Source organism: Roseomonas sp. TS2 (assembly GCF_058833935.1).
The window spans coordinates 1-43,666 of sequence record NZ_JCACVY010000016.1; the positions used below are offsets into that span (position 1 = coordinate 1).

33 protein-coding genes are annotated in these 43,666 nt (G+C 71.1%); 21 read left to right on the top strand and 12 right to left on the bottom strand.

What is annotated here, in order from left to right; genetic code table 11:
* The 3 genes from ACZJYS_RS05185 to ACZJYS_RS05195 form a co-directional block, all read right to left on the bottom strand.
* A partial coding sequence (locus ACZJYS_RS05185; RefSeq protein WP_493176267.1) for a cytochrome d ubiquinol oxidase subunit II occupies positions 1 to 994 on the bottom strand: 994 nt, incomplete at its 3' end.
* A gap of 10 nt (positions 995 to 1,004) precedes the next feature.
* Positions 1,005 to 2,348 (bottom strand): cytochrome ubiquinol oxidase subunit I, encoded by a 1,344-nt coding sequence (locus tag ACZJYS_RS05190; protein WP_493176269.1) that lies wholly within the window; start codon positions 2,346 to 2,348, stop codon positions 1,005 to 1,007.
* Between the two features lie 7 nt (positions 2,349 to 2,355).
* The gene (locus tag ACZJYS_RS05195; RefSeq protein WP_109518106.1) at positions 2,356 to 2,940 is read right to left on the bottom strand and encodes a GbsR/MarR family transcriptional regulator; all 585 of its coding nucleotides are present in this window, start codon (positions 2,938 to 2,940) and stop codon (positions 2,356 to 2,358) included.
* A gap of 152 nt (positions 2,941 to 3,092) precedes the next feature.
* Between ACZJYS_RS05195 and ACZJYS_RS05200 the strand changes: the two genes are divergently transcribed.
* The 4 genes from ACZJYS_RS05200 (at position 3,093) to ACZJYS_RS05215 (ending at position 9,255) form a co-directional block, all read left to right on the top strand.
* Positions 3,093 to 5,129, top strand: coding sequence for an NAD(+) synthase (locus ACZJYS_RS05200; protein ID WP_493176271.1), 2,037 nt, complete (start codon positions 3,093 to 3,095; stop codon positions 5,127 to 5,129).
* A 74-nt stretch (positions 5,130 to 5,203) separates the two neighbouring features.
* Entirely contained in the window at positions 5,204 to 5,815 is a 612-nt protein-coding gene (locus ACZJYS_RS05205; protein ID WP_109518104.1) for a cysteine hydrolase family protein, read from the top strand.
* Positions 5,816 to 5,914: 99 nt separating this feature from the next.
* Positions 5,915 to 7,543: an ABC transporter substrate-binding protein gene (locus ACZJYS_RS05210; protein ID WP_493176274.1), complete on the top strand. Its 1,629-nt coding sequence runs from the start codon at positions 5,915 to 5,917 to the stop codon at positions 7,541 to 7,543.
* Positions 7,540 to 9,255 (top strand): gamma-glutamyltransferase family protein, encoded by a 1,716-nt coding sequence (locus ACZJYS_RS05215; protein WP_493176276.1) that lies wholly within the window; start codon positions 7,540 to 7,542, stop codon positions 9,253 to 9,255. The genes ACZJYS_RS05210 and ACZJYS_RS05215 overlap by 4 nt, the downstream gene beginning before the upstream one ends.
* Here the strand turns inward: ACZJYS_RS05215 and ACZJYS_RS05220 are convergent.
* Positions 9,237 to 10,193 carry a LysR substrate-binding domain-containing protein gene (locus ACZJYS_RS05220; RefSeq protein ID WP_493176278.1) on the bottom strand — a complete coding sequence of 319 codons (957 nt, stop codon included), beginning with the start codon at positions 10,191 to 10,193 and terminating at the stop codon, positions 9,237 to 9,239. The genes ACZJYS_RS05215 and ACZJYS_RS05220 overlap by 19 nt on opposite strands.
* Positions 10,194 to 10,302: 109 nt before the next feature.
* Between ACZJYS_RS05220 and ACZJYS_RS05225 the strand changes: the two genes are divergently transcribed.
* From ACZJYS_RS05225 to hemH, 3 genes are all read left to right on the top strand, one after another.
* A complete protein-coding gene (locus tag ACZJYS_RS05225; RefSeq protein ID WP_493176280.1) occupies positions 10,303 to 11,811 on the top strand; it encodes a catalase in 1,509 nt (502 codons plus the stop codon).
* 175 nt (positions 11,812 to 11,986) lie between these two features.
* Positions 11,987 to 12,982 (top strand): hydroxymethylbilane synthase, encoded by a 996-nt coding sequence (gene hemC, locus ACZJYS_RS05230; protein WP_109518099.1) that lies wholly within the window; start codon positions 11,987 to 11,989, stop codon positions 12,980 to 12,982.
* Positions 12,979 to 14,016 (top strand): ferrochelatase, encoded by a 1,038-nt coding sequence (hemH, locus tag ACZJYS_RS05235; protein ID WP_493176282.1) that lies wholly within the window; start codon positions 12,979 to 12,981, stop codon positions 14,014 to 14,016. The genes hemC and hemH overlap by 4 nt, the downstream gene beginning before the upstream one ends.
* A gap of 85 nt (positions 14,017 to 14,101) precedes the next feature.
* Here the strand turns inward: hemH and ACZJYS_RS05240 are convergent, their stop codons facing one another.
* Both ACZJYS_RS05240 and ACZJYS_RS05245 read right to left on the bottom strand, forming a co-directional pair.
* Complete coding sequence (locus ACZJYS_RS05240; protein ID WP_219929774.1) at positions 14,102 to 14,764, bottom strand: general stress protein; 663 nt, start codon at positions 14,762 to 14,764, stop codon at positions 14,102 to 14,104.
* Between the two features lie 42 nt (positions 14,765 to 14,806).
* Positions 14,807 to 15,238, bottom strand: a complete 432-nt coding sequence (locus ACZJYS_RS05245; RefSeq protein WP_181378211.1) for a PepSY domain-containing protein — start codon at positions 15,236 to 15,238, stop codon at positions 14,807 to 14,809.
* Between the two features lie 144 nt (positions 15,239 to 15,382).
* Here ACZJYS_RS05245 and ACZJYS_RS05250 point away from each other — a divergent pair, with 144 nt between their 5' ends.
* On the top strand, positions 15,383 to 16,183 hold the full coding sequence (locus ACZJYS_RS05250; RefSeq protein ID WP_493176285.1) for a transglycosylase SLT domain-containing protein: 801 nt from the start codon (positions 15,383 to 15,385) through the stop codon (positions 16,181 to 16,183).
* A gap of 27 nt (positions 16,184 to 16,210) precedes the next feature.
* Here the strand turns inward: ACZJYS_RS05250 and rfbA are convergent, their stop codons facing one another.
* The 3 genes from rfbA to ACZJYS_RS05265 all read right to left on the bottom strand — a co-directional run bounded on the left by rfbA (position 16,211) and on the right by ACZJYS_RS05265 (position 19,570).
* Positions 16,211 to 17,083 (bottom strand): glucose-1-phosphate thymidylyltransferase RfbA, encoded by an 873-nt coding sequence (rfbA, locus tag ACZJYS_RS05255; protein ID WP_379649652.1) that lies wholly within the window; start codon positions 17,081 to 17,083, stop codon positions 16,211 to 16,213.
* Positions 17,084 to 17,326: 243 nt separating this feature from the next.
* Entirely contained in the window at positions 17,327 to 17,911 is a 585-nt protein-coding gene (gene rfbC / locus ACZJYS_RS05260; protein ID WP_493176287.1) for a dTDP-4-dehydrorhamnose 3,5-epimerase, read from the bottom strand.
* A 672-nt stretch (positions 17,912 to 18,583) separates the two neighbouring features.
* On the bottom strand, positions 18,584 to 19,570 hold the full coding sequence (locus ACZJYS_RS05265) for a Bug family tripartite tricarboxylate transporter substrate binding protein (protein WP_181378209.1): 987 nt from the start codon (positions 19,568 to 19,570) through the stop codon (positions 18,584 to 18,586).
* A gap of 426 nt (positions 19,571 to 19,996) precedes the next feature.
* Here ACZJYS_RS05265 and ACZJYS_RS05270 point away from each other — a divergent pair, with 426 nt between their 5' ends.
* The 5 genes from ACZJYS_RS05270 to ACZJYS_RS05290 all read left to right on the top strand — a co-directional run bounded on the left by ACZJYS_RS05270 (position 19,997) and on the right by ACZJYS_RS05290 (position 30,708).
* Entirely contained in the window at positions 19,997 to 23,026 is a 3,030-nt protein-coding gene (locus ACZJYS_RS05270; protein WP_493176290.1) for an AMP-binding protein, read from the top strand.
* 140 nt (positions 23,027 to 23,166) lie between these two features.
* Positions 23,167 to 24,912, top strand: a complete 1,746-nt coding sequence (locus ACZJYS_RS05275) for a transglycosylase domain-containing protein (protein WP_493176292.1) — start codon at positions 23,167 to 23,169, stop codon at positions 24,910 to 24,912.
* 220 nt (positions 24,913 to 25,132) lie between these two features.
* Positions 25,133 to 28,708: a PAS domain S-box protein gene (locus ACZJYS_RS05280; protein ID WP_493176294.1), complete on the top strand. Its 3,576-nt coding sequence runs from the start codon at positions 25,133 to 25,135 to the stop codon at positions 28,706 to 28,708.
* Between the two features lie 114 nt (positions 28,709 to 28,822).
* Entirely contained in the window at positions 28,823 to 29,170 is a 348-nt protein-coding gene (locus ACZJYS_RS05285; protein WP_493176296.1) for a DUF2946 family protein, read from the top strand.
* 155 nt (positions 29,171 to 29,325) lie between these two features.
* Positions 29,326 to 30,708: a PepSY-associated TM helix domain-containing protein gene (locus ACZJYS_RS05290; RefSeq protein ID WP_493176298.1), complete on the top strand. Its 1,383-nt coding sequence runs from the start codon at positions 29,326 to 29,328 to the stop codon at positions 30,706 to 30,708.
* A 94-nt stretch (positions 30,709 to 30,802) separates the two neighbouring features.
* Here ACZJYS_RS05290 and ACZJYS_RS05295 read toward each other — a convergent pair whose 3' ends face one another.
* Positions 30,803 to 31,600, bottom strand: coding sequence for an IclR family transcriptional regulator (locus ACZJYS_RS05295; RefSeq protein WP_493176300.1), 798 nt, complete (start codon positions 31,598 to 31,600; stop codon positions 30,803 to 30,805).
* Between the two features lie 242 nt (positions 31,601 to 31,842).
* Between ACZJYS_RS05295 and ACZJYS_RS05300 the strand changes: the two genes are divergently transcribed.
* From ACZJYS_RS05300 to ACZJYS_RS05320, 5 genes are read left to right on the top strand one after another with little or no spacing between them, the layout of a single operon-like run.
* Entirely contained in the window at positions 31,843 to 32,841 is a 999-nt protein-coding gene (locus ACZJYS_RS05300) for a Bug family tripartite tricarboxylate transporter substrate binding protein (RefSeq protein WP_493176302.1), read from the top strand.
* A complete protein-coding gene (locus tag ACZJYS_RS05305; RefSeq protein WP_109518088.1) occupies positions 32,838 to 33,269 on the top strand; it encodes a tripartite tricarboxylate transporter TctB family protein in 432 nt (143 codons plus the stop codon). Before ACZJYS_RS05300 ends, ACZJYS_RS05305 begins: the two co-directional genes overlap by 4 nt.
* 6 nt (positions 33,270 to 33,275) lie before the next feature.
* Positions 33,276 to 34,787, top strand: coding sequence for a tripartite tricarboxylate transporter permease (locus tag ACZJYS_RS05310; RefSeq protein WP_109518087.1), 1,512 nt, complete (start codon positions 33,276 to 33,278; stop codon positions 34,785 to 34,787).
* 37 nt (positions 34,788 to 34,824) lie between these two features.
* A complete protein-coding gene (locus ACZJYS_RS05315; RefSeq protein WP_379649635.1) occupies positions 34,825 to 35,784 on the top strand; it encodes a hydroxymethylglutaryl-CoA lyase in 960 nt (319 codons plus the stop codon).
* Positions 35,781 to 37,010, top strand: coding sequence for a CaiB/BaiF CoA transferase family protein (locus ACZJYS_RS05320; RefSeq protein ID WP_109518085.1), 1,230 nt, complete (start codon positions 35,781 to 35,783; stop codon positions 37,008 to 37,010). The genes ACZJYS_RS05315 and ACZJYS_RS05320 overlap by 4 nt, the downstream gene beginning before the upstream one ends.
* 27 nt (positions 37,011 to 37,037) lie before the next feature.
* Here the strand turns inward: ACZJYS_RS05320 and ACZJYS_RS05325 are convergent, their stop codons facing one another.
* The gene (locus ACZJYS_RS05325; RefSeq protein ID WP_109518084.1) at positions 37,038 to 38,177 is read right to left on the bottom strand and encodes an FUSC family protein; all 1,140 of its coding nucleotides are present in this window, start codon (positions 38,175 to 38,177) and stop codon (positions 37,038 to 37,040) included.
* A 228-nt stretch (positions 38,178 to 38,405) separates the two neighbouring features.
* Here ACZJYS_RS05325 and katG point away from each other — a divergent pair, with 228 nt between their 5' ends.
* Positions 38,406 to 40,619: a catalase/peroxidase HPI gene (katG, locus tag ACZJYS_RS05330; protein WP_493176306.1), complete on the top strand. Its 2,214-nt coding sequence runs from the start codon at positions 38,406 to 38,408 to the stop codon at positions 40,617 to 40,619.
* 94 nt (positions 40,620 to 40,713) lie between these two features.
* The gene (locus ACZJYS_RS05335; RefSeq protein ID WP_109518082.1) at positions 40,714 to 41,001 is read left to right on the top strand and encodes a hypothetical protein; all 288 of its coding nucleotides are present in this window, start codon (positions 40,714 to 40,716) and stop codon (positions 40,999 to 41,001) included.
* 21 nt (positions 41,002 to 41,022) lie between these two features.
* On the opposite strand, the gene scpC is transcribed toward ACZJYS_RS05335, so the two are convergent.
* Positions 41,023 to 42,555, bottom strand: coding sequence for a succinyl-CoA:acetate CoA-transferase ScpC (scpC, locus tag ACZJYS_RS05340; protein ID WP_493176308.1), 1,533 nt, complete (start codon positions 42,553 to 42,555; stop codon positions 41,023 to 41,025).
* Between the two features lie 213 nt (positions 42,556 to 42,768).
* Between scpC and ACZJYS_RS05345 the strand changes: the two genes are divergently transcribed.
* On the top strand, positions 42,769 to 43,666 hold an 898-nt coding region (locus tag ACZJYS_RS05345; protein ID WP_493176310.1), incomplete at its 3' end, for an alpha/beta fold hydrolase.

Below are 43,666 nucleotides of genomic sequence, written 5' to 3' on the forward strand. Positions count from 1 at the left end.
CCGCCTTGCCGCCGAAGATGCGCCAGGCCAGCAGGGTGTAGGCCAGGATCACCGGCAGCACGAACAGCGCGCCGGCCAGGATGATGGTCAGGCTCTCCGGCGACGCCGCGGCCTGCCACAGCGTCAGCCGCTCCGGCACGATGTAGGGGAAGAAGGACCAGGCGAGGCCGGTGAAGGAGAGCACGAACAGCCCCGTGGCGCCCCAGAAGGGCAGCCGCTCCAGGGCGCCGTCCGGCAGCGGCAGGTGCTTCAGCAGGCTGTGCAGGCCGAGCAGCAGCACGAAGGTGGTGGCCGGCAGCGGCGCCAGCAGCACCAGGTTCGGCATCTCCAGCCAGCGCGCCAGGATGCGCGGCGAGGCCAGCGGCGTGGCCAGCGAGACGGCCAGAATGCCAAGCCCCACCAGCCAGAGCGTGGGGCGCGCCCAGGCCACGGCGCGGCGCTGGAGGTCGCCCTCGGTGCGCCAGATCAGCCAGCAGGCGCCGATGAAGGCATAGCCCGCCGCCAGCCCCACCGCCGAGAGGGCGGCGAAGGCCTGCGGCGCGAGGCCCCCGGCGAAGCCCAGCACGTAGCGGCCGAGCATCCAGCCCTGGGAGAGCGCGGCCAGCAGGGAGCCGGCGAAAAAGGCGTGGTCCCAGGCCCGCTTGCCCAGCACCGAGGCGGCCTTGGCGCGGAACTCGAAGGCCACGCCGCGCAGGATCAGCCCGGCCAGCATCACCGCGACCGGCAGGTAGAGCGCGGTGAGGATGGCGCCATGCGCGATGGGGAAGGCCACCAGCAGCAGGCCGACGCCCAGCACCAGCCAGGTCTCGTTGGCGTCCCAGAAGGGGCCGATGGAGGCGACCATGCGGTCGCGCTCCGCCTCCTCGGTGGTGGCGTTCAGCAGCAGGCCGACACCGAGGTCGTAGCCATCCAGCACCACATAGGCGAGGACGGAGACCGCCATCAGCACCGCGAAGATCACCGGCAGCAGCTCGGGGTCGAGGAAGGGGGTCATGGCGGCGTCCTCAGGAGGCGCGGGCGACCAGGCCGCCAGCGGGCAGCCCCGCCTCCGGCATGGCGCGGCCCTTGCGGGCGAGGCGGAACAGGGCGGCGACATAGGCGGCCAGCAGCACCGCGTAGAGGGTGAGGTACATGGCCAGCGTCAGGCCGATATTGCCCGCCGGCACCGGCCCCACCGCCTGGGCGGTGGAGAGCACGCCGGTGACCAGCCAGGGCTGCCGGCCGATCTCGGTGACGTACCAGCCGGCGAGCGTCGCCACCCATCCGGCGAAGGTCATCGCCACCAGGCCGCGCAGCAGCCACACCGGCAGCGCGCCGCGCCGCCAGAGGTAGAAGGCCGAGGCCAGCCCCGCGCCGATCATCAGCAGCCCGGTGCCGACCATGACGCGGAAGGCATAGAACACCGGCTTCACCGGCGGGTGGTTGCCCTCGAACTGGTCCAGCCCCGGCACCACGCCCGCGGGGCTGTGCCTGAGGATGATGCTGGCCATCGAGGGGATGCCGATCTCCAGGCGGTTCTCGCGCGCCGCCTCGTCCGGCACGGCGAAGAGCAGCAGCGGCACATGGCTTCCGGTGCGCCAGTTGCCCTCCATCGCCGCCACCTTGGCCGGCTGGTGCTCCAGCGTGTTCAGCCCGTGCATGTCGCCGATCAGCGCCTGGGCGGGGGCCAGGAGGGCGGCCATCACCACGCCGGTGCGGAGCGCGTTGCGCACGCCCGGCGCCGTGTCGCCGCGCAGCCAGCGCCAGGCGGAGAGGCCGGCCATCAGGAAGGCCACCGTCAGCGCCGAGGCCACCAGCATGTGGGTCAGCCGGTAGGGCATGGAGGGGTTGAGGATGATCGCCGCCCAGTCCGTCGCGTGCGCCACGCCGTCGCGCAGCTCGAAGCCCTGCGGCGTGTGCATCCAGGAGTTCAGCACGATGATCCAGAAGGCGCTCATCGTCGTGCCGAAGGCGACGAGGAAGGTGGCCAGGGTGTGCAGCCAGCCCGGCACGCGGCGGAAGCCGAACAGCATGATGCCGAGGAAGGTGGCCTCCAGGAAGAAGGCCGTCAGGATCTCGTAGGCCAGCAGGGGGCCGGCGATGTTGCCCACATGCTGCATGAAGCCCGGCCAGTTGGTGCCGAACTGGAAGCTCATGGTGATGCCCGAGACCACGCCGAGCGCGAAGGAGAGGGCGAACACCTTCACCCAGAAGCGGTAGGCCTCCATCCAGGCCATGTCGCGGCTGCGGCTGTAGCGCAGCTTGAAGTAGAGCAGCACCCAGCCGAGCGCGATGGTCACGGTCGGGAACAGGATGTGGAAGGAGATGTTCGCCGCGAACTGGATGCGGGCGAGGATGGTCGGGTCCATGGGAGGGCTACTCAGTGGGGGTCGGGCGCCGGTTGCGCGCCGCCGGGCGCGCCAGCGAGACGATCTTGTCCTTGGCCTCCAGCAGGCGCGTGACGCGCGCGCCGAGCGCCAGCAGCGCCGCCAGGCGCTCCGTCTCCAGCCGCTTGACGTCATCGTACCAGGTGGTCAGCCGCTCGATCAGCGTGTGCATCTCGGCGATGCGTTCCTGGGCGTGGCGCTCGGCCTCGCTGCCGGGGGATTGCATCAGCAGCTCGCGCAGCACCGAGAGGGTGGGGTCCACCTCGCGCTTCTTCCGCTCCTCGGCCAGCGTCCGCAGGATCTGCCAGACATCGTCGGGGGTGGTGTAGTGGTCCCGCCGGTCATCCGGGATGTGCTTGGGGATGATCAGGTTCCAGGCCTGCAGCTCGCGCAGCCCCATCGAGACGTTGGAGCGCGAGACGCCGAGCGCCTCGACGATCTGCTCGGCGTTGAGCGGCACGGGCGAGACGTAGAGCAGGGCGTAGATCTGCCCCACCGTGCGGTTGATGCCCCAGCGGCTGCCCATCTCGCCGAAATGCAGCACGAAGGCCTGGGCGACGGGAGGGAGGTTCATGCATTCCTGCCGATTCGGAAATTTCAGTATTTTCTGAAATCTTGATATAGGTCGTTGCGCCGGGCGGCAAGGGTCCGGCCGGCCGCCGGCTGACCCATTGCTGATCGCACGCCCGCTGGACGCGCGGGCGCGGCGGGGGCAGGCTGGGGCGCATGAGCTTCCTGTCGATCTACCGCCACGGCTTCGCCCGCGTGGCCGCCTGCACCACCCGCTGCACCCTGGCCGACCCTGCCGCCAACGCGCAGGCGATCCTGGCCGCGGCGCGGCATTGCGACGCCGAGGGTGCCGCGCTCGCGGTGTTCCCGGAGCTCGGCCTCTCCGGCTACGCGATCGACGACCTGCATCTGCAGGACACGCTGCTGGACGCGGTGGAGGCGGCGGTCGGCACGCTGCTGGAGGCCAGCGCCACGCTGCGGCCGCTGCTGCTGGTGGGGGCGCCGGTGCGGCATGCGGGGCGGGTGTACAACACGGCGCTGGCCATCCAGCGCGGCCGGCTGCTCGGCGTGGTGCCGAAGCAGCATTTGCCCAACTACCGGGAGTTCTACGAGCACCGCTGGTTCGCCTCCGGCCATGGCACGGAGGGCGGCATGATCCGCCTCGCCGGCCAGGAGGCGCCCTTCGGTCCCGACCTGCTGTTCGACGCCGAGGACGTGCCGGGCCTCGTGATCCACGCCGAGGTGTGCGAGGACCTCTGGGTGCCCTTCCCCCCCAGCGCCGAGGGCGCGCTGGCCGGCGCGCTGGTGCTGGCCAACCTCTCGGCCAGCAACATCACGGTGGGCAAGGCGGAGACGCGGCGGCTGCTCTGCCAGTCGCAGTCGGCGCGCTGCCTCGCGGCCTATCTCTACGCCGCGGCGGGGGTGGGCGAGTCCACCACCGACCTCGCCTGGGACGGGCAGGTCTCGATCTTCGAGAACGGCGCCATCCTGCGCGAGAGCGAGCGCTTCCCGGACGCCGACCAGATCGTGCTGGCCGATATCGACCTCGACCTGCTGCGGCAGGAGCGGGCGCGGCAGGGCACCTTCGACGACAACCGCCGCCGCCACGCCCCCGCCTTCCGCCGCCAGGCCTTCCGGCTGGAGCCGCCGGAGGGCGACATCGGCTTCCACCGCGCGCTGGAGCGCTTCCCCTTCGTGCCGGCTGACCCGGCGCGGCTGGAGCAGGATTGCTACGAGGCCTACAACATCCAGGTCTCCGGCCTGGTGCAGCGGCTCACCGCCACGCGCGGCGGCAAGATCGTCATCGGCGTCTCGGGCGGCCTCGATTCCACCCAGGCGCTGATCGTCGCCGCCCGGGCGATGGACCGGATGGGCAAGCCGCGCACCGACATCATCGGCTACACCCTGCCCGGCTTCGGCACCTCGGCCGGCACCAAGACCAACGCCCACGCGCTGATGCAGGCGCTCGGCATCACCGCGCTGGAGCTGGACATCCGGCCGGCGGCCAAGCAGATGCTGACCGATCTCGGCCACCCCTTCGGCCGCGGCGAGCCGGTCTACGACGTCACCTTCGAGAACGTCCAGGCCGGGCTGCGCACCGACTACCTGTTCCGCGCCGCCAACCACCATGGCGGCATGGTGCTCGGCACGGGCGACCTCTCGGAGCTGGCGCTGGGCTGGTGCACCTATGGCGTGGGCGACCAGATGTCGCACTACAACGTCAATGCGGGCGTGCCGAAGACGCTGATCCAGCACCTCATCCGCTGGGTCATCGGCTCCGGGCAGTTCGACGCGGCGGTGGGCGCCACGCTGCAATCGGTGCTGGACACCGAGATCTCGCCCGAGCTGGTGCCGGCCGGCGAGGACCAGCAGCTGCAGAGCACCGAGGCCAAGATCGGCCCCTACGCGCTGCAGGATTTCCACCTGTTCTACACGCTGCGCTACGGCTTCCGCCCGTCCAAGATCGCCTTCCTGGCGCTGATGGCCTGGGGCGACGCGGCCGCTGGCCGCTGGCCGCCCGGCTTCCCGGAGGGGAAGCGCGGCGCCTACGACCTGCCCACCATCCGCCACTGGCTGGAGGTGTTCCTGCAGCGCTTCTTCGGCTTCGCCCAGTTCAAGCGCAGCGCCATGCCGAACGGGCCGAAGGTGGCCGCCGGCGGCTCGCTCTCGCCGCGCGGCGACTGGCGCGCGCCTTCGGATGGCAATGCCAACGCCTGGCTGGAGGAACTGCGCCGCAACGTGCCGCAGGGCTGAGCCATCCGGGAACCGCCGCTCCCCTGGCCGCTTATGCAGGAACGGCACGGCCACGCAGCAGGAGAGATGAAGACATGGCTTGGAAGAACGGGTTGCAGCGCGGCCCCCTGACGGCGCGCTGCGCGCATCTCTGCGTGGACATGCAGAACCTGTTCGGGCCCGGCTCGGAGTGGGAGACGCCGTGGATGCAGCGCGTCCTGCCGCTGGTGGTCCAGCTGGCCGGCGTCTTCCCGGACCGCACGATCTTCACCCGCTTCATTCCCGCCCAGCGGCCGCAGGACGCACCCGGCATGTGGCGCGAATACTACGAGCGCTGGTCCTCCGTGACGCAGGATGTGCTGCCCACGGGCATGCTGGAGCTGCTCGAGCCCCTGCAGCGCTTCGTCCCGCCCGCCACGGTCATCGACAAGATGGTCTATTCCCCCTGGCTGCACCCGGCGCTGGACGACCATCTCTATTCGCGCGGCATCGACACGCTGGTGATCAGCGGGGCGGAGACGGATGTCTGCGTGCTGGCGGCCGTGCTGGGGGCGGTGGACCGCGGCTACCGCGTCGTCATCCCAACCGACGCCATCTGCTCCGGCTCCGACCGGACGCATGACGCGCTGCTGACCCTCTACAACGAGCGCTTCAGCCAGCAGATCGAGACCGCCTCGACCGACGAGATCCTGCGTTCCTGGCATTGAGCGCGATGGCGGATTCATCCGCCTGACGCCGCCCCGCATTGACAGGCCCGGCCCCGCGCCGGACCCTCCCCGCGCCGCAACGACCGGGAGAGACGCGCCATGCGCCGCAGCCACCCCCTCGCCGCCGCCGCGCTGGCGCTCGCCCTGCTGGCCGGAGCGGGCCCCGCCAGGGGGCAGGCGCCCGCCCCGTCCGGCGATGCCACGCTGACCATGGGGGTCGAGGCCAGCTTCGGCGTGGACCCCCATTTCCTCTTCCTCGGCCCCAACATGGCGGCGTCCCGGCATATCTACGATTCCCTGGTGGGGCGGGACGAGGAGAGCCGCTTCACCCCCGCCCTGGCGGAAGCCTGGCGGGCGCTGGACGCGCAGACCTGGGAATTCTCCCTCCGGCGCGGCGTCACCTTCCAGGATGGCAGCCCTTTCACGGCCGAGGACGTGGCCTTCTCCCTCGCCCGCATCCCGGCCCTGCCGAACAACCCGGGCCCCTACACCTCCAACCTGCGCACCATCAGCCGGGTGGAGGTGGTGGATGCGCACACCATCCGCCTGCACACGGACCAGCCCAACCCCACCCTGCCGGGGCAGCTCACCAACGTCTTCATCGTCTCGGCGCGGGCGGCGGGCGGGCCGGAGCCGTGGGGCGCCTCCACCGCCGAGTTCGCCAGCGGCCGCGCCGCCATCGGCACCGGCCCCTTCCGGCTGGAGCGCTTCCGCGGCTCGGAAGGGATGAGCCTCTCCCGCAACGAAGGCTACTGGGGCACGCCCGCCGCCTTCGCCCGGGTCGAGATGAAGGTGATGGGCAATGACGCGGCGCGCCTCGCCGCCCTGCTCTCCGGCGACGTGGACCTGATCGAGCAGGTGCCGCCGGCCGATGTGGCGCGGCTGGAGAAGGATGCGCGGGTCAGCGTGTTCAAGCGCAACTCGGACCGGATCATGTACCTGATCCCGCATCTCGGCGCCGGCGCGCTGCCGCTGCTGGTGGGGCCGGACGGCACCCCCCTCCCCGCCAACCCGATGGCCGATGCGCGGGTGCGCCGCGCCCTCTCCCTCGCCATCGACCGCGAGGCGCTGGCGGCGCGCGGGCTGGACGGCCAGGCCATCGCCACGGTCCAGATGGTGCCGGAGGGCTTCGGCGGCTGGGACGCGGACCTGCCCGCGCCACGCCCCGACTCCGAGGCGGCGCGCCGCCTGCTGGCCGAGGCGGGCTTTCCCCAGGGCTTCGGCCTGACGATCGGCTGCTCCAACAACCGCTACACCAACGATGCCCGCGTCTGCCAGGCGGTGGGGCAGATGCTGACCCGCGCCGGCTTCCAGGCGAAGGTGGAGACGCAGCCGGGCACCGTGTTCTTCCCCCGCACCGCCGTGGGGCGGAACGACCTGCCGCTGATGCTGTTCGGCCTCTCCCTCTCCTCCTCGCGCGATGCCAGCTACATCCTCTCCACCGCCGTGCACACGCGCGACCCGGCGCGCGGCTTCGGCCAGGGCAATCGCGGCCAGTTCAGCGACGCGGCGCTTGATGCCCGCATCGCCGCAAGCATCAGCCGGATGGATGCGGGGCGGGAGGCGGCGCTGCGCGAGACCATGCGCGAAGCCATCGCGGCGCTGCCCATCATCCCGCTCTACAACCAGGTGACGATCACCGCCGCGCGGCGGGGGATTGCCTATAGCCCGCGGATGGACGAGCAACTGGTGGCCACCCACGCCCGCCCCACGGAGCCCGCCCGATGACCGAGACACCCCCGACCGGACGCCCCACCATCGCCGGCACGCGCCACGCCGTCTCGGCCGGGCACTACCTGGCGGCGACGGCCGGCATCGCCATCCTGGAGGCGGGGGGCAATGCCATCGACGCCGGCTGCGCCGCCGGCATCGCGCTCGGCGTGCTGCAGCCCGACCTGGTGAACGTGGCCGGCGTGGCGCCGATCCTGATCCGGCTGGCGGACGGCACGGTGGAGAGCATCGCCGGCCTTGGCCACTGGCCGATGTCCCTGCCGCCCGACCTCTTCATGCGCGAGCATGGCGGGCGGATGCCGGAGGGCATCCTGCGCACCGTGGTGCCGGCGGCGCCCGATGCCTGGATCACCGCGCTGGAGCGGCACGGCACGATGTCCTTCCCCGACATCGCCGCCTTCGCCATCCGCTACGCCGCCGAGGGCTTCCAGACCAATTCGCTGCTGGCGCACACCATCGCCGCGCACCGCGACGAATATGCCCGCTGGCCGCAGAACGCCGCCATCTACCTGCCCGGCGGCGCGCCGCCGGCGGTGGGCTCGCTCTTCGTGCAGTCCGACCTCGCCCGAACCCTCACCTACATGGCGGAGGAGGCACGGCGGGCGGAAGCCGCCGGCGGCCGCATGGCCGGCCTCGCCGCCGCGCGGGACGCCTTCTACAAGGGCGACATCGCCCGCGAGATCGTGGCCTTCCAGCAGCGCGAGGGCGGCTACCTCTCGCGCGAGGACCTGGCGGATTTCCGCTCCCGCATCGAGCCGGTGGTGCGCCGCCGCTGGCGCGGGCACGAGATCATCGCCTGCGGCCCGTGGTGCCAGGGGCCGGCGCTGATCGAGGCGCTGCTGCTGCTGGAGAAGCTCGGCCTGGACGGGCTGGCGCACAACGGCACCGACTACCTGCACCGCCTGACCGAGGCGTTGAAGGTGGCCATGGCCGACCGCGAGTACCATTTCGCCGACCCCGCCTTCGCGGAGGTGCCGGTGGATGCCTTGCTCTCCGAGGCGCATCTCGCCGCCCGCGCCCGCGCCTTCCGCGAGGAGGCGGCGCATCCGGACATGCCGCCGCCGCTGCTGGGCCAGGGCAGCGGGCCGCAGGCCCAGGGCCATGGCGGGCTGCCCGGCATCGAGCCGGACACCTCCTATGTCGCGGTGGTGGACCGCTGGGGCAACGCCTTCTCCGCCACGCCCTCCGACGGCTCCTGGAACGCGCCGGTGGTGCCGGGGGTGGGCATCGTGCCCTCCTGCCGCGGCTCGCAGTCGCGCCCGGACCCGGCGCATCCGAGCGGCGTCGGCCCCGGCAGGCGGCCGCGCCTGACGCCCAACCCGGCCATAGCCGTGACGCGAGAGGGCGGCGTGATGCCCTTCGGCACGCCGGGCGGCGACGTGCAGATCCAGGCCATGCTGCAGGTACTGCTGAACATCCTGCATTTCGGCATGGAGCCGCAGGCGGCGGTCGAGGCGCCGCGCATCGCCTCCTACGCCTTCCCCTCCTCCTTCGCGCCCTATGAGTACTACCCGCGCCGCCTGGCCGTGGAATCCCGCATCCCCCAGTCGGTGCGGGAGGCGCTGGCAGCGCGCGGGCACGAGGTGAAGGAGTGGCCCGGCACCACCTGGCTCGCCGGCAGCGTCGAGCTGGTGATGACCGACCCGGCCAGCGGCCTGCGCCTGGCGGCGGCCGACCCGCGCCGGCCGGCCTACGCCATCGCCGGCTGAGCGCCGCCTCCGTCCTCTGGCCGGCCGACCGGCGACATCTGCCGCAGGAAGGCCGCCAGTTCGGAGAAGCTCTCCCGCCGGGGGTCGGTGCCGCGCCAGACGAGGCCGATCCGCCGCCCCACCCCCGGCTCCGCCAGCCGCCGCAGGCCGATGAGGCCGCCGAGATCGGTGCGGCCCTGCACCGCCAGCTGCGGCAGCAGGGAGAAGCCCTCGCCGGCGGCGATCATGTGGCGCAGCATCTCCAGGCTGCTGGCGAAGCGCTCCTCCCGCCCCTCGCGCGGCAGCGGACAGAGGGAGAGTGCCTGGTCGCGCAGGCAATGGCCCTCCTCCAGCAGCAGCAGCTCCCCCGATTGCAGCGCGTCCAGCGAGATGCGGCGCTGCGCCCGCAGGGCATGGCCCTGCGGGAAGGCCAGCAGGAAGGGCTCGAAGAACAGCTCGGCGCTCTCCAGCGCCGCGGAGGGTGCCGGCAGCGCGATCAGCGCCGCGTCCAGCTCGCCCTGCTCCAGCGCCTCCACCAGCGCGTCGGTGCGGCCTTCCTGCAGCCGCAGCACCAGCTGCGGGAAGCGCGCCCGCACATCCCGCAGCAGGGCGGGCAGGTAGTAGGGGCCGAGCGTGGCGATGACGCCGATGCGCAGCCGCCCCTTCATCGGCTCGGCCTGCTGCTGCTGCGCCAGGTCCAGCAGCCCGCGCGCCTCGCGCAGGATGGCGCGCGCCCGCTCGATCAGCGGCGCGCCCTGCGGCGTCACCGCCACCCGGCGCGGCAGGCGCTCGAACAGGGCGACGCCGAGCAGGGCCTCGAGCTTGCGGATCTGCTCGCTGAGGGTGGGCTGGCTGACATGGCAGCGCTCGGCGGCGCGGCCGAAATGGCGCAGATCGGCCACGGCGACGGCGTATTCCAGGTCGCGCAGCGACAGGCCGGCCATGTTGTGCAGGGTCATGAGGGTTGTTGCCGTTCGGTCATGCCTATCGCAACAACATAGAAGATCGATTTAACCGATCAATACCCTCGAGCTAGACAGTCTGGACCCTGCCGAGAGGAATTCCAGAATGTCCGACCCGACGCGACGCCCCGTCCTGACGACCACCGCCGGCGCCCCCATCGCCGACAACCAGAACAGCCTCTCCGCCGGGCCGCGCGGCCCGCTGCTGCTCCAGGACTACCAGCTCATCGAGAAGCTGGCGCACCAGAACCGCGAGCGCATCCCCGAGCGCGTGGTGCACGCCAAGGGCTCCGGCGCCTATGGCACGCTGACCGTCACCGGCGACATCTCGAAATATACCCGCGCCAAGGTGTTCCGCCCCGGCAGCCAGACCGAGCTGCTGCTGCGCTTCTCCACCGTGGCCGGCGAGCGCGGCGCGGCCGATGCGGAGCGCGACGTGCGCGGCTTCGCCATCAAGTTCTACACCGAGGAAGGCAACTGGGACCTGGTGGGCAACAACACGCCCGTCTTCTTCATCCGCGATCCGCTGAAGTTCCCGGACTTCATCCGCACCCAGAAGCGCCACCCGGCCACCAATCTGCGCTCGCCCACCGCGATGTGGGATTTCTGGTCGCTCTCGCCCGAGAGCCTGCACCAGGTGACCATCCTGTTCAGCGACCGCGGGCTGCCGCAGAGCTACCGCCACGTCAACGGCTATGGCAGCCACACCTTCTCGCTGTGGAACGATGCCGGCGAGCGCTACTGGGTGAAGTTCCACTTCAAGACGATGCAGGGCATCCGCACCTGGACCAACCGCGAGGCGAACGCGGTCATCGCCGAGGACCGCGAGAGCGCGCAGCGCGACCTGTACGAGGCGATCGAGCGCGGCGACTTCCCGCGCTGGAAAATGCAGGTGCAGATCATGCCCGAGGCGGATGCGGAGAAGACGCCCTACAACCCGTTCGACCTCACCAAGGTCTGGCCGCACGCGGATTATCCGCTGATCGATGTCGGCGTGCTGGAGCTGAACCGCAACGCGGCGCACTATTTCGCGGAGATCGAGCAATCCTCCTTCTCGCCCTCCAACATCGTCCCCGGCATCGGCTTCTCGCCGGACAAGATGCTGCAGGGCCGGATCTTCGCCTATGCGGACGCGCACCGCTACCGCGTCGGCACCCATTACGAGGCGCTGCCGGTGAACCGCCCGCGCGCGGCGGTGAACACCTACCACGCCGACGGCGCCATGCGCTTCGACGCGCCGCGCGGCACGGACCACTACTACGAGCCGAACTCCTTCGGCGGCCCGGCCGAGGCGCCCGCCGCCAAGGAACCGCCGCTGCGCATCAGCGGCGACGCCGACCACTACAGCCACCGCGACGGCAATGACGACTACAAGCAGCCCGGCGACCTGTTCCGGATGATGACGCCGAACCAGCAGCGCCAGCTCTTCGAGAACATCGCAGGCGCCATGCAGGGCGTGCCGCGCTTCATCATCGACCGGCAGCTGGAACACTTCCGCCGGGCCGACCCGGCCTATGCGGAAGGCGTGGCGGCGGCGATCGCGCGCATCCACACCGCGCCCGCCTCGGCGCCGACCACGGCGGCCGATGTCGGTGGCCAGGCCGCCGCCGGATAGGGCGCGCCGGACCGCGGGAAGGGCCTTCCCCCGGGCCGTCCGTGCCCGTGCCCTTCCCGCCTAAGCCTCATGGCGCGGGCGGCGCCTACCCCCTGCCGCCCACCATGGGGGCGGGCCGGCCGGCCTCATCGGGCAGGCCGGCCCTTCTTTCCCCCTCGCTGCTGGATCCCTGCCGATGTCCGCTGCCCTCCAGGCCGCCCCGGCGCTGGCGCGCCCCTCCCTGGTTCCCGCCCGCTCCTTCCCAGGGGCCCCGCTGCGTGCCGGCACCCGCGCCTCGCCGCTGGCCCTGGCGCAGACCCGCCGCGTGCTGGCGGCCCTCGGCGTTGCGCCCGGCGAGGCGCAGCCCGTGCCGATGCAGACCAGCGGCGACGCCGAGCAGCGACGCCGCCTGGCCGATCTGGGCGGCAAGGGCCTCTTCGCCAAGGAGATCCACGAGGCGCTGCTCGACGGCCGCGTGGCCTTCGCCGTGCACAGCCTGAAGGACCTGGAGACCGAGCTGCCACCGGGCCTCGTCATCGCCGCCGTGCTGCCGCGCGCCGATGCGCGGGACGCGCTGGTGCTGGCCCCCGGCTGCCCGCCCGAGGAGCGGCGCGGCCCGCTGCCGGGCCTGCCGTCGGGGGCGCGCATCGGCACCGCCTCGGCCCGGCGGATGGCGCAGCTGCGGCACCTGCGGCCTGACCTCCGCTTCGGCCTGCTGCGCGGCAATGTGCAGACCCGCCTGCGCCGGCTGGAGGAGGGCGACCACGCCGCCACGGTGCTGGCCATGGCCGGGCTGCAGCGGCTGGAGCTGGAGGCCCGCGCCGCCCGCCCGCTCTCGACCATGGAGATGCTGCCCGCCGCCGGCCAGGGCATCATCGCCGTCACCGCCCGCGCGGGCGACAGCGCCACGCGCGCACGGCTGGCCGGTATCGACCACAGCCCCACCCATCTCGCCGCCCGGGCCGAGCGCGCCGTGCTGGCGGCGCTGGATGGCTCCTGCCGCACCCCCATCGGCGCACATGCCAGCCTCACCCCGGATGGCGCCCTGCATCTCGAGGCGCTGGTGGCGCGGGAGGATGGCTCCTTCCTGCTGCGCCGCGCGCTGCGCGGCGCCCCGGCCGATGCGGAACGGCTCGGCGCGGCGCTCGGCGCCTCCCTGCGGGCGGACAGCCCGGCGGATCTCTTCGCATGACCCACCATCCCCTCTCCCTCCGCCCGGCGCCGGCCGGTCACTCCCGCGCGGCCGGGCAGGTCGGCGTGCTGCTGGTCAATCTCGGCACGCCGGACTCGACCCGCTATGGCGATGTGCGCCGCTACCTCTCGGAGTTCCTCTCCGACCGGCGGGTGATCGAGGTGAACCCCTGGCTGTGGCAGCCGCTGCTCCAGGGCGTGATCCTGACGACGCGGCCCTTCCGCAGCGGCGCCGCCTACCGGCGCATCTGGAACGAGGCGGCCGATGAATCGCCGCTGCGCACCTACACCCGCGCCCAGGCGGAGCTGCTGCGCCAGGCCCTGCCGGCCGATGGCCCGCGCATCGACTGGGCCATGCGCTACGGCCGCCCTTCCATCGCCAGCAGGCTGGAGGCGTTGCAGGCCGAGGGGTGCGACCGCATCCTGGTGGTGCCGCTCTACCCGCAGTACAGCGCCACCACCACCGCCACGGTGAACGACGCCGCCTTCCGCGCGCTGATGACGATGCGGCGGCAGCCCGCCCTCCGCATCGCGCCTTCCTTCCCCGACCATCCGCTCTACATCGAGGGGCTGGCACGCTCCATCCGCGCCGGCCTGGCCGGGCTGGAGCGGCCGCCGGAGCTGCTGCTCGCTTCCTTCCACGGCCTGCCGCGCCGCTACGTGAAGGCGGGCGATCCCTATCCGGCGGAATGCAACCGCACCATGCTCGCGCTGCGCCGGCGGCTGGGGATGACGGCCCGCGAATTCCCGATGACCTTCCAGTCCCGCTTCGGTCGGGAGCGCTGGCTGGAGCCCTACACGGATGAACGCGTCACCGCCCTGCCGCGGCGCGGCATCCGCCGCATCGCCGTCATCACGCCGGGCTTCCTGGCGGACTGCATCGAGACGCTGGACGAGATCGGCCAGGAATTGCGGGAGGAGTTCATGGCGGCGGGCGGCGAGGAATTCACCCTCATCCCCTGCCTGAACGACACGCCGGACGCCATCCATCTGCTGCGCGCCATCATCGGGCAGGAGCTGGCGGGCTGGGACTGAAACGCCGAAAGCCGGGGGAAGACCTCCCCCGGCTCTGCTGCGTCTTCTCAGACGGCGGGCCGGCCGCCGGCAGGCCCGCCAGGCTTCAGATCCGGCGGTCCGCCGGATCGGCGCCGGTCATGCCGGAAGCCGTGCCGCCGCCCACATGGCGGCTGGAAGGCGTGCCCGGAATGTCGGTCACCGGGGCGTCGGGGTCGTAGCCCTGCCAGCCGCCGGCGCGGTAATCCGCCTCGCGCTTGCGCACATCCACCGGGCTGTGGCGGTCGAGGATGGTCTCGGCCTCCACGGCGCGCATGTCGTCGGTGCGCACCGTCACCATGCTGCCGCCGCGGCGCACGCTTTCGGCATAGACGGGCGCATCCGCCTCGCTGACGCCCGCGCCGGTGAGGCTGCCGAGCAGGCCGCCCGCCGCCGCGCCCGCGCCGGCGCCGGTCAGCGCCGCCACCAGCGCGCCCGCCGCGACCACCGGCCCGATGCCGGGAATGGCCAGGGCGCCAAGGCCCGCCGCCAGCCCCGCGCCGCCGCCCACCAGCGTGCCCAGCGTGGCGCCGATGCCGGCACCCGACTTGGTATGCTCCTCGGAATGGTGTTCCGTCGAGGGGTCCACCGCCGGGGTGGTGTCGCGCTTGGCGTCGTTGGCGACGATGCCGACATCGTCATGCGAGAAGCCCGCGGCCTCGAGGTCGCGCACCGCCGCCATGGCGTGCTCGCGCGTGTCGAAGAGCCGGGTAATGGTCCTGCTGGCCATGATGTTTCCTCTTCTTGTGCTAGGTCAAAAGCCGGCGCGCGCTCAGCGGGGCGCGGCGTTGCCGGTCACGACATTGCCCTGGAAGTCGAGGCCAACTTCGGCCGTCTGGCCGTTGCGCATCGCGCGGCCGCGCCAGACGCCCTTGTCGTCCTTCTGCAGCCCCTGAACATCCGTGTAGCCGGCGGCCTCGATGCGGCTGCGCGCCTGGCCTTCGGTGAAGCTGTTGGCGCCCTCGGCCGGCGTGGCCGTGGTGGGCGGGTTGTCGGTGCCAGGCGCCGCCGCGCCACGGTTCGGCGCCACGTCAGGCGGCGCGACCCGGCCGGGCGTGGTGGTGGTGCCGGGAGTGCCCTGCCCCATGGTGGTGCCACCGCCCCCAGGGTTGGAGGGCGAGCCGACAGTGCCCTGCTGCGCCATTGCGGCCGGTGCCACCATCAGCGCCGCGGCAAGGACCATGGCCATGCTTTTCGACTGCATGCGATCTCTCCCATTGTTCTTTCGTCACGGCACGGGGTGCCGCATGGCAGAGGAACGGCCGACGTCTCTTTTCGTTGACTGACGGGCGGAAAAAATATCCAAGCTTTGGCTTGTCTTTATTGATGAATTCTTCTTGGATTTGCGTTGAATCCAAGGAACAGGCCAGCGCGCCCGTCTCCCGCGGCCGCCGCCAGGCACCGGGACGGAGGCAGGGAGAACTCCGAAGGATTATGCAAAAAATTAATCCATCCTGTGCCTCATCGGCGCATGACATGTGTGCCTGTTCTTCGGATTCTGCTCCCGGTCCTGCTGGCGCTGGCCCGCTGGCCCGGCGCCTGGGCCGGGACGGCCGATTGCAATACCGCCATCCGGGCCGCGGAGCGGGCAGAGGACCTGCCGCGCGGCCTGCTGGCCGCCATGGGCCGGGTGGAAAGCGGGCGGCGCACGGGCCGCGGCAATGTCGAGCCCTGGCCCTGGACGGTCAATGCCCGCGGCGAAGGCCATGCCTTCGAGACACGCGGCGAGGCGCTTCGCAAGGTACGCCGGCTGCAGATGGAAGGTGTCCGCCTGATCGATGTGGGCTGCCTGCAGATCAACCTTCACCATCACCCGCAGGCTTTCGCCTCGCTGGAGGAAGCCTTTTCTCCCCAGGCCAATGCGCGCTATGCGGCGCGGTTCCTGCGCCGGCTGAAGGAGCGCCAGGGCAACTGGATGCGCGCCGTGGCGCATTACCATTCCGGCCAGGCTGAACGCGGCGGAGCCTATCGGCAGCGCGTCCTGCTGGCGATGCGGGGTGAGCCGCCTTCCGCTTCCCGCACCGCGGCGGCCCGTGCGCCATCCTCGGTCTCCCGCCCGCACCCGCGGGCATCGGACCCGGAGGGATCGGGCGAGGCTTCGCTCTGGCTGCGCGCCGCGGAAGCATTGCCCGGGCCGGGGCGGCGATGACTGCCCCCCCGAAGGGCAGCTACCGCCTTATCGGTGCGTCTTGGCCAGGCGCAGCAGGTGCTGGCCATACGCCGTCTTGGCGAAGAGGTGGCCGCGCCGCTCCAGCTGGTCGAGATCGATGAAGCCGTTCAGGAAGGCCACTTCCTCAAGACAGGCGATCGGCAGGCCCTGGCGCTGCTGGATGGCGCGGACGAACTCGCTCGCATCCAGGAGGGAGTCGTGGGTGCCTGTGTCGAGCCAGGCATAGCCCCGCCCCATGCGCTCCACCTGCAGCTTGCCGGCTTCCAGGTAGCGCTGGTTGACATCGGTGATCTCCAGCTCGCCCCGGCTGGAAGGCCTGATGGAGGCCGCGATGTCGATGACGGCATTGTCATAGAAGTAGAGGCCCGTGACCGCCCAGTTGGATTTCGGCTGGGCAGGCTTCTCCTCGATGGAGATGGCGCGGCCCGTCGGGTCGAAATCGACGACGCCGTAGCGCTCCGGGTCATCGACGTAATAGGCGAAGACCGTGGCGCCATCCGTCCGCGTCGCGGCCTGCTGCACCATGGCGGACAGGTTGGCGCCGTAGAAGATGTTGTCGCCCAGAACCAGCGCGACCGGGTCCTCGCCGATGAACTCCCGCCCCAGCAGGAAGGCCTGTGCCAGCCCCTCCGGCTTCTCCTGGACCACATAGCTGAAAGACACGCCGTACTGGCTGCCATCGCCCAGCAGGCGCTTGTACATCTCGATGAAGTCGGGCGAGGAGATGACCAGGATTTCCCGTATCCCCGCCAGCATCAGCACGGAAATCGGATAGTAGACCATCGGCTTGTCGTAGACAGGCAGCAACTGCTTGTTGACCGCCAGCGTGGCCGGATGAAGCCGCGTGCCGGAGCCTCCGGCGAGCACGATACCTTTCATAGCCTCTCAGAATTCCTTTGCCTCTCGGGGGATTTGATCGGGCCATCGCCCAAAGCGCTCGCTGCCGGCCGGCTTCCGGAAGACGCGGCGGCTATAGCCGCGTGGCGCGGGGCTGCGCCACCCTCTTCCTCGCTCCCCGGAACGGAGTGTCCGCCACGGCCGGGGGCGCCGCCAGACTGGCATGGGCTGGGCCAATGCACCGGGCGAAGGGCTGGCCCGCATCGCGGCGCCCCACCATGGCGCTCAGGGAACCAGCGCATCTCCCAGCGGCAGCAGGGGCCGGCCGTCATAGGCAAAGGGGCTGTCGAAGCCGCGCAGCGACGGCTGCTTCTGGTCCTTCTCGGACAGGATGGCGGCCGCGGCGTCGAGCGGCCACGCGATGGCGATGTCGGGATCGTTCCACATCAGGCCGCTGTCGCAATTTCGGTCGTAATAGTTGGAGGTCTTGTAGGCGACCTCCGTATCCGGCTCCAGCGTCATGAACCCGTGCGCGAAGCCGATGGGAACCAGGAGCTGCTCGCCATTCTCGGCCGAGAGGATGCGGCTCACCCACTGCCCATAGGTCGGCGAGCCCTTCCGGATATCGACCGCCACATCGAAGATCTTCCCCCTCAGGCAACGCACAAGCTTGTCCTGCGCGAAGGGGGGGGTCTGGAAGTGCAGGCCCCGCAAGGTTCCGACCTGGCCCGAGAGGGAATGATTGTCCTGCACGAACTCCAGCTTCAGGCCGGCCGCCGCGAAGCGCTCCTTGTTCCAGGTTTCGGAGAACCATCCCCGGGAGTCCCCGAAGCGTTTGGGACGGACAAGCTGGACCGGGCTGGCTGACATCATTCGTTTCCGTTACAAAGAAGATTTAATATTTCAGGCTTTTATAGATCATAAAAATTGCCGTGCAACAGGATTTGATAAACGGTATTTATTTGAATTATATCAATAAATCTTTTATTTTGTGGATAATATTCTAAGAATATTTTTAGACATCAGAAATATTCTACAATATTTTCACTTATTTATCCGGCTGGTACCCGCTTTTCTTTTCGGATTTGCTCCGCCGTACACTCCACCTGTGCCGCTTTCGTCGCGCGTACAAAGCGCGGGGGCGGTTCGAGGCCAATGTCAGCGATGAACAACAGGGAAGTGTTCATCGTACGGTCTGTCGGAGAGGGCGCCGCTTGGCTGCCTTGCCTCGCCTTCTGCACCAACCCGCTTTTCCCGCCAAGGACGCTGCGGATGCAGGATCTGGCCGCTGATCCAGGCGGCATCCAGCCCTGGCCTCGCCCCGGGGGCATCACGGGGGAGGACGCCAATCCCTCATCCAGCATGTCTCTCCGGTCCGGAGCCGGCGCGCGCAAGGCAATGCCGGACCTCGGCCGGGCCGCCGCCCGGAGCACCAGCCACATGGGCTTCGCGCGCCCGGCAAGCAGCAATCCTGGCCGTCCGCCCCGGGCGGGCGGCCAGGCGCCCACGGCTCCCCTTCGCAGGACAGGGCCGAGGCAGATCTCAGTTCGCCGTGATGCCGCTCTCCCGGACCAGCGGCTCCCATTTCGCCATCTCCGACCGGAGCCAGGCCGCGGCACTGGCGGGCGTGCTGTCGGAGCGCGGCTGGACCGAAAGCTCGGTGAAGCGCTGTTGGACATTGGGCATGCGCACCACCTTGTTCACCGCCTGGTTCAGCGCGTTCACGACCTCCTCCGGGGTGCCGGCCGGCGCGAAAAGCATGTGCCAGGTGTACGCCTCGTAACCGGGCAACCCGGCCTCGGCGAAAGTCGGCACATCGGGCAGTTGCGGCAGACGCTGCGCGGAACTGACGGCGAGCGCCCGCGTGGCGCCGCTCTGCACGCTGGCGATGCCATCGGAGGCGACGTTGAGGAACATCGTCAGGTTGCCATTCAGCAGGTCCGGCATGGCGGGGGCCGAGCCACGATACGGGATGTGGTTGACCTTCAGATCGCCTGCCTGCCGCAGGAACAGCTCGGTGGCCAGATGCACCGCCCCGCCGGCGCCGGAACTGCCGTAATCGTACCGGCCGGGCTTGTCGCGGAACAGCGCGATCAGCTCCTGCAGGTTGCGCGCCGGAACGTCCTTGTTCACCATCAGCAGCATCGGCACCGTGCCGACCAGCGCGACCGGCCGGAAATCGGCCACCGGATCAAAGCTGAGGCTGGAGAAGAGAGGCCGCAGCACCGCATGAGCGATGGTGCTGTAGAGTATGGTGTAGCCATCACGTGGCGCCTTGGCCACGGTCTCGGTGCCGACCACCACGCCGGAACCGGTGCGGTTCTCGACCAGCACGCGTTGCGGCAACACATTGGTCAACCCGTCCGCTACCAGGCGTGCGGCGACATCGGTGGGGCCGCCCGCGGCGAAGGGGCAGATCAGGCGAACCGGCTGGCTGGGCCAGGCCGAGGCCGCCACGGGCGTGGCGCGTGCCGCCGCGACCAGGCCGCCGAGCGTCGGCAACAGCAGGCGACGATGAATTCCAGGCATGCTTCCTCCTTGCAAACTCGCCCGGCCCCAAAGCGGGGCTGACGGCGCAGCAGGAGTCTTTCCGCCCCATGCAGGCTGCGCCACAGGCCGGGTCAGTGTCGCGTAAACGGCTTCGGGGCACTATCCCAAAGCGTCCATCCCGCCTCTCCTCGGGTTCCGCGTCTGGAGCCGCTGCCGTGGTGGCGAGCATCGCGCCGGCGGCAAGGCAGGCAGGAGGTTCCTGGCATCCGGACCTCGGCGCAGGCGGGGGCGTACAGGAGAAGGACGCGGAAAAGACGATGATGCGGCCAGCCCAGCCAGGGCGCATCGGCTGGCTCCGGGCGGCTGCGGGGCGGTTTTCAACCAGGAAAACTTCCTGAAAAACCATAATCTACCATAAGTAGATTACCATTAATATTCCTTGAATATTTTGGCGCGCCTAAATAATTGAGCAATGTCAACAAGGTGTTACAGAAAGCGGTGCTGCGCCGCGCTGTATGGTGGGAGATGCTCCGCCTGCATCCCGAAAGCGGCAGGAAGGGGCGGCGAAACTCGAACCCGGTTCGCTTCTGCGGCTGCTTTCCGCGCAGGTACAGCAGCGTCCGGCTTTGCTTTGAAGGATTATGCACGGTGCACTTACCGGCAGCAGCAACCGGCCACGGCAAAGTGGAACGCCGCGATCTCTTCAGCCACATGGCGTTGTTCGGATCCGATCTGGCCGTTGTTGACGAGACCGGCCGGGCCTGGTCCCACAAGGAGTTCGCTGCCTTCGCCGATGCCGCCTGCGCTTCCCTGCCACGGGAGCGCTGCCTGATTGCCGTGCAAGCCTCCAACACGCTCCGCTCCCTGGCAGCCTATGTGGGCGCCTCGCGGGCCGGGCACGCGGTGCTCCTCCTCAAGGACACGGAGGGCGAGGACTCCCCGCTCGCGATGCGCTTCCAGCCCGATTTCCTCTACACTCTGGAGGATGACCGCTGGCACCCGCGGCAATCCCCTTCCACGGCCGGGCTGCACCCCGACCTGGCGGTGCTGCTCGCCACATCCGGCTCGACGGGCGAGCCGAAGCTGGTTCGCCTCTCCAACAAGAACCTTGTCTCCAACGCGCTCTCCATCGCGGAGTACCTGGAGTTCGCCCCCGGAGAGCGGGCGATCACCACACTGCCGTTCCATTACTCGTATGGAATGTCGGTCATCAACTCGCACCTGACCACGGGCGGCGCCATCATCCTGAACGAGGCATCGCTCACGGAGGATGCGTTCTGGCAGCGGTTCGAAGCCTTCGGGGCGACGAGCCTCGCCGGCGTGCCGCACAGCTTCGACCTGCTCGAGCGGGGCGGCTTCCTTGCCAGGCCTCCTCCGGCCTCCCTGCGGTACTTCACCCAGGCGGGGGGCAAGCTGCCGCAGGAGACGGTGCGCCGCTTTGCGGATTTCGCCGAAAGGCATGGCCGCCGCTTCTATGTGATGTATGGCCAGACAGAGGCGGCGCCGCGCATCGCCTATGTGCCGCCCGCGCTGGTGAAGCAGTATCCGGCCGCCATCGGCGTGCCGGTTCCTGGCGGAGCGATCTCTCTCCTGGACGAGCACGGCGCCCCGATTGACGCCCCGGGCATCGAAGGTGAGCTTGTCTATGCCGGCCCGAACGTCATGATGGGCTATGGCCTGAAGCGGGCGGACCTTGCCGGGGGCGCCGAGCTGACCGAGCTTCGCACCGGCGATCTGGCCGTCCTCAACGCCGACGGCCTGTACACGATCACGGGGCGGAAGAGCCGGTTCATCAAGCCTTTCGGCCTGCGCATCGGCCTCGACGACATCGAGGCGCGGCTGCGCCAGGCCGGCATTGCCGCCGCAGTGGCCGGCGATGACACGGGCCTGCAGATCGCGGCGGTTGCGCCGGCCTCGGCTGAGGCCGTGGCCGATCTCGTTCTGCGCCACCATGACCTGCCGGCCGCCAGCATCCAGGTCATCCAGCTGCCCGAGATTCCGCGCCTTCCTTCCGGCAAGATCGACTATGCCGGCATCCGCGGGATGTTCGCCGCACGGGCGGCCGCCACGCGCCTGTCCGAGCAGCGCCTCTCGCTGCACGCGGCCTTCGCCAGGCTTCTGGGCCACCCCGATCTGGGCCGGGACCAGTCCTTTGCTTCCGCCGGCGGCGACTCGCTCAACTACATCAACGCCTCCCTGCTCATCGAGGAGCATCTGAACTTCCTGCCCGAAGGCTGGGAGCAGATGACGATCCGCGAGCTCGAGGCCATACCGCGCCGCCAGGCCGGCGATGCGGCCCAGCAGGCGGGTCCGTCGAAATTGTACTTCCTCGACCAGGTCCGTGCCGCCCTCATGCTGCTGGGCATCCCGTTCCACGCAGCCCTGGCCTATATCGACTTTCCCTGGATCGTCAGGGCGGGCGAGCCATCGGCTTTCCTGACGGGCTTCGCGGATTTCATCAGCACCTTCCGCATGCCGGCCTTCTTCCTGCTGGGCGGCTTCTTCGCGATGATGTTCGTCGATCAGCGGAACGCCATGAAATGGTGGCGGCAGCGGACGGTCCAGCTGGGCGTCCCGCTGATCTCGACAATCCTCCTGCTCAATCCCCTCATGATGCTGGCCTACGTCCTGAACAACGGCTCCGGCACGGGCGTCCTGTCCGGCTGGCTGTCGCGGCTCGGCACGCCGGGCCCGCACTGGATCGAGCACGTCTGGTTCCTGATCTTCCTGATCGTCTATACGCTCCTGCTGGCGCTGCCATACCGCTTCGGGCGGCCAGACTCGGTCTCGCGCATGGCTTCCGCCGCCGGCGGCCTGATCCTGGGGAGCCGCGTGAACCTGGCCCTCGCCGCCATCGCCGCCGGCGTCTTCAGCATGCTGAGCGTGGCCGTCCTCAAGGTCCTCGGCATGACCTTCATCTTCTGGAACATGATCTACCTGAGCGAGATGGCTTCCCTCCTCCCTGTCTTCGCCATGGGATGCCTGCTTGCCGCGCGCAGGGAATACATTGAGCGCTTCGCCTCCATCGACGGCCTGGCCGTTGCGCTGGCGCTGGCGGGAACGGCCACCCTCATGCAGATTCATCTGCGCGAGGAGGCCGTCTATCGCGCGCTGACGTTCTTCCTCGTTCCCCTGACCGGCATCTACTGGTCGAAGATCCTGCTCTTCGTGGCGCTCCGCTGGCTCGACACGCCGAACGTCTGGGTCCGCAAGCTCGTCAACGCCTCCATGACCATCTACCTGGTCCACATGGTCATCATCGTGTTCCTCGGCGCGGCCTTCGCCCTGGTGGATCTGCCTCCGGTCGGCGAATTCCTGATCATCACCGTGGCCACCGGGGTCCTGTCCCTGGGCTTCCACCAGCTCGTATCCCGCAACTGGCTGCTCATGTTCCTCTTCACCGGCATCGCGAAGGGCCGCCAGAGCAGGCCTTCTCAGGCACGGAGCGAGGCCCATCCCCTGATCCCGGGGCCTCTGTCGCAATCCCGCCGGTGAGGCAGGCCCTGGGGCACCGAAGCCTCGGGGCGCCGCATGTTGTTAGCTGCCGCTGCCCCCCCCTTGGTGTACCAGGGGGCATGCACCGGCCCTGTTCAAATCCTCTGACCGTGTCTCTCGACCGGAGACGCTTTCTCGCATTGCTCGGCCTGGCCGCCGCGGCGCCACGCGAGGCCGAGGCGCTGGAATTCACGGATGCCGGCCGTCTCGTCACCGACAATCGTGAGAACGGCGTGCGGATCCTGAGCGCGCAGGGCGAGTTCGTCGGCGCGCGCGGCGCGTATTACGGCCCGCCCGTGCCGTTCGCGCAGTTGCCGAAGCACCTGATCAACGCGCTGGTGGCCAGCGAGGACCGGCGTTTCTACGACCATTGGGGCCTGGACCCGCGGGCCATGGCGCGCGCCGTCTGGTCGACGCTCACGGGGCGCACCCAGGGCGGCAGCACCCTGACCCAGCAGACCATCAAGGAGATCTACCTCAAGGAGCACAGCCCGATCGTGCGCAAGCTCCTGGAGGAGCCGGTGCTGGCGCCGATCCTGGAGCTGAACCTGAGCAAGGAGGACATCCTGTTCGTCTACCTCAACAGGGTCTTCTTCGGCGGCAGCGCCTATGGCATCGAGGCCGCCGCGCGGGTCTACTTCAACAAATATGCCCTCAGCCTGAGCGTGCTGGAATCGGCCATGATGGTCGGCCTGCTGCCCGCCCCCAACCGGTACAACCCGCACCGCAATTTCGAGCTCTCGCGCGACCGTGGCTTCCGGGTCATCGAGCAGATGGTGGAGGCCGGCTCCCTCTCGCGGAGGGCGGCGGACCGCGCCAAGCAGCAGGCTGTCGCCATCGCCCCGTCGCGATCCGCCTGGGGCGGCGTCTATCCCCGCGGCACGCAGATCGGCTGGTTCGCGCGCTGGGCGGAGGCGGAGGCCAATGGCAATTCCACGCCTGAAGGGCGGCAGGGTACGAGGACCATCTCCACCACGCTGGACATGAAGATCCAGGCGTCCGCCGAACGGCACATGCAGCAGGCGCTGCGCCGCCACGCCGGCGCCGGGCAGATCGAGGAGGGCGCGGTGGTCGTCATGCGGCATGACGGCGCCGTGGTGGCGCTGGTGGGCGGCCGCGACTACAGGCAGAAGGAATGGGACCACGCCACGCAGGCCAGGCGGCAGCCGGGCTCCGTGGCCAAGGTGTTCGTGTATCTGGCGGCCCTCCAGGAAGGCAGCACGCCGGACAGCATGGTCAGCGATGCCGCCCTGGAGCTGGGGGGGCGGCCTGTCAGGAATTTCGACGACAGGTATCTCGGCGACATCACCCTGGCCGCCGCGCTGGAGAAATCCTCCAACACAGCCGCCGTCCGCGTGGCGATGCGGAACACCGGGGCGGTCCGCGCCCTGATCAGGACGATGAACATCGACGACGATCCGGAAGGCGAGGCGGGCGACCTGGCGCTGGGCACCTACGAGGCCAGGCTGGTCGATCTCACCGCGGCATTCGCCAGCATCGCCAACCACGGCCGGATGGTCGTGCCGTATTCGGTGCAGAAGGTCCAGGATTCGGCCGGCACCGAGATCCTGACGCGCGTGCTGCCGGCACGGTCGGAGATCAGGCAGGCCCTGGCCCCGCGCCATGCGGATGCCATGCGGCAGATGCTCTCGGGCGTTGTCGAGCGCGGCACCGGAAAGGCCGCCGATCCCGGCTTCTGGGCGGGGGGCAAGACGGGAACGACCACCGCCAACCGCGACGCCTGGTTCATCGGCTTCACCGAGGAGTACGTGGCCGGCATCTGGCTCGGCAATGGCGACAACAAGCCGATGCAGGGCGTGTCCGGCGGCGGGCTGCCGGCGCAGATCTGGCGTGCCGTCATGATGGACATCGGCAGGGGCTCCTGACGGGGCGCGCAACGGCCCGCGGCGCGGCGCAACGCCCGCGGGCATTCCGGCCGGCTTCCGTCTCGGAGCCGGCTCCGGTCCGGAGTGCCGGTTTCCGTCCGGGGGGCTGCTCTGCTATGGCGTGGGTCATGTCCATCATCGGGCCGGCAATGGTCTTATCTCTCTCCGAAGGCCACAGCCCCGAGCCGCCCCGGCAGCCTTGCCGGAGGGGGCCGCGCCGATGAGCGAAACCATGGCCCACGGCCAGCAGATCCTGAACGGCGCCATCGACCCCGCCATCATCAGCTTCGACCTGGAAGGCCGGATCACCAGCTGGAGCGAGGGCGCCCGGCACATCCTCGGCTGGACCGAGGCGGAGATGCTCGGCGCCCCGGCCGACCGGATCTTCACGCCGGAGGATGTGGCCGGCGGCAGGCCTGCCCTCGAGCGGGACGAGGCCCTCCGCACGGGGCGCGGCCGCGACGAGCGCTGGCATGTCCGCGCCGACGGCTCGCGGGTTTTCACCCAGGGCGAGATGATGGTGCTGCGCGCCGGGACGGGCGCCGCCTCCGGCTTCATCAAGACCCTGCGCGACCGCGGCGGACAGCGGCGGGTGGACCGGCCCCTGCGCGGCAGCCAGGACTGGGCCGCGGCCGCCCTCGGGACGGGGCTGGTCGGCTTCTTCGACTGGGATGTGGCGGCCGGCCTGGTCCGGGCCGATGAACGCTTCGCCACGCTCCATGGCCTGGATGCAGCCCGGCTGGCCGAGGGCATGCCGCTGGCGCAGGTGCTGGCGGCGGTCCATCCTGAGGACCGGGTTTCCGCCGAGAGGCTCTCCGCCACCCTGGCCGGGCGCGGGGAGTACACCAGGCAGTTCCGCGTCGTGCCCGGGGCGGGAAAGGCCCGCAGCGTCCTCATGCGCGGCCGCTGCTACGAATGGGACGGCAAGCAGGCCCTGCGCTTCACCGGCATCGTCATCGACATCTCGGCCGCCCTGGACGCCCAGGAGGCGCTGCGGGCGAGCGAGGCGTTCAACCGCCAGGTGCTGGCCAGCTCCCCCGACTGCATCAAGGTCCTCGATCTCGACGGCACGCTGCGCTTCATGAGCGAAGGCGGGCTCCGGGCCATGGAGATCGACGATTTCGCCGCCTTCAAGGGATGCCACTGGCCGGATTTCTGCCATGGCTACGAACGGGGTGCGCTCCAGGCGGCGCTGGCCACCGCCAGGGCCGGCGGCCGGGGCCACTTCCAGGGCTATGCCGACACCGTGAAGGGCAACCGCCGCTACTGGGACGTGGTGGTGACGCCGATGCTGGATGCCGGGGGCCGGCCGGACCGGCTGCTGGCGATCTCCCGCGACGTGACGGAGGCGCGGGCCGCCGGCGAGCGGATCGGGCTGGCGCTGGACACGGGCGTCGTGCTGGGCACCTGGGTGTGGGACGTCGCCCGGGACCAGCTCACCGGCGATGCCCGCTTCGCCGACACCTTCGGCCTCGATCCGGAGGCCCTGACGACAGGCCTCGCGCTGCGCGCGGCCGCCGCGGCGATCCACCCCGATGATCTGGCCCAGGTCGCGGAGCGGGTCGGGCAGGCCGTGTCGCGGGGCGGGCCGTATCGCGCCGAGTACCGCGTCCGCCGGCCCGACGGGTCCTGGCGGTGGATCGAGGCGAATGGCCATTGCGAGCTGGATCCGGCCGGGGAACCCAGGCGCTTTCCGGGCATCCTGATCGACATCGACAGCCGCAAGCGGCAGGAGCTGCGCCAGGCCGCGCTGATCGAGCTCGGCGATCATCTCCGCGGCCTCAGCCATCCGGCCGCCATCGCCGCCGCGGCATCGCAGGTTCTCGGCGCGGCGCTGCAGGTGTCGCGGGCGGGCTATGGCAGCGTCGATGCCGCCCGCGAGGTGATCGAGATAGAGCCCGACTGGTGCGCCGGCCCGGGGATCGCATCGGTCGCCGGGCGGCACGCCTTCCGGGATTTCGGCTCCTACATCGACGACCTCAAGCGCAACGAGGTCGTCGCCATCCCCGATGTGCGGCAGGACCCCCGGACCGGCGCGGGCGTGGCGCGGCTCGGTGCCCTGCAAATACGGGCGCTGCTCAACGTGCCGCTGATGAAGGACGGGCGGCTGGCGGCCGTTGTCCTCGCCCACACGGACGCCGAACACCCCTGGACGGAGGAGGAGGTCGCTTTCGCCCGCGCCGTGGCGGACCGCACCTGGGCCGCCATGGAGCAGGCCCGGGCCGGGGCGGAGCTGCAGCGGATCAACGAGACGCTGGAGCAGCAGGTGGCCAGGCGCACCCAGGAGCGCGACGGCATCTGGAACGCCTCGCAGGACCTGCTCGGCGTCGCCGATGCGCACGGGGTCTGGCTCAGCGTGAATCCGGCCTGGACCGACAAGCTGGGATGGAGCCGCGAGGAGATTCTCGGCCGCACCTCGGAATGGCTGGAGCATCCCGAGGACCGTGCCGCCACCCATGTGGCGGTGATCCGCCTCGCCGGCGGGTCGCGGGTGGCCGATTTCGAGAACCGCTTCCGGACCCGGAACGGCGGCTACCGCAGCTTCTCCTGGGTCGCGGTGCCGGTCGAGGGCAAGCTCTTCTGCTCCGCCCGCGACATCACCGAGCAGAAGCTCGCGGCCGAGCGGCTGGCACGGGCCGAGGAAGCGCTGCGGCAGAGCCAGAAGATGGAGGCGGTCGGCCAGCTCACCGGCGGCGTCGCGCACGACTTCAACAACCTCCTGACCGGCATCACCGGCAGCCTGGAGCTGATGAGCCTGCGCATCGGGCAGGGGCGGATCAGCGAGCTGGAGCACTATGTGGCGGCGGCGCAGGGCGCGGCCAGGCGCGCCGCCGCCCTGACGCACCGGCTGCTCGCCTTCTCGCGCCGCCAGACCCTCGCGCCGAGCCCGACGAACATCAACCGCCTCGTCGCCGGCATGGAGGAGCTGATCCGCCGCACGGTGGGGCCGGAGATCGAGGTCGAGGTCGTCGGCGCCGCGGGCCTGTGGCCGGCCCTGATCGATGCCAACCAGCTCGAGAACGCGCTGCTGAACCTGTGCATCAACGCGCGGGACGCCATGCCCGAGGGCGGGCGCATCACCATCGAGACGGCGAACCGGTGGCTGGACGAGCGGGCGATCCGGGAGCAGGACCTGGCGCCCGGGCAGTATCTCTCGCTCTGCGTCACCGACACCGGAACGGGCATGGCGCCCGAGGTCATCGAACGCGCCTTCGACCCCTTCTTCACCACCAAGCCCCTCGGCCAGGGGACCGGGCTGGGGCTCTCGATGATCTACGGCTTCGTCCGGCAGTCGGGCGGGCAGGTGCGGATCTACTCCGAGCCCGGCCAGGGCACGACCATGTGCCTCTACCTCCCGCGCCATCACGGCCCGGGGGAGGAGAGCGCGAGGCCGGACCTGCCCTCCGCCGCCCCGGGCGCCGGGAAGGGCGAGGCCGTGCTGGTGGTCGATGACGAGGCCACCATCCGGCAGCTCATCTCCGAGGTGCTGGAGGAGCTGGGTTACGCCGTGCTCGAAGCGGAGGATGGCGCCGGCGGCCTCGGCATCCTCCAGTCCGATGCGCGCATCGACCTCCTGGTCACCGATGTCGGCCTGACGGGCGGCATGAACGGGCGGCAGATGGCCGATGCGGCACGGCTCGCCCGGCCGGATCTGAAGGTGCTCTTCATCACCGGATATGCCGAGAACGCGGTGATGGGAAGCAGGCCGCTGGAGGCCGGCATGCACGTGCTCACCAAGCCTTTCGCGATGGACATCCTCGCGCACCGGGTCACGACGTTGATCGCCGGCGGCTAGCCGGCGCGGAGGCCGCGGGCGCCCGGCCCGGAGGAAGCGCCTTGCCGTTTCCCTGGTGACAAGGCCAAGGCCGGTTGCTAGCCAGGCCGGGCCATGCCGCGCTCAGCCCGCCTGATGCTTCGTCTTCTGGCCGTGCTCCTGCTGGCGCAGTGGAGCGGCGGGCTGCCGGCGCATCTGCGCGCCATGGCCGCCATGGGCGAGGCGGTGGTCATCTGCTCGCCGGATGGCACCTACACCCTGCACCTCGGTGCGGATGGCAGGCCGGCGAAGCCGGCCCCGGCAACGGCCATATGCTGCCTGCTCTGCCAGACGCCGGCAGGAGGAGACCTGGCGCCGCCGCCGGCCCTGCCGACGCCGCGCAACGTGGCCGCGCCGGAAATGGCCATGGCCGCGGCCGTGCGCGCCTTCTCCTTCCGGCCGCTGCCCCGCACCCAGCATTCGCGCGCTCCGCCGGTCTCCTGAAGCCCTGGCCGCCTGCCGGCCGAGCCTTCCCGCATCTTCAGGAGATCTTCCATGTCCATTCTGCCCCCCGGGCGGATCGGCGCGGCCGCGTGCGGCTGCGCCGGCCTCTCCGCCCTTCATCCTGCGCCCCGCCCCATGGACCGGAGGGAGGGGGCATGACCGTCGATCCCCGCCCCGCCGCCTCCCCGGCCGTGGAGCTCAAGGCCTTCATCGCCCGCCTGCACTTCTATGTCGGGCTGTTCGTCGGGCCCTTCCTGCTGGCCGCTGCCCTGACGGGGGTGCTCTACGTCCTGACGCCGCAGTTGGAGGAAGCCCTGTACCGCCAGGCGCTGCGGACGGATTCCGCGGGACCTGCACGGAGCCTCGCCGCCCAGGCCGAAGCGGCCCGCGCCATCGCCGGCCCCGATGCGCGCCTGTTCGCCGTGCGCCCCGCGGCCGCTCCTGGCCAGACCACGCGCGTCATGTTCGCGGAACCGCAGCTCGGCGCATCCGAGAGCCGCGCCATCTTCGTGGATCCGGCGACCCTCGCCGTGAAGGGCGACCTCGTCGTCTATGGCACCAGCGGCATCCTGCCGTTCCGCACCACCCTCGACCATCTGCACCGCGACCTCCTGCTCGGCGAGCCGGGGCGCTACTACAGCGAGCTCGCCGCGTCCTGGCTCTGGGTGGCGACGCTGGGCGGCGTGCTTCTCTGGGCCTGGCGGCGTACCGGCCGGCTGTCCCGGAAGGCCCCGCAGAATGCCCGCCTGCGCACCCGCCGGCTGCACGGGCTGATCGGCGTGTCGCTCTCTCTCGGCCTGCTGTTCCTCTCGGCGACCGGCCTCACCTGGTCGCAATGGGCGGGCGGGCGGATCGACGCGCTGCGCGGCGGGCTGGGCTGGGTCACGCCCTCCGTCTCGCTGAACCTCGATGCGGCGGCCGCGCCTGCGATGGGCGACCATGCCCACCACCTTGCGGGTGCGCCCCCCGGCGTGGCTGGACAGGATACGACGGGGCATCTGGATGCCGTGCTGGCCGCCGCCCTGGCGGCGGGAATCGACTCCCCCATGGTGGAAATCCGCCTGCCGCGGCCCGGCGGCGCATGGCTGGTGCGGGAATACGACCGCTCCTGGCCCACCCAGGTGGACAGCCTCGCCATCGATCCGCGCACGATGCAGGTGACAAGCCGCGCGGATTTCGCGGGCTTCCCCCTGGTCGCCAAGCTGATCCGCTGGGGCATCGACATGCACATGGGGATCCTCTTCGGCGTGGCGAATCAGATCCTGATGGCGGCGCTGGGCATCGGCCTGATGGGGGCGGCCCTCCATGGCTACCGCATCTGGTGGCAGAACCGCCCTGCGCCGGGCGCGCTGCCGCGCAGCCTGGTCCAGAGCTGGTGCCGGTTGCCGCCGCGGACGCAAATCATCGTGGCCCTGGCCATGGCGGCGCTGGGATGGGCCCTGCCGGTGGCCGGGCTCAGCCTGGCCGCCTTCCTGGCTGTGGATGTCCTGCGCTGGCGCCTTGCACGGACATCGGCACGCTCCCTGGCGGCCGAATAGCGCCGGAGGCAGGGCGCGCGGGGCCCACCCCCGGGCGCCCTGCGCGGCACCTTGCGCGGCACCTTGCGGAGCCCCTGCGGAGCGCGGCCTGCTCCTACCCGCTGCCTGGCGGCTCCTCCCCGGGCGTCGCGCCGCACGGGCCGCTCGCGGAGAACACGGCCGCGTCGCCGCCCAGCGCCAGGGTCAGGCGGGCGGCCTCGCGGAACACCAGGCCGCGGATGCCGGCCAGCCGCTCCGCCTCCGAGAAGCGCGTGGCGGTGCCGGCGACGCACAATGCCCCGGCCAGCCGCTGCCCGGCGCCGAAGACCGGCGCCGCCACGGCCGCCAGCTCGGGGTCGCGCTCGCCGATCGTGGCGGCGACGAAGGCGGGCTCCAGGGCGCCGGGCCCGGCTGCCCCGAAATGCCTCAGGATCCGCCCCGCCGCACCGCGGTCGATCGGCAGCAGCGAGCCCACCGGGATGTGGTCGCGCACCTGCCGCCAGCCATCGACACGCATCAGGCACAGCCGCCGGTCGCCCTGCCGGATGTAGAAGGAGGCGCTCTCCCCCGTCTCCTGCGCCAGCACCCGCAGCGCCGGCGCCAGCGCGCCGTTGAGATCGACGGAGCGCTCATAGAGGCCGCCGAGGCGATAGAGGGCGGGGCCGAGGCCGTAGCGCCCATCCTCGTGCCGCAGCGCGAAGCGATGCTGGATCAGCGTCGCCATGATGCGGGAGAGCGCGCTCTTGTAGAGGCCGGTGCGGCGGGACAGCTCCCCGAGCGTCAGCCCGCGCTCGCCCTCGCCATAGGCCAGCAGAACGCGCAGCGCCCGGTCCACCGCCGCGATGCCCCCCGCCTCGCCCGCCTCGGGCGGCTTCGCGGGGTCGTGCGGGCCCGGGAATGACTTGACAGCCATGGCAGGGAGTCCGAACCTGAAAAAGTGGAATGGCCGTCCTGTTGAATAGGACGCCATGCCCAGGCTGTAAAGCGGGCCGCAGAGCCCGGCGCGAAGGATTGGGGAAACACTGCCGGCCAAGCCCGCGGGCCCGCGCGAAGGGCCCGCTTCCGTGCCCCGGCGCCACTCGCCCCGGAGCCACCGCGCTCCGGCCGATGGACCGGCACGGGCTTCGCCGCGCCAGACAGGGAAGGACACGCCGCATGAACATCATCGCAGGCAGGCGCGCGCTTGGCGCGGGCATGCTGGGCCTCGCCGGGCTGGCCGCCGCGCGGCCGGCCACGGCCTTCGTCGGGCCGCGGCCCGAATGCCTGGCCCCCTCCGCCCCGGGCGGCGGTTGGGACTTCACCTGCCGCACGGTGGGGCGGCTGATGCAGGAATTGCAGGTCGTTGACCAGCCGGTGCAGGTGTCGAACATGCCGGGGGCGGTGGGCGCCGTCGCCTTCGCCAACGTCACCAGCCGCCGCGCCGCCGACCACAACCTGTTCGTCGCCACCAGCACGGTGGGGCTGACGCAGATCGCGCAGCGCCGCTATCCGGGGGACATCGACCGCGTCCGCTGGCTGGCCATGCTGGGGGCGGATACGGGGGTGATCCTGGTCCGCGCCGATTCCCGCTTCAGGACGCTGGCCGACTTCCTCGGCGCGCTGAAGAGCGACCCGGGCGGCATCGTCACCGGCGGCTCCAGCAGCCTCGGCGGCTACGACCATCTCCGCCTGCTGCTGCTGGCGCAGAAGGCCGGCATTCCCGCCGCCGACCTGAAGCGCTTCCGCTGGATCCACTACGATGGCGGCGGGCCGGCGGTGACGCAGATGCTGGGCGGGCATGTCGAGGTCGTCTCGACCGACCTGGCCGAGATCGCCGGCTTCGTCGAGGCGGGGCAGATCCGCGTCCTCGGCGCCATGGCCGAGGCGCGGCTGGCCGGCGCCTTCGCCGACATCCCGACCGCGCGCGAGCAGGGCTACGACGTGGTGGGGCTGAACTGGCGCGGCTTCTACACCGGCGGCCGCGTCAGCGACGAGCACTACAACGCCATGATCGCCGGGCTGAAGCGCGTCTATGACAGCGAGGGCTGGAAGGAGGCCGCGCGGCGCTCCGGGCTGCAGCCCGTCTGGCGCTCGGGGCCGGAATTCGAGCGCTTCGTGGCCGGCATGGTGTCCGAGCTGCGCGGCCTGTCCCAGGAAATCGGCATCATCTCATGAGCGACCGGATCGTGGGCGTGCTGCTGGCGCTCTTCGCCGGCTGGTACGGCTGGGAGGCGGGGTCCTACAGCGTCGGCTTCGGCGACCCGATGGGCCCCGCCCTGTTCCCCGAGGCCCTGGCCCCGCCGATCGGCCTGCTCGGCCTCTACCTGGCCCTGCGCCCCGATCCCGAGCCGGAATGGTCGAGCGGGCGATACCTGCTCGCGCAGCTGGCCACCGTGGCGGCGCTGGTGGCCTATGCGCTGCTGCTGCAGCCGCTGGGCTTCATCCTGGCCACGCTGCTGCTGGTGGCCTGCCTGACCGCCATGCTGGGCGCGCGGCTGCCGCAGGCGCTGATGGGCGGGGCGGCCACCAGCCTCGGCTTCTTCGCGCTCTTCGACTGGTTCCTGGGCATCCCGCTGCCGCCCGGCCTCGCCTTCGGAGGATAGGGCGCGATGGACACCCTCTTCTCCCTCGCGCACGGCTTCACCGTCGCGACGCAGCCGGTGAACCTGCTGGTGGCCTTCATCGGCTGCTTCGTCGGCACGGTGATCGGCGCCCTGCCGGGCATCGGGCCGGTGAACGGCATCGCCATCCTCATCCCGCTGGCCTTCAGCCTGGACCTCTCGCCCGTCTCGGCGCTGATCCTGCTGACCAGCGTGTATTACGGCAGCATGTTCGGCGGGCGCATCGCCAGCATCCTGCTCAACATCCCGGGCGATTCCTCCGCCGTCGTCACCTGCATCGACGGCTTCCCCATGGCGAAGAAGGGGCTCGCGGCCGATGCGCTGGCGATCTCCGCCATCTCCTCCTTCGCCGGCGGCACGCTGGCGACCATCGGGCTGACGGTGCTGGCGCCCACCCTGGCCATGGCCGCCATCCATTTCGGCCCGCGCGAATACTTCGCCCTCTATGTCATGGCCATCGTCATCGTCGGCGGCATTGCCACCGGCAACCCGGCCAAGACGCTGGTGGCCGGGCTGCTGGGCCTGGCCATCGGCACGGTGGGCATCGACCCGGCCACCGGCATCCCGCGCTTCACCTTCGGCGCCTACGAGCTGTACGAGGGCATCGACTTCGTCATCGTGGCGATCGGCCTCTTCGCCATCAGCGAGTTCCTCGTCTACATCGAGCAGCGGCGGTCCGGCCCGGTCGAGCAGGTGCCGGTGGGGCGGCGCAGCACGGCGCTGCGCCGGCTGACCTACCCCGCCACCTCGCTGCGCGCCGGGCTGCTCGGCTTCGTCATCGGCGTGCTGCCGGGCGCCGGCGCCACCCTGGCCAGCTTCATGGGCTACGCGCTGGAGAAGCGTGTCTCCGACAAGGACGGCACCTTCGGCAAGGGCGACCCGCGCGGCGTCGCTGCCCCCGAGGCGGCGGACAACGCCGCGGCCGGCGGCAGCCTGGTGCCGATGCTCACCCTCGGCGTGCCGGGCAGCGGCACCACGGCCATCATGCTCGGCATGCTCGTCACGCTGAACGTGCAGCCGGGGCCGCTGCTGTTCCAGCAGCAGCCGGAGATCGTCTGGGGGCTGGTGGCGGCGCTCTATGTCAGCAACGTCATCCTGCTGGTGCTGAACATCCCGCTGGTCGGCCTCTTCGCGAAGCTGCTCACCGTGCCGCCGCACTACCTGATGCCGGGTGTCGTCACCGTCAGCTTCCTCGGCGTCTACTCGGTCAACCAGAATTCCTTCGACCTGCTGATGATGGTGGGCTTCGGCGTGTTCGGCTACCTGCTGCGCAAGCTCGGCATCCCGCTCGTGCCGGTGGTGCTCGGCATCATCCTCGGCACGCCGATGGAGCAGAGCCTGCGCCGCGCCATGGCCGCGAGCGGCGGCGATGTCTGGACGCTCCTCGAAAGCCCGCTCGCCCTCGCCCTGCACGCCGTCACCGCCTGCATGATCCTTGTCGCCATCGTCCGGGAAGCCCGCCGCCGCCATGGCGAGGCCGCCGCCGCGCGCGGCGCGTGAACGCGCCCTTCCCGCCCCAGAAACGGAGTCGCCCCGCATGTCCGATCTTCCCAGCCACATCGAGATCTTCGAGGAAGGCCCGCGCGAGGGCTTCCAGATCGAGGCCGGCCCCATCGCGAGCGCGGACAAGATCGCGCTGATCGACGCGCTCTCCGGCACCGGCATACGCCACATCCAGATCTGCTCCTTCGTCTCGCCCAGGCTGGTGCCGGGCTGGGCCGACGCGGAGGCGGTGGCCGCCGGCTTCACCCCGAAGCCCGGCGTCGCCTACAACGCGCTGTGGTTCAACGAGGCGGGGCTGAAGCGCGCCCTGGCCTTCCGCGACCGGCTGAGCATGACCGGCTCCATCTCCCTCGCCGCCTCCGAGGCCTTCTCCCGCCGCAACCTCAACCGCGACAGGGCCGGCAACATTGAGGCGATGCGGCGGCAGACGGCGGCCCATCTCGCCGCCGGCATCCCGGTCGGGCGCGTCGGCGTGATGGCGGCCTTCGGCTGCAACTTCGCCGGCGACATCACCCCGGAGCAGGTGGTGCAGACGGTGGCCGACGGGCTCGCCATCGCCGCCGAGCACGGCCAGGCGATCCACGACCTCTCGCTCGCCGACACGATGGGCTGGGCGACGCCGGCGCGGATCGAGCGGGTGGTGGGGGCGGTGCGCGGGCGCTGGCCGGAGCTGACCCTGCGGCTGCACCTGCACGACACGCGCGGCCTCGGCATCGCCAACGCCATGGCGGGGCTGCGGCTCGGCGTCGCGCGCTACGATTCCACCGTGGGCGGCCTGGGCGGCTGCCCCTTCGCCGCGCACAAGGGCGCACCCGGCAACATCGCCACGGAGGAGCTGGTGCTGCTCTGCGAGGAGATGGGCATCGCCACGGGCATCGACGCCGACGCGCTGATCGCGGCGGGGCACCTGGCCGAGCGCATCGTCGGCCACACCCTGCCGAGCGCCGCGCTGCGCGGCGGCAGCCTGGCTGCCTTCCGGGCGCGCGCCGCATGAGCGGCCCGCTCCCGCTCGCAGGGCTGCGCGTGCTGGAATTCAGCCACACCATCATGGGCCCCTGCGCCGGGCTGCTGCTGGCCGACATGGGGGCCGACGTGGTGAAGGTGGAGCCCGCGCCCGATGGCGACCGGACGCGGCGCCTGCCCGGCTTCGCCGCCGGCTTCTTCGCCACCTTCAACCGCAACAAGCGCAGCATCGCGCTGGACCTCAAGCACCCCGAGGGGCGCGCCACCCTGCACCGGCTCGTGGCGGACGCCGACATCGTGCTGGAGAACTATGGCCCCGGCACCATGGAGCGGCTGGGCTGCGGCTGGGAGGATCTGCACCGCCTCAATCCCCGCCTGATCTACCTGGCGCTGAAGGGCTACCTCGGCGGCCCCTACGGCAACCGCCCGGCGCTGGACGAGGTGGTGCAGTTCCAGACCGGCCTCGCCTACATGACCGGCCCGCCCGGCCAGCCCCTGCGCGCGGGCGCCTCCGTCATCGACATCCTCGGCGCCGTCTTCGGCGTGACCGGCGTGCTGGCCGCGCTGCGCGAGCGGGAGCGGACAGGCGAAGGCCAGCGCGTGGGCAGCGCGCTGTTCGAATCCGCCGCCTTCCTGATGGGCTCGCACATCGCCGGCGGCGCCGCCATGGGCGAGCCGCCGCCGCCGATGCCGGCCCGCCGCGGTGCGTGGGGCATCTACGACGTGTTCCAGGCAAGCTGCGGCACGCAGCTCTTCATCGGCGTCACGAGCGACGCGCAGTGGGAGCGCTTCTGCGCCGCCTTCGGCCTGGAGGAGCTGGCGGGGGATCCGCGCCTCGCCACCAACGCGCAGCGGGTGCGGGAACGCGCCTGGCTGCTGCCCGCCCTGCAGGCGGCGGTCGGCGCCCTGGAATTCGGCGCGGCCACGCAGCGCTGCGCGGCGGCCGAGGTGTCCTGGTCGCCGGTCGGCAGGCCGGGGGACCTGCTGCAGGACCCCCATCTCACCGCCAGCGGCGGCCTGCTCTCCACCGCCATCGCCGCGCTGGGCGGCGGGCCGGAGGTGCCGCTGCCCGCCCTGCCGCTGGAGTTCGGCGAGGCGCGCAGCCGCGCCCCGCTGCGGCGGCAGCCACCCAGGATCGGCGAGCACACGCGGGAGGTGCTGCTGGCGGCCGGCCTGCCCGGCGAGCGGATCGCGGCACTCCAGCAGGCCGGCGTGCTGGCCGACGCGGCGGCGCCGGCGCGGCTGCAGCAGGCCTGACAGGGCGCCAGGGGCGTGGCCCTGCTGCTAACGGCCGCAGGCCGGGATTTCCGCCCCGGCCGCCTGGTCCGCGGATGCCAGCGCCAGGAGATCCTCCACGTTGCGGCTCAGCTGCTGCCAGGCGAGGGACAGGCCGAGAATCTGCTCGGCCTCCTCGCGCTTCGCCTGGCTCAGCTGGCCTTCGGCGCGGAGGCGCTCGACGAGCCTGCCCACCTCCTGCGCCAGCGCGTCGAAGCGGCTGGCCGCCGGCGGAGGCTTGCCGCAGGTGAGCGCCTGGCCGGCCTCGTACAGGAAGCGCTCCGCTTCTCCCGCGGCCTGCCGCACCGGCGCGGCCATGGCCTCCCGGACCGCATCCGGCAATGGCCGCGCGCTGAGGCGGTCGGCCATCGCCAGCGTGTACCACAGCCGCTCCACCTGGTTCAGGAGGGAGGACAGAAGGACGTATTGCTCCTGCTTCCGCCGCAGGCGTGTCTGCCGCGACATGGAGCCGGCCAGGGCCAGCTCGCGCGCGATGCGGGCGTGCAGCGGATGCAGGTCCCGCTCATCCTGCGACAGCAGCTTGTCCATGCAGGCGCTCAGCAGCGCGCCGCAGCCGGCCAGGGCCTGCACCAGATGCTGCTCGGCCGCGCGGTGGGCCTGGCGGGGGAGGACCAGCACGCTGGCCAGCGCGCCGGCGGCCGCGCCGAGGCCGATGGCGGCGATCTTGAGCAACCCGTCCTCGACCAGCTCCGTGCCCGGGGCGACGGTCAGGACGGCAACGGGTACCAGGCCGTAGTTGAGTTGCGGCCTGACGCCGGCGATCAGGCTCATGATCGCGACCCCCGTCACCAGGGAGAGGATCGTCCGCCACGCGCCGGTGCCGATCACCGACACGCAGAGCAGCGCCAGGAGGGCGCCCAGCACGGCACCCTGGACCCGGTCCATCGCCGCCGTCAGGGTGCCGCCGATGCTGCCCTGGATGACGAACAGCGCCGAGAACACGGCCCAGGACGGTTCCGGCAGATGCAGCCACAGGGCGGCCGCGTAGGTGACCAGGACCGCCAGGACCGTCTGCACCGCCAGGCGGGCCGGGTCCCCCCGGATCAGGCCCAACCCCCGCGCGCAGGAGCCGAGGATGCGGGGCCAGCGGAGGCGGCGCTGCCCGGAGGATGCTGAGGGGCCCTTCATGAGGCCGCAACCGCCAGGCCCGGACTTTGTTCCTCGGCCCTGCGCTCCGCGTCCGGGCGGTCCGGCCACGCAGCGAGGCGGACGGCGGCCCTGGAGCCCCGCCGCAGCGCCCGGCAGTCCGGAAACGGCAATCGATCCGGTCGATCGCGTCAATCGGAAAAAATCGTTTCTATCGATCCCATGCCGCGCATAACCTTCCCCCAAAACACCTGGGAGGAAGTCAAGACCATGGACACGAATGTGGGCGGTCCGCTGGGCTGCCCTATGAAGAAGCCGGCCGCCATGCGGGCCCTGCTGGGCCGGACCAACCGGGACTGGTGGCCGAACCAGCTCTCCCTCGACATGCTTCACCAGAAGGGTCTGCACGGCAACCCGATGGGCGAGGACTTCGATTACGCGAAGGAATTCCTCTCCCTCGACTACGCGGCGGTGAAGAGGGACCTGCACGCGCTGATGACCGACAGCCAGCCCTGGTGGCCGGCCGATTACGGCCATTACGGGCCGTTCTTCATCCGCATGGCCTGGCACAGCGCCGGCACCTACCGCACCGGCGATGGCCGCGGCGGCTCCTCCTCCGGCTCGCAGCGCTTCGCGCCGCTGAACAGCTGGCCGGACAACGCCAACCTTGACAAGGCGCGGCGCCTGCTCTGGCCCGTCAAGCAGAAATACGGCCGCAAGCTTTCCTGGGCCGACCTGATGATCCTGGCCGGCAATGTCGCCATCGAATCGATGGGCGGGCCGGTCTTCGGCTTCGGCGGCGGGCGCGAGGACGTGTTCGAGCCGGAGAAGGACATCTACTGGGGCACCGAGGAGGAATGGCTGGGCGATACCCGCATCACCGAGGAGAAGGTGCTGGAGAGCCCGCTGGCCGCCATCCAGATGGGGCTGATCTACGTCAACCCGGAAGGCCCGGGCGGCGAGCCGGACCCGGTCCGCTCGGGCCGCGACATCCGCGAGACCTTCGCCCGCATGGGCATGAACGACGAGGAGACCGTGGCCCTCACCGCCGGCGGCCACACCTTCGGCAAGTGCCACGGCGCGGGCGACGCCTCCAAGGTGGGCGCGGAGCCGGAGGGGGCGGACATCGCGCAGCAGGGCCTCGGCTGGCAGAGCGGGCATGAGACCGGCATCGGCGACCACACCATCACCAGCGGCCTGGAAGGCGCCTGGACGCCGAACCCCATCCGGTGGGATGGCGGCTACTTCCACATGCTGCTCGACTACGAATACGAGCTGGTGACCAGCCCCGCCGGCGCCAAGCAGTGGCAGCCCATCAACCCGGCGCCCGAGGACATGGCACCGGGCGCGCACAGCCCCCACCGCCGCGTGCCGACGATGATGACGACCGCCGACATGGCGATGCGGGAGGACCCCGCCTACCGCAGGATCTCCGAGCGCTTCCGCGACCACCCGGAGCAGTTCGCCGATGCCTTCGCCCGCGCCTGGTTCAAGCTGTGCCACCGCGACATGGGCCCCAAGGCGCGATACCTGGGCCCGGAGGTTCCGGCCGAGGACCTGATCTGGCAGGACCCCATCCCGAAGGCGGATTACGCGCCGATCGACGCCGCCGATGTCGCCGCCCTGAAGCGGCAGATCCTGGCCTCCGGCCTCACCATCCCGGAGCTGGTGGCGACCGCCTGGGCCTCGGCCTCGACCTATCGCGGCTCGGACCATCGCGGCGGCGCCAATGGTGGGCGCATCCGGCTGGCGCCGCAGAAGGACTGGGAGGTGAACGAGCCCGAGCGGCTCGCCCGCGTGCTGGGCGTGCTGGAGGGCATCAAGGCCGGGTTCGACGCCGCGGCGCCGGGCGGCAAGAAGGTGTCCATCGCCGACCTCATCGTGCTCGGCGGCACGGCCGCGGTCGAGCAGGCGGCGCGCGATGCCGGCCATGACGTGGCGGTGCCCTTCACCCCCGGCCGCACCGACGCCTCGGCCGAGCAGACGGACGTGGAGAACTTCAAGCCGCTGGAGCCGCGGGCGGATGGCTTCCGCAACTACCTCCAGGTCGCGTTCAACGTGCCCACCGAGGAGCTGCTGCTCGACCGCGCCCAGCTCCTGACGCTGAGCGCGCCGGAGATGACCGTCCTGGTCGGCGGGCTGCGCGTGCTGGGCATCAACCATGGCGGGCGCAAGGAAGGCGTGCTGACCGAGCGCCCCGGCCAGCTCACCAACGACTTCTTCGTCAACCTGCTGGACATGGGCACGGCGTGGAAGATGGTGGACGGGCACGCGGACGATGTCTTCGTCGGCACCTGCCGCAAGACCCATGTGGAGAAGTGGACGGCGACGCGGACGGATCTCGTCTTCGGCTCCAACTCGCAGCTCCGGGCATTGTCCGAGGTGTACGCGGCGGCCGATGCGGGCCGGAAGTTCGTGGACGACTTCATCGCCGCCTGGAACAAGGTGATGAACGCCGACCGCTTCGACCTGGTCCGGCGCTGACCGCCCGGGCGCCTGCCCGGCGGTGAGACGCCCCGTCCTGCCGCGGCGCCGGAACGCCACGGCAGGAAGGGCGCCATGCGGAAGGAGGAGGCCGATGCACCGGCGTGATGTCGATCTGCTGGACCCGGGGCGGGCCTACTGGGTGCCGGCGGTGGTGGCGCCCGAGCGGAACTGGGCGGGCGCGCCCGGCTGCCGCAAGGGCGCCCGCTACCTGGTGAACCGGGAAACCCTGCGGCCCAGCCGGGACGAGTTCGAGCCCTTCGACAGCGAGGCCAGCTGCCTGCGCTGGATCATGCACAACCGCGCCGATCTCAACCGCACGCTCCCGGGCGCCAGGATCCGCGCGGTTCCGCTGGGCCGCTGGCTTCTCGGCCTGGACTGAGCGGGGCGGCCCGCGCGGCGGTCAGCCGGTGGCCTGCGGCTGGCCGTGGCTGGCCGCCGGTTCCGGCTTCATGCTGCCGGTGCGCTGGCGCCGCAGATGCCAGGCGAAGGCTTCCTCCAGCAGGTGCGGCGTATGGCCGCCGCGCTCGCGGGCCGCGCGGTCCGCGTAATCCTGCAGGGCATCGCGGTAATCCGGATGGGCGCAGCGGGCGATGACCGTCCGTGCCCGCTCGCGCGGGGCCAGGCCGCGCAGGTCGGCGAGGCCGTTCTCGGTCACCAGGATGTCCACGTCGTGCTCGGTGTGGTCCACATGCGTCACCATGGGCACGATGGTGGAAATGCCGCCGCCCTTCGCCGTGGAGCGCGCGACGAAGACCGACATGTAGGCGTTGCGCGCGAAGTCGCCGGAGCCGCCGATGCCGTTCATCATGTGGGTGCCGTCCACATGCGTGGAGTTGACGTTGCCGTAGATGTCGCATTCCAGCGCCGTGTTGATGCCGATGATGCCGAGGCGCCGGATCACCTCCGGATGGTTGCTGATCTCCTGCGGCCGCAGCACCATGCGCTGCTTGTAGCCTTCGAGGCCGGCGTTGAAGCGCTTCGTCATCTCCGGCCCCAGCGTGATCGAGGAGGCGGAGGCGAAGGCCAGCTTGCCGGAGTCGAACAACGCGATCGTGCTGTCCTGCAGCACCTCGCTGTACATGCGCAGGTCGCGGAACGGGCTGTTGATGAGGCCGTGCATGACCGCGTTGGCGATGGTCCCAATGCCGGCCTGCAGCGGCGCCAGGCTCATGCCGAGGCGGCCCTGCTTCACCTCCTGCTTCAGGAACTCGATCAGGTGGCCGGCGATGGTGTCCGTCTCGGCATCCGGCGGCTCGTTGGCGGACGGGCTGTCGCTCTGCTCGGTGAAGACGATGGCGGCGATCTTGGTCGGCTCGATCGGGATGTAGGGCAGGCCGGGGCGGCTGTCGCAGGCCAGCACCGGCACCGGCTCCCGGTGCGGGCGGCGGGTCGGGATGTAGATGTCGTGCAGCCCCTCCAGCGCCAGGGGCTGGCTGAGGTTGATCTCGACGATCACCTTCTCCGCCAGGATGGCGAAGGTCGCGGTGTTGCCGACGGAGGTGGTGGGCACCACCCCGCCATCCTCGCGGATCGCGACGGCCTCCACGATGGCGTAGTCGATCGGGCCCATCTGCCGGGAACGCAGCTGCTCGACCGTTTCCGACAGGTGCTGGTCGATGAACATCACCTCGCCGCGGTTGATGGCGCCGCGCAGCACCGGGTCCACCTGGAAGGGCAGCCGGCGGCGCAGCACCCCGGCCTCCGTCAGCCGCCGGTCGATGTCGTTGCCCAGGGAGGCGCCGGTCATCAGGGTGATCTTGAACGGGTCGGCCGCCGCCCGCTCGGCCATGGCCAGCGGGACCGCCTTGGCCTCGCCCGCGCGCGTGAAGCCGCTCATGCCGACCGTCATGCCGTCGCGGATCAGCGCCGCCGCCTGCTCGGCGGTGCAAACCTTGTCGATCAGCGACGGGCGGCGCATGCGGTGATTGTACATGGCGGGAAGGGGCTCCTGGTGACACGCGCCTGCTCTGCCAAGGCATGGCCAGTCAGGCGTGGCCAGTAAAGCACATGGCCCGCCGCCGCGCATTCCGCCGCCGCGCATTCAGCCGCCCTGGCAACAGCGCCGCGGCCGGCACGTTCAACCGGCAGGTCAACCGGCATGATGGAGGGCGGCCCGGATGAAGACGCTGTCGAGGAAGGAGAGCCGGTGAGCGGCCATGGGAGGCCCGGGCGCCTGGCATGGGGGCTGGGCGCGGCGGCCCTGGTGCTGGGCGCCCTGGCGCTCGGCAACCGGGTGGCGGCCCGGCGGGCGGAACGGCGGCATGCCCCGCAGGGACACTTCGTCACGGTCGGCGGCGTCCGGCTCCACTACCTCGACGAGGGCCAGGGCCAGCCGGTGGTCCTGCTGCATGGCAATGGCGCGACCGTCGAGGACTTCCGGGCGAGCGGCGTGCTCGGCGGGCTGGCGCGGCGTTACCGGGTCCTCGCCTTCGACCGGCCCGGCTTCGGCCACAGCGGGCGCCCGCGCGGCACCGTCTGGACGGCCGGCGCGCAGGCGGAGATCCTGCGCAAGGCCCTGCGGCAGCTCGGCATCCACCAGCCGCTCCTGCTGGGCCATTCCTGGGGCGCGCTGGCCGCCCTTGCCATGGCGCTCGACGCGCCGCACGACACGCGGGGCGCCATCCTGCTGTCCGGCTACTATTTCCCGGGCCCGCGGCTGGATGTGCTGCTGCCCTCCCTGTCCGCGCTTCCCCTGCTCGGCGACATCCTGTGCCACACCCTCTCGCCCGTGCTGGGCCGGGCGGTCCTGCCGGCCATGCTGCGCAGGATCTTCGCCCCACGGCCGGTGCCCGCCGCCTTCACGGCCGGGTTTCCCCGGGCGATGGCCCTCCGGCCCGGCCAGCTCCGCGCCAGCGCGGCCGACACGGCCCTCATGCTCCCCGGCGCCGCGGCCCTGCTGCGCCGGCATGGCGATGCGTCGTTCCCCGTCATCCTCCTCGCGGGCGCGGAGGACAGGATGGTGACGACCGACCGCCAGTCGCGCCGGCTGCAGCCGCGCATCCCGGGGAGCGAGCTCCGCATCCTGCCGGGCGAGGGCCACATGA

Coding starts and splice junctions, on each gene's coding strand:
- ACZJYS_RS05190 (WP_493176269.1), bottom strand. CDS start 2,348: ATGGACCCGACCATCCTCGCCCGCATCCAGTTCGCGGCGAACATCTCC.
- ACZJYS_RS05195 (WP_109518106.1), bottom strand. CDS start 2,940: ATGAACCTCCCTCCCGTCGCCCAGGCCTTCGTGCTGCATTTCGGCGAG.
- ACZJYS_RS05200 (WP_493176271.1), top strand. CDS start 3,093: ATGAGCTTCCTGTCGATCTACCGCCACGGCTTCGCCCGCGTGGCCGCC.
- ACZJYS_RS05205 (WP_109518104.1), top strand. CDS start 5,204: ATGGCTTGGAAGAACGGGTTGCAGCGCGGCCCCCTGACGGCGCGCTGC.
- ACZJYS_RS05210 (WP_493176274.1), top strand. CDS start 5,915: ATGCGCCGCAGCCACCCCCTCGCCGCCGCCGCGCTGGCGCTCGCCCTG.
- ACZJYS_RS05215 (WP_493176276.1), top strand. CDS start 7,540: ATGACCGAGACACCCCCGACCGGACGCCCCACCATCGCCGGCACGCGC.
- ACZJYS_RS05220 (WP_493176278.1), bottom strand. CDS start 10,193: ATGACCCTGCACAACATGGCCGGCCTGTCGCTGCGCGACCTGGAATAC.
- ACZJYS_RS05225 (WP_493176280.1), top strand. CDS start 10,303: ATGTCCGACCCGACGCGACGCCCCGTCCTGACGACCACCGCCGGCGCC.
- hemC (WP_109518099.1), top strand. CDS start 11,987: ATGTCCGCTGCCCTCCAGGCCGCCCCGGCGCTGGCGCGCCCCTCCCTG.
- hemH (WP_493176282.1), top strand. CDS start 12,979: ATGACCCACCATCCCCTCTCCCTCCGCCCGGCGCCGGCCGGTCACTCC.
- ACZJYS_RS05240 (WP_219929774.1), bottom strand. CDS start 14,764: ATGGCCAGCAGGACCATTACCCGGCTCTTCGACACGCGCGAGCACGCC.
- ACZJYS_RS05245 (WP_181378211.1), bottom strand. CDS start 15,238: ATGCAGTCGAAAAGCATGGCCATGGTCCTTGCCGCGGCGCTGATGGTG.
- rfbA (WP_379649652.1), bottom strand. CDS start 17,083: ATGAAAGGTATCGTGCTCGCCGGAGGCTCCGGCACGCGGCTTCATCCG.
- rfbC (WP_493176287.1), bottom strand. CDS start 17,911: ATGTCAGCCAGCCCGGTCCAGCTTGTCCGTCCCAAACGCTTCGGGGAC.
- ACZJYS_RS05265 (WP_181378209.1), bottom strand. CDS start 19,570: ATGCCTGGAATTCATCGTCGCCTGCTGTTGCCGACGCTCGGCGGCCTG.
- ACZJYS_RS05280 (WP_493176294.1), top strand. CDS start 25,133: ATGAGCGAAACCATGGCCCACGGCCAGCAGATCCTGAACGGCGCCATC.
- ACZJYS_RS05285 (WP_493176296.1), top strand. CDS start 28,823: ATGCTTCGTCTTCTGGCCGTGCTCCTGCTGGCGCAGTGGAGCGGCGGG.
- ACZJYS_RS05290 (WP_493176298.1), top strand. CDS start 29,326: ATGACCGTCGATCCCCGCCCCGCCGCCTCCCCGGCCGTGGAGCTCAAG.
- ACZJYS_RS05295 (WP_493176300.1), bottom strand. CDS start 31,600: ATGGCTGTCAAGTCATTCCCGGGCCCGCACGACCCCGCGAAGCCGCCC.
- ACZJYS_RS05300 (WP_493176302.1), top strand. CDS start 31,843: ATGAACATCATCGCAGGCAGGCGCGCGCTTGGCGCGGGCATGCTGGGC.
- ACZJYS_RS05305 (WP_109518088.1), top strand. CDS start 32,838: ATGAGCGACCGGATCGTGGGCGTGCTGCTGGCGCTCTTCGCCGGCTGG.
- ACZJYS_RS05310 (WP_109518087.1), top strand. CDS start 33,276: ATGGACACCCTCTTCTCCCTCGCGCACGGCTTCACCGTCGCGACGCAG.
- ACZJYS_RS05315 (WP_379649635.1), top strand. CDS start 34,825: ATGTCCGATCTTCCCAGCCACATCGAGATCTTCGAGGAAGGCCCGCGC.
- ACZJYS_RS05320 (WP_109518085.1), top strand. CDS start 35,781: ATGAGCGGCCCGCTCCCGCTCGCAGGGCTGCGCGTGCTGGAATTCAGC.
- ACZJYS_RS05325 (WP_109518084.1), bottom strand. CDS start 38,177: ATGAAGGGCCCCTCAGCATCCTCCGGGCAGCGCCGCCTCCGCTGGCCC.
- katG (WP_493176306.1), top strand. CDS start 38,406: ATGGACACGAATGTGGGCGGTCCGCTGGGCTGCCCTATGAAGAAGCCG.
- ACZJYS_RS05335 (WP_109518082.1), top strand. CDS start 40,714: ATGCACCGGCGTGATGTCGATCTGCTGGACCCGGGGCGGGCCTACTGG.
- scpC (WP_493176308.1), bottom strand. CDS start 42,555: ATGTACAATCACCGCATGCGCCGCCCGTCGCTGATCGACAAGGTTTGC.